The sequence below is a fragment of the Achromobacter pestifer genome, from assembly GCF_902859625.1.
Classification (GTDB): Bacteria; Pseudomonadota; Gammaproteobacteria; order Burkholderiales; family Burkholderiaceae_B; genus Achromobacter; species Achromobacter pestifer.
Genome location: NZ_CADIJX010000017.1, coordinates 1 through 54,963 on the forward strand (window position 1 = coordinate 1; position 54,963 = coordinate 54,963).

Below are 54,963 nucleotides of genomic sequence, written 5' to 3' on the forward strand. Positions count from 1 at the left end.
GATGTGCGATCAACCACGTGCGTTTGATGTGCGATCAACCGCGTGCATTTGATGTGCGATCAACCACGTGCATTTGATGTGCGATCAACCACGTGCATTTGATGTGCGATCAACCGCGTGCGTTTGATGTGCGATCAACCGTAGGATGGGTGTAGCGCGAGAATCTTTAAGCAAGAATATTGTCGTTCAGCGCGCGCAACCCATCAAACAACCTCCGCGTTGTGACCAACGTTGCCAAATATTCACCGTTGCTTGATGGGTTGCGCGCGCTGAATATTCGAGTTCTTGTTCGCGATCTCTCGCGCTACACCCATCCTACGAATCAGCGCACCACACATATCCATCATGGAATCGGCGTACCGTACTTCCCCGCAACGCCAACCGCTACAGGTCCGTCGTATCCAGCGTGAATGCCGCTGCGGCGCGGCCGATGCGGTCGTTGACGGCGTGCCATGCGTCGGTCGCGGGCGGCGCTTGCACGATGATGCGGGCATAGCCTTGCTTGTCCAGATCGCGTAGCAATCCGTACAAGGCCTGCGCATAGCGCGCCGGGTCTGCGGGCACGGGGTGCCACTTCAGGCGGGGGTCCAGCGCCGCTGGCGCGTCGCCATACGCCACCACCACCACGTTGCCTGCCGGCAGGTTGCGGCCCAGGGCGACGTCTTGCAAGCGCTCATCGGAGGCCAGCTCCAACGGCGTACGTGGCGCGTAGTGTGCTTTCAGCGTGCCCGAGGCGCGCGGCGCGGCGGCGTCCGGTGCAAACACCTGCACGCCCAGCACGGCTTCGATCTGCGCGGCGCTGATATGGCCCGGTCGCAGCAGCACGGGGCCGGCGCCACGGTCCAGGCGCGACAAGTCCAGGATGGTGGATTCGATGCCGACCTCCGAGGCGCCGCCTTCCAGCACGGGCATGCCGGCGGCAACTTCTTCGGGGAACTCATGGCGCACATGTTCCGCGCGGGTCGGAGACACCTGACCAAATTTGTTCGCCGACGGCGCGGCCACGCCTCCCTGGCCGTTCGGCTTGCCTGCGGCAAAGGCCGCCAGCAACGCTTGTGCCACGGGATGCGAAGGACAGCGGATGCCGATGCTGTCCTGCCCGCCGCTTACCGTATCCACAATGTGCGGCGCGCGCTTGAGGATCAAGGTCAGCGGACCTGGCCAGAATGCGTCGATCAACAAGCGCGCCTCGGGCGGCACCTGCGCTGCCCAGTACGACACGTCGCCATGCGGCGCGATGTGCACGATGACGGGATGATTCGACGGCCGGCCCTTGGCCGCGTAGATCTTTGCCACCGCCTGCGGATTCTCGGCGTCCGCACCCAGGCCGTAGACGGTCTCGGTGGGAAAGGCGGCCAGTTCGCCACTCAGCAGGCGCTGGGCGGCGTGGGCGATCTCAGCAGCGCTGGCGGATTCAGGCGGGGGCAAGGAAGGCATCGGATGGTCGCGGGCTACTCAGGGGCTTCCATGCCCAGCGCGGCGGCCACGCGGGCAGCATCGGCGCGAGCCTGGTCCAGGGTGGGCGCCACAATGGTGATGTGGCCCATCTTGCGGCCACGGCGCGCTTCCTGTTTGCCATAGAGGTGCAGCTTGGCGGTCGGCACCGACAGCGCCGCAGCCCAGTCGGGTTCGCGTTGCGTCGTCGCCGTGGCGGACGCATACCAGATGTCGCCCAGGATGTTCAGCATGACGGCGGGCGCCAGCAGGTCCGTGCTGCCCAGCGGCAGGCCGGCCATCGCACGCGCCTGCTGCTCGAACTGACTCGTGATGCAAGCATTCATCGTGTAGTGGCCGCTGTTGTGCGGGCGCGGCGCGATCTCGTTGACGATCAGGCTTCCGTCCTTCAGCACGAAGAACTCCACGCACAGCACACCGTGGTAGCCCAGGCCCTGCGCGATGGATTGCGCGGCTTCGGTTGCGCGCGCCTGCCGCTCGGCGTGGGCCGCGTCCAATTGCACCGGTGCCGCGGTGGACACCGCCAGGATGCCGTCGCGGTGCACATTGCGCGCCACGGGAAACACCACGGCAGCGCCATCGAAACCGCGCGCGATCACGACGGAAATCTCGTAGTCCAGCGGCATCAGCGCTTCAAGCACGCAGGCCACGCCGCCGAATTCGGCAAAGGCGGCCAGCGCTTCGTCGCGCGTGTTGATGCGAGCCTGCCCCTTGCCGTCATAGCCCAGGCGGGCGACTTTCAGGATGCCGGGGAACAAGGCTTCGGGCGCGGCGCGCAGATCCGCATCGTTACGGATGGCGGCGTGCGGCGCGACGGGAATGCCTTGCGAGGCAATGAAGGTCTTTTCGGCGATGCGGTCCTGCACGATGGCCACGGCATCGGCCGCCGGGCTCACGCGGCAACGGGTGGCCAGCGTGCGCAGGCTGTCTGCGGGCACGTTTTCAAATTCGGTGGTGACGGCCTGACAGGTCTGGGCCAGGCGGGCCAGGCCGGCTTCGTCATCGTAGGCGGCCTGGATGTGCAGGTCGGCCACCATGCCAGCGGGGCATTCGTCGGCCGGATCCAGCACGGCGACCTTGTAGCCCAGGCTTTGCGCCGCGTGGCAGAACATGCGGCCCAATTGGCCGCCACCCAGCAAACCCAGCCAGCCACCGGGAGCAATCATGAAAGGAGTCGATTTGGTCATACGGATCAGGCCTCGGGCGGAACCTTCATGTCGCGCGCGGCTTGCGTTTGACGCGCGCGGAACGCCACCAGCTTCTGATGCAGGCCGGCATCAGTGCCCGCCAGCGTGGCAATCACATGCAGGGCGGCATTGGCCGCACCGGCCTCGCCGATCGCGAAGGTGGCCACCGGCACGCCCTTGGGCATCTGCACGATGGACAGCAGCGAGTCTTCGCCACGCAGGTACTTGGAGGGCACGGGCACGCCGAACACCGGCACTTCCGTCAGCGCCGCCATCATGCCTGGCAGGTGCGCCGCGCCGCCCGCGCCGGCGATGATGCCGCGCAAGCCGCGGGCATGCGCCGCCGCGCCGTACTCGGCCATGTCCTGCGGCATGCGGTGCGCGGAAATCACGCGCGCCTCGTAGGCCACGCCGAAGTCCTCCAGCATGGTGACCGCGTGCTTCATGACCTCCCAATCGCTGGAAGAACCCATAATCACGCCCACCACGGGGGTGGCCTCTGCCGCTGCGGAAGTCTTCGCTGTCATAACCGGTGTCAAAGAGGTAAGACCGCGGAACCCGCCCGCGGAATGTCAAAGGGCCGCGGATCAGGTCCGCGAAACCCGGTATTTTACCCGGCGCGCAAGACGGGCTATCGCGGGGCCGAAGATGGCAGCCACAGATAGCTGTCGGGATTGTCCGGGCAAGGCCCGAACCCGCACTCCAGTGTGGTGCTGCCGACGTTGGCCAGGGCCATGACGAAAAACAGGGCCATGACCACGATGCCGACCGCCGAGACCGGCTTTTTCAGCATGCTGTCGCCCCATTTGCGGTCGGCGGACTGCATCAGGACGCAGAAGACGATGATGGCGCAAAACGCGATGAACGCCCAGGTGTAGAAATGCAGTCCCAGGAATGGCGTGCCATAGCCGGGATCGCCCGGGGCGATGTGCAGCAGCACCTGGCGGCCCGATGCCAGCATGCCCCCCAAGGACGCCGCGACACTCATCGCATAGTGCATGGGAGACGGGCCTACCCGCATGTTCAGCAGGAATCCCACGCCGGCCAGGATGAGCGCCACGCGCTGCAAGAGGCACAAGGGGCACGGCAGTTCGTCATAGATGAATTGCCAGGCGAAGGCCATGCCCAGGGCGCCGGTAACGCCCAATAGCGCCAAACCGTTCAGCACGCGCGAACCGCGCGCGGGGTTGCGGGAGAAGATCATCGCCCTGCCCTTACCAAGACAGCGCCAGCGGGCTGGTCATGTGGTACTGGCACCATGCGGCGAAGATGCCGAGCGTCAACAGCCAGAAGGTCACGCAGGGCCGGCGCTTTCCCAGCATCCCGAACCACACCGCGACCACTCCGGTCAGAAAGGGCAACATCATGATCATGCGGAAGGCTCCTGTCGACAGACGTCCTGCTAAGGCAGCCGGGAAGTATAGCGTAACAATACGCAATAATTGTTATCGATTCCCCTGATGACAATCAACCGGTTTGGGAGAGGTATTCAAGGCCCAGGCATAAAAAAACCGCTCAGTGAGCGGTTTTTTTAATCACCGGAAAGATCAGGCGACCAGACGATCCAGTGCCTCGCGGTACTTGGCCGCGGTCTTTTCCAGCACGTCCTGCGGCAAGCGCGGGGCGGGCGGCGTCTTGTCCCAGGTCTGGGTTTCCAGCCAGTCGCGCACGAACTGCTTGTCGAAGGACGGGGGGCTGATGCCGACGCGGTAGCCGTCGGCCGGCCAGAAGCGCGACGAGTCCGGCGTCAGCACTTCGTCCATCAAGTGCAGCGTGCCGTTGTCGTCCAAGCCGAATTCAAACTTGGTGTCGGCAATGATGATGCCCTTGGTGGCGGCGAACTTGGCAGCTTCGGCGTACAGCTTGAGCGTGACGTCGCGGATGCGCTCGGCCATTTCCTGGCCGACTTCCTTGACCACGTGCGCGAAGTCCACGTTTTCGTCGTGCATGCCGAATTCGGCCTTGGCGGCGGGCGTGAAGATGGGCTCGGGCAATTGGCTGGCCTGTTGCAGGCCGGCGGGCAGCTTGATGCCGCAGATGGCGCCGGTGGCTTGGTAATCCTTCCAGCCGGAACCGATCAGGTAGCCGCGGGCAACCGCTTCCACCAGGATCGGCTTCAGACGCTTGACCACGACGGCGCGTCCGCGCACCTGGTCAACTTCGTCCGGAGCCACCACGTCTTCGGGCTTCACGCCCGTGGAGTGGTTCGGCAGGATGTGGGCCAGCTTCTGCAACCAGAATTCGGTCAGCTCGGTCAGCACCTGTCCCTTGCCGGGAATGGGATCGTCAAGAATCACGTCGAAGGCGGAGATACGATCCGACGCGACGATCAGCAACTTGTCGTCGCCCACCGCGTACATATCGCGCACCTTACCGCGGCCCAGCAGCGGCAAGGACTTGATGCTGGATTGATGCAAAGCAGAAGTCACGGGAATGGCCTATGGCAAAAATGAAGATTCCCGCCTCGGGCAAGCGCCAGGGCGGGAAGTAGAACGAAATCGGAAACCGCGCAGCCGACCGGCGCTGGAAAGCGGGTCGTGCAAAGCGCATAGATTACTGCAAATAAGGCCGCCTTGCCGGGCAGCAGGCAGCGGGTTAGTCTGGCTGCGTTCGAACATGCGCGCTGACCGCGATCCGCGTCACGGCGCCCCCTTTTCACCTGGAGGAGACACAGTCGTATGCAGGATGCTTCCCATAAACGCACGCCCCACGCCGGCGCGCAGGTTCATTTGACGGGCGGATGCCAATGCGGCGCCGTGCGCTACGCAATCTCTGACGAACCCATCACGGCCGCCACCTGTCATTGCCGAGACTGCCAGTATTCCAGCGGCGGCGCCCCGGCTCATGCGCTGATCTTCCCGGCTGGCTCGATCACGATGCTGCGCGGCCAGGCCAAGGAACACCGCTACAAGGGCGATTCCGGCCACACGGTCATGCGCAGTTTCTGTGCCGCCTGTGGCACGCCGCTGTTCGGCGGATCGGAAGGCATGGGCTACGAAGTGGTGCGCGCCGGCTCGCTGGACGATCCTGAAGCCTTCCACGCCCAGGCCAGTCTGTGGACGGATTCCGCACCCTCCTGGCACCACGTGAACCGCAGCGTTCCGCACTTCCCAAAGAACAGCCCGCCTGCGTAACCATCGTCAATTGGCAAAAAAAGGGGCGGATCCGAATGGACCCGCCCCTTTTCATTGCCATGGCGCCGTCCGGAGACGGCGCCAGGCACGTCTTATTGCACCACTTGCGACAGCTTGCCCGACGCATATTGCGCGGCGATGTCGATCAGCGGCAAGGCCTTGATCTTGCTGGCGTTACCGGCGGTGCCGAATTCCGTGTAGCGGGCCACGCAAATTGCCTTGGCGGCAGCGCGGGCGGGCTTCAGGTATTCGCGCGGGTCGAACTTTTCGGGGTTCTCGGCAAAGAAGCGGCGGATCGCGCCGGTCATGGCCAGACGGATATCGGTGTCGATATTGATCTTGCGCACGCCGTATTTGATGGCTTCCTGGATTTCCTCGACGGGCACGCCGTAGGTTTCCTTCATGTTGCCGCCGAATTCACGGATCTCGGCCAACAGTTCCTGCGGCACGCTGGAGCTGCCATGCATCACCAGGTGGGTGTTCGGCAGGCGGGCGTGGATTTCCTTGATGCGGGAAATCGACAGGATGTCGCCGGTGGGCTTGCGCGTGAACTTGTAGGCGCCGTGGCTGGTGCCGATGGCGATGGCCAGGGCGTCCAGCTGGGTGCGGCGCACGAAGTCGGCGGCTTGTTCCGGGTCGGTCAGCAACTGATCCATGGTCAGCTTGCCGTCGGCGCCGTGACCGTCTTCCTTGTCGCCTTCCATGGTTTCCAGGGAACCCAGGCAGCCGAGTTCGCCTTCAACGGTCACGCCCAGCTTGTGGGCGATGTCCACGACCTTCTTGGTGACTTCGACGTTGTAGTCGTAGTCGGCGATGGTCTTGCCGTCTTCCTTCAACGAACCGTCCATCATCACGCTGGAGAAACCCAGGTCCATGGCGCCTTGGCAAACCTTGGGCGACTGGCCGTGATCCTGGTGCATCACGACGGGGATGTGCGGGTAGGATTCCACCGCGGCCTGGATCAGGTGCTTCAGAAAGCCTTCGCCCGCATACTTGCGCGCGCCGGCCGAGGCCTGCATGATCACCGGGCTATCGGTCTCCGCAGCGGCTTCCATGATGGCCTGAACCTGTTCCAGGTTGTTGACGTTGAAAGCCGGAATGCCGTAGCCGTGCTCGGCGGCATGGTCGAGCAACTGGCGCATGGAGACTAGGGCCATGAGTGGTCCTCCTAATTACTGTCTATGGAAAGATGGTTGAAGTCCTGCTGAATAGGGTGATTTTACGGGGGATTCGGAGAAAGGTCTTGCAACCGGCCGTATCCGATCCATTCAGACGATGGCGAACGCCCTGAAACCCGTCTGTCCTCCGCCAGAGGAAGGAGGGGCGGCGGCCCCCCCGCCCCTTGTTTCCTCCCTTAGACCGCCGTCGGCACCGCGATGCGGCCTGCCCAAGGCTGAGCCACTTCCAACTGGGCCGACAAGGCCAACACCACGTCTTCACGCCCATAGCGGCCCACGACCTGGACGCCCACCGGCAGTCCAGTGCCTGTCCAGACTAGAGGCAAGCTGGCCGCCGGCTGGCCGGAGGCATTGAACGCGGCCGAGAACGTGCCATAGGTGGCAACCTTGCGGCGGAAATCCAGGAAGGATCCTTGGGCGGTGGACAGTTCACCCAGCTTCAGTGGCAATTGCGTCAGCGACGGCGACAAAATCGCGTCGTAGCCATCCATATAGCCATCCAGTATCCGACCGATGGCATGGAAGCGATTGACGCTGGCAATGTAGTGGGCGGCGGGTAGCGTCTTGCCGTATTCATAGCCCTGGCGCAGTACGGGTTCCAGGTCGCCATCACCAAGCGCGCGGCCCGTCAGACCCAGCCGGGTGTCCACCGACAGCACGATGTTGCCCGCCAGCACATTGGCGTGGGCCAGCACGAAGGCCTCGTATTCGATGTCCGGCGGCGTCCCGTCGACGACCTCGTGCCCCAATTCCCTGCATAGCTGGGCCGCCCGTTCCACCGCGGCGACGCATTCCGGCGCCACCGGCACACCATTCCAGGCCTCGCGCCACAGCGCGATGCGCAACTTGCGCGGCGCCACGGACAGCATTTCCAGGTAGGACGCCGACGGAGGCGGCGCGGCGTAGGGCGCTCCTGGTTCAAAGCCGCCGATGGCGTCAAGCGCCGCGGCCGTGTCGCGCACGGAACGCGATAGCACGCCGTCGGTCGCCAGGCCGCCCCAACCTTCCCCACGGAACGGCCCCATGGGCACGCGGCCCCGCGACACCTTCAAACCGTAGACGCCGCAGCTGGCAGCCGGAATACGGATCGAACCGCCACCATCGCTGCCATGCGCCAAGGGCACGATCCCCGCCGCCACGGCCGCCGCCGCGCCACCGCTGGAACCGCCCGACGACCGCGTCGGATCCCAGGGGTTGCGAGTCGGTCCGCCATTGCGCGCCGCCTCGGTCGTGGGCGCCATGCAGAATTCGGGGACAGTCGTGCGGGCAAAGGGAATCAGCCCCGCAGCCTCGAAGCGGTCGGCCAGCGTGGCGTTGCGCGTGTAAGGCGTGTCGTTCAGCAGGCGCGAGCCCAGGCTGGACGGGAAGCGCTTGTGTGCCAGCCCGGAATCCTTCAACAGGAACGGAATGGCACCGAACGTCCCACGCGGCTGCCATCCCCGCGCGACTTGCAGCGATTCTTCAAAGCGTTCATAGCACAACGCATTCATGGCCGGCGCGTGCTGCCGCGCCAGCCGGATGGCGCAGGCCATCAGGTCTTCCGCGCTGACTTCGCGCTTGGCCAACAAGTCGGCCAGCGCCAAGCCGTCCTGCAACTGATACTCGGTGTCACGCATACTGCTCACTCCTGGTTGATGGGTCCGGCAGCGCCGCCAGATCGGGCTTGTTCCAGGCTCTGCCCGGCACGGAATCGATCAAGCGGCGCGTGTATTCATGCTGCGGGTGATAAAAAATAGTGGCGGCGCGATCCAGTTCGACGATCTGTCCCTGGCGCATCACCGCAATGCGGTCGCATATCTGGGCCGCGACGCGCAAGTCATGGGTAATGAACAACACCGACAGGTCGAACTGGCCGCTGACGGTCTTCAGAAGGTCCAGCACCTGCGCCTGGATGGACACGTCCAGCGCCGAAACCGCCTCGTCGGCCACGAGCAGGCGCGGTTTGAGCGCAAGCGCTCGCGCGATGCCGACACGCTGGCGTTGCCCGCCGGAGAATTGGTGCGGATAACGATCGCCGGCGTCGCCGCCCAAGCCGACCAGTTCCAGCAGTTCGCGGGCTTCGCGCAGGGCTGTCTTGCGGTTTTCGCCAAAGGCGATCGGCCCTTGGGCAACCGCTTCGATGACACGATGGCGCGGATTCAACGACGCATACGGATCCTGGAACACCATCTGGATCTGTCGGCGGTAGGGACGGAAATCGCGCGGCTTCAGCCCCACCAATTCCTGCCCTTCCATGCGGACGCTGCCGCTGTCGGGTGAAATCAACCCAATCAGCGTGCGACCCAGCGTCGACTTGCCCGACCCGGACTCACCCACCAGCCCCAGCGTCTCGCCCTGCCGGATCTCAAGCGAGATATCCTGCAGCGCGTCGACCCGGCGCCCGCCAGTGGCGAAGGTCTTGCACAATTTTTGCACCACCATCAACGGCGGCGCGCCTGCGGTTTCTTCCTTGCCTTCCGGTTTGTGCGGGACTGCCGCGATCAGTTGCCGCGTGTACGGATGTTGCGGCCGGTTGAGGATGTCATCAGCCACGCCGGCCTCGACCACCGCGCCCTTGCGCATCACGACAATGCGGTCCGCGATATCGGCCACCACGCCGAAATCATGCGTGATGAAGATGACGCCGATGCCCATGCGCTGCTGGATATCCTTGATCAGGCTCAGGATCTGCGCCTGCGTGGTGACATCAAGCGCGGTCGTGGGCTCGTCGGCGATCAGCACGTCCGGCTCCAACGCCAGGGCCATGGCGATCACCACCCGCTGCCGCTGTCCGCCCGACAACTGGAATGGAAAGGCGTCGTACATGGCTTGCGGATCGGGCAGCAGCACTTGCCCGAACAGTTCCAGCACCCGTTGCCTGCGGGCGGCGGCGTTCATGTTGGTGTGCCGTTCCAGCACTTCGTCAACCTGCCGGCCCACACGCATGATGGGGTTCAACGCCGTCATGGGTTCCTGGAACACCATGCCGAACGATCTGCCGCGCAGCGCATACCAGTCCGTGGTGGACAGGCCGACCAGATCGCGCCCGTTGTACAGGATCTGGCCTTGCGTCACGCTCAGTTGGTCGGCCGGCAGCAATCCCATGATGGCGTGCGCCGTGACGGATTTGCCCGACCCTGATTCGCCCACCACGCACAGGATCTCGTTGCGGTTCACGGTGTAGGACACGTCCTGCACCACCGTCGGCCCGCCATGGGCCGCCGTAACGCTGAGATCGCGAATTTCCAAAAGCGCGCTCATTACGTCGTCCTCCTGCGAGCCAGTTTGGGGTTAAGGGCGTCGTTCAGCGCTTCACCGATCAGATTCAGCGACAGCACCGTCACCAGGATGGCCACGCCCGGAAAGACGCTCATCCACCAGGCATCGCGCAGCACGCTGCGCGATGCCCCGATGATGTAGCCCCACGTCATGGCGTTGGGATCACCGAGGCCCAGAAAGCTCAGCGCCGATTCCAGCAGGATCGAACTGGCGATCATCAGCGAGCCCGATACGATGACTGGCGACAGGCTGTTGGGCAGAATCTGCGTCAAAATGATGCGCAGGTTCGATTGGCCGGACAGCATCGCTGCCTGCACGAACTCGCGATTTTTCAGGCTCATGAATTCCGCCCGCACCAGACGGGCCAATGGCGGCCAGGACACCACGGCGATCGCAAAGATCACCGTGCCCATCGTCGGCGTCAGAATCGCCACCAGCACAACGGCCAGGAAGAAGCTGGGGATGGTCTGGAACAGTTCGATGAACCCCACTATGGCCTGATCCACGCGCCCGCCGTAGAAGCCCGCCAGCGCGCCCACCGTGATGCCCAGCAGAATGGACACTGCGGTGGACACCGCCGCCAGCACCAGCGTGACGCGCGATCCATAGGCGATGCCGGTCGCGATATCGCGGCCCAACGTGTCGGTTCCCAGCAAGGCGCCGTCGGACAGCGGTGGCATGAAAGGGCCGTTGATGATGTCCCACGGGCTGTCGGGGAACATCCAGCTGGCGGTGATGGCCAGCAGCGTCACCAGCGCCAGCACGATCAGCCCCATGATGCCGCCCTTGTTGCGGCAGAACGATTGCATGAACGCTTTCATTTGAGTTCGATCCGGGGATCCGCCACCGTGTACAGAATGTCGGTGACAAGGTTGACCACGACCACGATCAATGAGGCCATGAAGAACACGCCAAGCAGCACGCTATAGTCGCGTTGAATCAACGCATCGAACGCCAGCCGCCCGATGCCCGGCCACGCGAACACGGTTTCGACCAGCAACGAGCCGCCGATCAGACCGCCCGCCTGGATGCCCGCATAGGTGATGACGGGCAACAGCGCGTTGCGCAGCACATGGCGCACGATCACCGTGCGTTCGGACAGCCCCTTGGCGCGCGCCGTCTTCACGAAATCCAGCTGGCTGATTTCCAGAATGGACGCGCGGGTCAGCCGGGCGTAGACGGCCATGTAGAACATGCCCAGCGTCAGGGCAGGCAAGAGCAGGTGCTTGGCCACGTCGGCCACCCGTGCCAGGCCCGTCAGATTGGCCCCCACGCTTTCGTAGCCAAAGGCGGGCAGCCATTCCAGATTGACCGAAAACAGCAACACCAGCATCAGCCCCACCCAGAACAGCGGCGTGGCATAGGCCAGCATGGATAGCGTGGTGATGACGGTATCGCCCCATTTCCCCACGCGCAGCGCGGCTTGCGTGCCCAGGCTGACGCCCGCCAGCAGCGCAAACGCAAACGCTGACAACGTCAACAACAAGGTGGCCGGCAGGTGTTGAAGAATCAAGCTGGAAACCGGAGCCTGCTGACGATAGGAATACCCCAGATCGAACGTCGCAACGCTCTTGAGGTATTGCCCCAGCTGCACGGCAATCGGCTTGTCCAGACCAAATTCCTGCCGCAGCTTGGCGATGAATTCGGCATCCACCGCACCCGACTGCCCGGCCAGGATTTCAGCCGGGTCGCCCGGCGCGGCGCGGACCAGGAAGAAGTTGAAGAGCGCGATCATCAACAGAACCAGGACGCTCTTGACCACCCGGTTCGCCAGGAAGGTGGCGATCTTCTTCATTCTTTGGACAACCAGGTGTCGCTTTGCGTGTCCACCACGCCCAGCGCGGTCGTCACGGCATCATGCACGCGCTTGTTCAGCAAGGTCGAATAGTTCGTGTCCGCCAGCCACAGCACGGGCACGTCTTCGACCAGAATGCGTTGCGCTTCGCTATACAGTTTCTGGCGCTCTTCATCCGTGGCGGCCGTGGCTGCGGCGTTGAACAGTTCATCGACCTTCGGATTGTTGTACTGCGAGGTGTTGCTGAACATCAGCCCTTTCTTGATGTTGCTGCCCAGATAGGTGCGCGACACGCCGATGGCCGGATCGCCGTACTGGAACACGCCGTTGGCGCCCATGTCGTAATCCCAGTTGCCAACGCGGCTCGTCCAGCCGCCAACGTCCGTGTTTTCGATCGTGACCGCCACGCCGATCTTGGCGAGGTTCTGCTTGATGTATTCGGCGGTGCGGCGCGGCATTTCGCCGTAAGGCAGCGGAATCAGGCCGATGGTTGCGCGCACGCCCTTGGCGTCGGGTTTCAGGCCCATTTCATCCAGCAAGGCAATGGCCTGCTTCGGATCGTAGGGATACTTCTTGACGTTGGCGTCATAGAAGCGCGTGTTGTGGTGGATGGGGCCAGTGGCGACGGTGCCCGAGCCAAACATGATCTTGTCGACAATGAACTCGCGGTTGATGCCGTACATCAGCGCCTGACGGAAGCGCTTGTCGGAAAAGGGCTGACGGCCGCCGTTCAGCTCGATCCACTGCATAGTGGACCAGTACTCGTATCCCTTATGGGTCTGTGTGATGCTGGGCAGCTTGGCCACGCGCGGCACATCGACGGGTTCGATGTCCTGCAGCCAGGCCTGCATCACCGAGCCCTGCTCCAACGCCACGCGACGCGATGCGGAATCGGGAATCACGCGGTAGGTGATGCCGTCCAGATAGGGGCGGCCTTCCTTCCAGTAGTGCTCGTTCTTGACCAGCTCGATGTACGAGCCGCGTTCCCAGCGCTTGAACTTGAACGGGCCGGTGCCAATCGGCGCATTGTTGTTCGGGTTCTGCCCGATCGGGGTATCAACGTCGTACAGATGCTTGGGCAGGATGGCGCCGCCGCCGATATCAAAGGCGTACAGGAAGGCGGAGTACGGCTGCTTCAGTTTGAAGACCACGGTTTGCGCATCGGGCGCCGATACCTCCTGCACGTTGGACATCAACGTGCGGGTGCGCGGCGTGTTGGCCAGGATCTTCGTGTAGGTAAAGACGACGTCGTCCGATGAGAACGTCTTGCCGTCATGCCATTGCACCTTGGGCTGCAAATGGAAGGTGTAGGTGAGGCGGTCGCTGGAAACGTCCCAGGACTTGGCCAGACCGGGCTGCGGCTTCAGATCGAAGGAATAGGTCAACAGGCTTTCAAAGATCTTGCCGGCCACCAACTGCGTGCCGGCCACCTGCTGCACCGCCAGGTTCAAGGTAGGCGGCTCAGGGTTCAGGATGGCGGTCAGCACGCCGCCATACTGCGGGGTTTCCGCAGCATGCGACAGGGGGATGGCGACAGACGTCAGGCTGGCGGCGACCAGCGCGCAGCGCGCCAGAACGCGCCGGGCGTTAGAGGATTTCATGGCGGGAGTTCCGTAGGAAAAGGAGACCGCGGCCGATGCCGCGGGAGGACTCAGGCTTGCAGCGGTTCGATGCCGCACCAGTCGTGGATGAAGAGCGCCAGCGATGTCGCGACGCGCACCATGCTGTCCACCGACACGCACTCGTTGAAACCATGCACGTTCTGCACCTTGGGGCCGTAGCAGGTCACGGGCACATCCATCATCAAGCGGAAATGACGGCCGTCGGTGGTGGCGGTCAACGCAGTGGGTTGCGGCAGTTCACCTGCCACGCGCCGATGCGCATCCGCCAGCAACTGCATGGCGGGCACGTCCAGGTCGTATTCGCAGCCGGGCGCGTGGAAGCCTTCGTAGCGGATATCGATACGAACATCGCTATCGGTCAGCGTGGTCTCGACCGCGCGGATACGCTCCTCGACCAGCCGCTTGGCGGCATCGATGGTCATGTCCGGATAGCAGGCAATGCGCATGCCCAGCGTGCAGACGCTGGGCACCGACGAATTCCAGTCGCCCGCGTGAATCTGGCCCAGGTTGAAATTGATCGGATGGGCATGCTCGCGATAGGCGGGATGCCGGTTTTCCGGCAGATTCCATTCGTGCTCAAGCTGCTTCATGGCATCGACGATCCGCAGCCCGGTTTCAACGGGGTTGACGCCGGTGGTCATGTAGGCGGCATGCGCAGGCCGGCCCACGATATCCACGTACATCCAGTACACGCCCAATTGCGCGCTCATCATGCGTTCGTGCGTGGGTTCGGGAATGACGACGGCATCGAAGGCGCTGAGCTTGGCCGCCGCGATGGCGCTTTGCAACGCGGACACGGTAGCCAGCGTGCCGTTGCCGGTGTTCTCTTCTTCGAGCACGCCATTAAAGCCCACGGCGCCGGCCGGCTGCACGCCCAGGTCGCGCAGGGCCTTGAACGCCGCCAGCGCGCATATGATGCCGGCCTTCATGTCGCCCGCGCCCCGGCCGTACAACCAGCCGTCGCGCAGTTCGCCGTCGAACGGCGCAGGGTCCCAGAGTTCGTGGGGGCCGGTGGGCACCACATCCAGGTGGCCGTTGAACAGCACGGCCCGGCCGCCCGCGCTTCGCGGCTCATGGCGGGCCAGTACGTTGTAGCGTCCGCCGTCCGGGCAGCAGGCGGGGGAATACAGCGGCAGGTTCTTGAGTTCTTCCGTGCGCAGCGCAATCCGCTCGGAAGCCAGGCCCAAATCCGCCAGGGCATCTTCCATGAACTGAGCCGCGGACATTTCCTGTCCGGGCAGGCTGCGGCATTGCACGAATCCGGTCAGCGTATCGGTCATGTACTGGCGAAGGTTGCCCACGGCTTCGGCGATTTGGGCCTGATCCAGGCGGGTTGCGGCGACGGCACTCATTGCATTCCCCTTGTCGGTTGTGAAATCTCAAATTTCATAAGTATCAATATTTGATACTTAGATATCTATATTTGGCATGATAGAGTTCACGAAAGCGCCGGACAAGACATAAACCATGGGTGATTTCCCTAGCCCTGTCAGAAATCGCTAGCCGCTACAGTGCGTATCCCGCGTGCTGTCGCCACAAGCCGACGGCATGCCGCAAAGAACAAAAGAACTGGAGTAAATCAACATGGCGACAACCGAGACCCGGTTCAACCAATCCCTGGCGAAAGGCTTCGGCATCCTGGAGGCTTTCTCCAACCACCCCGGCCCGCTCAGCCTGAACGAGCTGACGGAACTGTCGGGGCTGGACCGCAGCTCGACCCAGCGCATGCTCCACACGCTGGTGGCCCTGGGTTACCTGGAGCGTGGCAGCAACCAGCGCGGCTATGTGCTGGGCAAGAAGATCCTGGATCGAACCTTCGACTTCCTGCGCGGCCACCCCCTGCTGGAACGCGCCACCCCGATCCTGGAGCAGCTACAGCAGGAATGCGGCGAACGTGTCGATCTCAGCCTGTTCGATGACCTGACCATCGTCTACGCGCTGCGGCGCCAGACCAAGCGGCAGACCTTCTACGCCACCCTGATCGGCCGCCGCATGCCGACGTTTTCGTCCTCTGGCGGCCGCGCCATCATGTCGCACATGGACGACGCCGAAGTCGATGACATCCTGGCGCGCAGCGACATGCGGCCGCTGACTCCCAAGACGATCACCGACCCGGAACTGATCCGCCAGCGCGTGCGCGAGGCGCGCGTGCAGGGCTACGCCATCTGCCTGGAAGAGAGCATGGTGGGCGAGATCGTGCTGGCCAGCGCCGTGGTTGACCACGCCGGCCGGCCAATGGCGGCCATTCATATCTCCGGACTACTGGCCGAATGGACGCTGGAATCCTTCTCCCAACGCTTCAGTTCGCTGGCCATATCCGCCGCGCGCGCGCTCAGCGGCCGCCCCAACCGCAACTGAACGGCGCGGCCGGCATCAAGCTGCTCCCGGGAAATCCCTAGCGCCAGCCGCCTTGCACGGCTGGGCGCGCTGCTGCACCATATCCATCTTGGATTCTTTAGTATCAATATTTGATACCAAAGATTTAATGTTGTTGTGGCCATGTTCACATCGGCCGCCAACCCAAGGAGGTTTGCCTTGAAGTGCAATATCGTCCGCCGCGCTCTGACGCGAGGCCTGCTGGCCGCTGCTGCCCTATCCGCGGTGCCCGCCGCTTTCGCGGCTGCGGCCACGGCCGAGGCGCAGCCGCAATACGGCGGCGTGCTGACCGCCATCCTGAACCCCGAGCCTCCCAATCTGAACGTCGCGATGCAGCAAGTCGGCACCACGCAAATGGTGGCGGGCAAGATTTTTGAAAGTCTGCTGACCTATTCATTCGATCTGAAGCCGCAGCCCAGCCTGGCCAAGTCCTGGAACGTGTCCGAAGACCAGCTGACCTACACCTTCCATTTGCAGCCAAACGCGCAATGGCATGACGGCAAGCCGTTCACCTCGGCGGACGTGCTGTTTTCATACAAGCAGATCCTGGCGAACACGCCGCGCACGCGCGCGCTGATGCACTACATCCAGGACATCACCGCACCCGACGAGCACACCGTGGTGTTCAAGCTGAAAGAACGCTATTCGGCCTTTCTGTATGCGTTTGATATCGGCGGCGGCGTGATCCTGCCCAAGCACCTCTATGACGTCGACACCCCGCTTGCGCAGAATCCGCACAACAATGCGCCGGTCGGCACCGGCCCGTTCAAGTTCAAACGCTGGGAACGCGGCTCGTACATCGAGCTGGTCAAGAACGAGCACTACTGGAAGGAAGGCCGGCCTTATCTGGACGGCATCACCTACCGCGTGATTCCCGACGCGGCCTCGCGCCGGTTGGCGCTAGAGCAACGCACGGTGCAACAAGCCTGGTTGCAAGACATCGAACCCTTCGACATGCCGCGGGTAGCCAAGCTGGCGCATATCAACGTCACGCAGAAAGGCTATGAATACTGGTCCACCCTGCACTGGATCGAAATGAACGAAGCGCGCAAGCCCATGGACGACAAGCGCTTCCGGCAGGCGGTGATGTACGCCATCGACCGGGAGTTCATCGCCAAGCGCATCATGTTCGGCATGGGCTCGGTCTCAACGGGTCCGTTTCATCGCAACACGCGCTTCCATGACCCCAACGTCAAGCAGTACCCCTATGACCCGAAGAAGGCCATCGCCTTGCTCGATGAAATGGGCCTGAAACCCGACGCCAAGGGCGTGCGCGTCAAATTGGGGCTGATTCCCAATCCCTATGGCGAAATGCAGCGCCGCATCGCCGAATACACCAAGCAAAGCTTGGGCAAGGTCGGCATTGCCATCGATATCGAAAGCACTGACGTCGGCGGCTGGACCACCCGCATGGGCAACTGGGACTTCGACATGGCCTACAACGGCGTGTTCCAGTACGGCGACCCCGCCATCGGCGTATCCCGCACCTATGTCAGCAGCAACATCAAGAAGGGGCTGGCGTTCACGAACACCTCGCAATACCGAAACCCCAAGGTGGACGAACTCTTTGACCAGGCAGCCACCGCTCCGACCGACGAAGAACGCCAGCGGCTCTACACGGAAGTGCAGAAGATCCTGGTGGAAGACGTGCCGCTGGCCTGGATTGACGACACCAACTATTCCACATTCCTGGACACGCGCGTCCACGGCGCGATCACCACGGGATTGGGGGCTGTGGATACCTATGCCGACGCCTGGCTGACGCCGAAGTAAGGAGTAGGCGCCGGCCGGAAGGCTGGCGCCCATTTACCCCTATCAGGGCCTGCCCGCGTGCGGCACATCCACCCGGGTCATCAGGATCCGGCCTTCGGGCTTGGCGCGGCGGTTGGCCTCAATGAAGTCCGGCGCAGCGGCCATGAACAGCGTGCAACCGTCCGGCCCGCCCAGCGCCGCCGCGAAGATGCCCAGTTCGCCGGTATCGATCTGCTCCAGGATCTTGCCCCCCCGTTCCACCCGCACGATCCGCTTGCCGATGGCGTCCGCCACCCACAGCGCGCCCTCCGCGTCCAGCGCGCCTCCGTCCGGGCCAATGGCCGAGGCGGCGATCAGCACCGATAGGTCGTCGCTGTCCGGCAACGCGCCGAAGTCCGCCCAGTCGCGCCGGGGGCCCAGGGTGCCATTGGCCTGGATGTCGAATTCCGAGATCCGGTTGCCGAAGGTCTCGTTGACGATCAGCATCTTGCCGTCCGGCGTGATGAACGAGCCGTTGGGGAAACACAGCCCATCAGCGACCACCTGCGCCACGCCGTCCGTGTCCACGCGCACCAGGGTCGTCGTCGCGACAGGAGCGCCAGCCATCAGGTCAAAGCCAAAATTGCCCACATAGGCGCGGCCCTTCGCATCCACCACCATATCGTTGATGGGGCCGCCCGTCAGCGCGGACAGGTCCGCGTGCACCGCCAGCGTGCCGTCTGGCTCGCGGCGCAGCACCTTGCGGTCTTTCATGGACGAGATCAACAGGCGGCCATCCGGCAGCCAGCCCAGGCCGGAGGGTTGCTGCGGCACGCGACAGATCTGCTCCACCTTGCCGTGCAAGTCCACGGCGATCACCTGTTCCGTATAGAAGTCCGACGCCCACAAGCGGTCTTCGTGCCACCGCAGCCCTTCCAGGTAGGTGTACCCGGAAGCCAGCACGGACAATTCGCGTTTCGGCATTGCCTTGTCTCCTGATTATCAGCCCGGTCGGGGCCGGTTCTTTTCATGCGCCAACGCGGCCGCCGCAGGCGGTCGCGCTGGCCCATTCTGGCATGCATGATCCGTCCCCGATGTGACAACTAACTGTCAGGTTGACGGCGTTAACATCGCGCCCCAAGGGAAAACCCGACCCTCTCGGACCCTCTGGCATATCCGTCATCCGACCCGCCTTGCCCCGCCCTATGCCGGCGGGCCAGCCTCTCCCGGGGCCCAGCGGCTGGTCCTTCGTTTCCGTTTTGATCATGAATACAAAGAAGCTGACGCGCTACATCGGCATCGCCATGGTGCTGGGCGTCGTGGTGGGCTATATCTGCAACACATTCGCGCAAGACGCGAAAGAGGCGGCGCAGATCGCGTCCTACTTCAGCCTGATCACGGACATCTTCCTGCGCATGATCAAAATGATCATCGCCCCGCTGGTGTTCGCAACACTGGTGTCTGGCTTGGCCAGCATGAGCGACGCCAACGCCGTGGGCCGCATCGGCCTGCGCGCCATGATCTGGTTCATCGCCGCGTCCGCCATTTCCCTGTTGCTGGGCCTGATGCTGGTCAATTTGTTCCAACCCGGCGCGCACATGAACCTGGCGATACCGGATAGCGGCATCACGTCGGGCCTGAAGACGGGTGACTTCACGCTCAAGGCCTTCATCGCGCACGTGTTCCCCAAGAGCATCGCGGAAGCCATGGCAAACAACGAGATCCTTCAGATCCTGGTGTTTTCGCTGTTCTTCGGCGCCGCGCTGTCCTTTATCCGCAGCAAGGGCCACAACACGATTTACAACATGATCGACGAGCTGGCCAAGATCATGTTCCGCGTGACCGACTACGTGATGCGCTTTGCGCCGCTGGGCGTGTTCGCCGCGATGGCCGCCGCCATCACCACCGAGGGGTTGGGCGTGCTGGTCAGCTACGGCAAGCTGATTGGCGAGTTCTACCTGGGCCTGGCGCTGCTGTGGGCCATTCTGTTCGGCGTCGGCTACCTGTTCCTGGGCAAATCCACCCGCCGCCTGGGTGGCTTGATCAAGGAACCCACGCTGCTGGCCTTCTCCACCGCCAGCAGTGAATCGGCCTACCCGAAGACCATCGAAGCGCTGGAGCGTTTCGGCGTATCCAAGCGCATTTCGGGTTTCGTGCTGCCGTTGGGCTATTCGTTCAACCTGGATGGCTCGATGATGTACCAATCCTTCGCGGTGCTGTTCATCGCGCAGGCCTACAACATCCAGATGAGCTTCTCGCAACAGCTCACCTTGCTGCTGGTGCTGATGGTGACCAGTAAAGGCATGGCCGGCGTGGCGCGCGCATCGCTCGTCGTCGTGGCCGCCACGCTGCCGATGTTCCACTTGCCCGAAGCTGGCCTGCTGCTGATCATGGGCATTGACCAGTTCTTCGACATGGGCCGCACGGCGACCAATGTGGTGGGCAACAGCCTGGCCACCGCCGTGATCGCCAAGCTGGAAGGCGACGAGGGCGACCCGCCCGAGGCCGCGCCGGCCAGCGAGGCAAGCTCCGCCCCGGCACTCGCCGCCAGGCAGGACGCATAAAAAAAACGGGCCAATGGCCCGTTTTTTTCTTAACACCTGTCAGCTTGACCTGCCGGCACCAGCGGGAGCAACATAGGACTCCCTTGCCTGACAAACGGATGCGGGGCGCCTTGGCGCCACGCGCTTCATGCATGCCATGACATCCCTTTCCTTGCGCGGCATTCTGGCAGCCGCCGCCATGATGGCCGCCGCGCCTGCCGCACATGCCTGGACCCGCATTTCATGCGACCTGAGCGGCACGGCCGCTACCCCCGCAGTGCAAATGCGCCAGTACCGCACCGACGGCACCGAACTGTCGCAGACGACGTTCCGGCTGACGGTCAAATCGGCCGACATTCCCGAAGGTGCGCGCGCCGATACCGACTGCACGGAATTCGTGAACCGCGACATCGACGTCACGCTTGATAACACCGCGCCCGGCCAGATTCGCAAAGGCAAGCCCATCAAACTGCACTACCGCTACGATGAATCGCTGGGCCAGAGCCTGGCAACGAAATTCGAGCTGGTCCGCTAGGACCTGCTCGGGGCACATATCAGATGACGTTCAGGCTTAGTCGTTGACCGAGCAGGACACTGGTGCGCCGTCTTCAAATTCAACGTCGTAGGTGTGAACCGGATCCCAGGGCAGCGTGAACCAAAGTTCATAGCCGTCACCATCTTCGTCGAACAGCCACAGCGCGCGCAGCACGGCCTTTTCGGCCATGGCTTCAACCGTTTCTTCCTTCAGCAACTGGTCATCTTCGATGCCCAGTTTCTTGCAGTGCTCGTAGGAATAGTTATCCAGCAGGAACTCGCTTGCTGCCAGGATGTGGTCGTCCAGATTGTCAATGATGGTCTTGACCACCTTGGACGCACCGCTGTCGGGCTCTTCGCCATCCGTCTGGATCATGACGTGGATGGGCGCACGGCCATTGCCGGCAGGCACGTTTTCGGCCGCCCACAGATCGGGTTCTTCGGGGTCTTGGGTGAAATTGAATCGTGCCATCGCGCGCTCCGGAAAATTGGATGACGAACCGTGAAAAATACGGCCTCGCCTTGGCAAACCGCAAAAGCGCGGCTCCGCCTTAGGCCGTTACGCCTTTTCGCCATTTAACCAGATGCGCGGCACCCCGTCTGTGACTCCAGGCGATGTTTTTGCGCCTATACACGTTCCAGCGACAAATGCGGCAAGGGTGGCAGTTCCGTCCGGATGGCGTCACCCGCGCTGACCGGCCCACCCTCGACCACGATTCCCATGACCCCGGCGCGGCGCAACAGGCTTCCGTCGGGGTGGCGGCCCAGCACGGCGGCCGTCAACCCTTTCTGATAGTTGTCCAATTGGGCGCAAGGATTGCGCAGCCCGGTGATCTCGACCACCGCATCGGCCCCCAGGCGCAGGCGCGCACCGCGCGGCAGGGCCAGCAGATCGATGCCCCGGGTGGTGATGTTTTCGCCCATGGTGCCTTCGGCCACGTTGAACCCGGCCAATTGAAGCTCGTCGTGCAGTTCGCCCTGAATCAAGTGGACCTGACGCAAATTGGGCTGCGTCGGATCGGCCTTGACCCGGGACCGATGCTTGACGGTGACCCCTTGATGGGCGTCGCCCTCTACGCCCAGGCCCTTCAACAACACAATCGTGGGCACGACAGGCTTGCTGAACGTGTGTGCGGCGCTCATCGCCACGGCAATCACCATCGGATTCATCGGGAAACTCCGGAAAGACCGTCAGGCCGCCACGCGCTGCGCTTCGTGCGTCGCCGCCGCCGGCGTGCGCGCCGGCAAATAATGGGTCGAGAACACCAGTCTGCCCGCCGACCAGGTATGGCTGATCAGCGGCAAGCCGCCCACCTGCGCCACCGCCACCAAATCCGCCCGCTGTCCCACCGCGATGCGGCCCCGGTCGGCCAATCCGCAGGCGTCGGCCGGGTTGGCCGTGACCAACGCGATCGCTTGCGGCCACGTCAAATCGGTCTGCGCCGCCACCGCGAAGGCGGCGGCGATCAAGGTGGACGGCTGATAGTCGGAACACAGGCAACTGGCCACGCCTGCGCGGATGGCGTCAATCGCCCGCATCGAACCGCTTTGGCTCTGGCCGCGAAGCACGTTCGGTGCGCCCAGGATCGTCGGCAGGCCGCAAGACACCGCCGCGCGCGCCGTGTCCAGAGTGATCGGGAATTCACTCATCGCCACGCCCAGGTTGCGCATGGTGGCGATGCGCTGGATGGAATCGTCATCGTGGCTGGCAGTGGGAATCCCCAGCGACTGTGCGTGCGACAGCAGCGTCTCTACCCGCGTCACCGCGCCGTCCTTGGCGCGTGTCTTCGCCTTGGCCGCCTCTTCCGCCTGTTCGCGGCTCATCGAATGATTGCCCATCATGTATTGCAGATAGGACTCCAGCGTCTTGAACTGCCCCTGGCCGGGCGAATGATCCATAACCGACAGCAGGTCCACCGCGCCCTCGTCCATCAAGGCGCGCAACACGTCCACGGACGTTTCGTCGGTGACTTCGTAGCGGCAATGAACACGGTTGTCCACCAGGCTGTGCTGGCGGAAAGCGCGCACCGTGCGCACCACTTCCGCCGCGGTTTGGTTGTTGCGCACGCCCCATTCATTGTTGGCAAACGACAGCGCGTGATAAGGCGTGGTGATGCCTGCCGCGGCGTTGCGGCGGTCAACCTGCGCCACCGCGAAGTCCAGCGGGAACAGCACGCGCGAACGAGGCTCGGCTTCCTTTTCAATGGCATCGCAATGCAGGTCGATCAGGCCCGGCATCAGCGTCTGGCCTTGCAGGTCGATCTCTCGGTCTGCCCGCGCGCCGTTGGGCTCGATCGCGACGATGCGGCCGTCATCGATCAGCACGGCGCTGTTCTCCAGAACGCGGTCTGGCATCACCACACGGGCATGGGTCAGGTAAGTGCTTTGCATGATTACTCCAGGTCCGCCGTGGCGGGCTGAGCGGGGCGCAGGGCCAGGGTCTGCGTGGCGACGGCGTCGCGCACCTCTGCATCGTGGAAGATGCCCAACAGGCACCGGCCAGCGACCAGGGCTTCGTGGATCAGTTCAATCACCACGCGGCGATTGTCGGCATCCAGCGACGCCGTGGGTTCATCCAGCAACAGAATGGGATGGCGCGCAATAAAGCCACGCGCGATATTCACCCGCTGCTGCTCACCGCCCGAAAACGTGGCCGGTGCCAGACCCCACAGGCGGGAAGGCACGTTCAGGCGCTGCAATAGCGCGCCCGCCTGCTCCCGGGCGCTTGCCACGTCCACGCCCGCCATGCGCAGCGGCTCTGCCACCACATCCAGCGCCGACACGCGCGGGATCACCCGCAGGAACTGGCTGACATAGCCGATGACGTCGCGGCGCAGCGCCAGGATGCGCTGCTCCGGGGCGCCCACCAGTTCTTCCCACTGGCCATGGGCCCGCACGCGGATGCTGCCCTCCGTGGCCAGGTAGTTGCCGTACAAGCAGCGCAGCAAGGTGCTCTTGCCGGTGCCCGACGGGCCCGCCAGCACCAGGCAGTCGCCGGCGGCCGCGTCGAAATCCACGGCGTCCAGCACAGGCAGCCGGATGCCGCCCTGGTTGTGCAGGGTGAACATCTTTCCGAGGCCCCGCACCTCAATCATGGGAGTGGTTTCACGCATGCTCAGCTCTGCAAAATGGAAGACACCAGCAACTGGGTGTAGGGGTGTTGGGGATCATCAAGAATCTGGTCGGTCAGCCCGCTTTCCACCACGACGCCGCCGCGCATCACCAGCGTGCGATGCGCCAGCAGACGCGCAACCGCCAGATCGTGCGTCACCACGATGGCGGCCAGGCCCAGGTCCGTCACCAGTTGGCGCAACAGGTCCAGCAGGCGTGCCTGCACCGAGACGTCCAACGATGCGGTGGGTTCGTCCATGAACACCAGGCGCGGATGCGTCACCAGGTTGCGTGCAATCTGCAAGCGCTGCTGCATGCCGCCGGAAAACGACACCGGCGTGTCGTCCAGCCGGCCCGCGTCGATCTCCATTTTTTGCAGCCAGTTGCCCGCCACTTCGCGCAGATCGCCATAGTGCCGGTCCCCCACGGCCATCAACCGTTCCGCGATGTTGGCGCCCGCGCTGACCTGCATGCGCAGGCCGTCACGCGCGTTTTGGCGCACGAAGCCCCAATCGGTACGCGACAGCAGCCGCAGCCGCGCGCCTTGCAGTGCGGCCAGGTCGATGAAGCCCTGGTCCCGTGTGTCGTACCAGACGCTGCCGGCATCCGGCTGGGTCTGGTATGACACGGCGGACAGCAGCGTGCTCTTGCCCGAGCCGGATTCGCCGACCACGCACAGCACCTCGCCGGGATACAGGTCGAAACTGACGTCGCGGCAGCCATGCACGCCGTCCCAGGTGCGCGTCATGTTGCGCACGGAAAGCAAGGGTTGGACATTCATGCGGCGGCCTCGTTGTCGTGTTGCTGCGTCTGGCGTTGATGGCAGTATTCGGTGTCCGAGCAGACAAAACGGCGCGTGCCCGCGTCGTCCAGAATGATCTCGTCCAGAAAGCTGTCGTGCGATCCGCACACGTCGCAGCATTCGGTCCACTTCTCCACCGTGAAGGGATGGTCTTCGAAATCCAGGCTCTTGACCCGGGTGTAGGGCGGCACCGCGTACACGCGCTTTTCGCGGCCCGCGCCGAACAGCATCAGCGCGGGGCTTCCATCCAGCTTGGGGTTGTCGAACTTGGGGATCGGCGACGGCCGCATCATGTAGCGGTCGTTCACGATCACGGGATAGTCGTAGGTGGTGGCGATATGGCCATGCTGCGCGATGTCTTCATACAGCTTGACATGCATGCCGCCGTATTCGGCCAGCGCGTGCATCGTGCGGGTCTCGGTCTCGCTCGGTTCGAGCCAGCGCAGCGGTTCCGGGATCGGCACCTGAAACACCATCACCTGCCCTTCAGACAGCGGTGTTTCAGGGATGCGGTGGCGCGTCTGGACGATGGTGGCGGCGGGCGTGGATTCGGTCGTTGCCACTCCCGTGACCCGCCCGAAGAATCGGCGGATGTTGATGGCGTTGGTGGTGTCGTCCGACCCCTGATCGATGACCTTCAGCACATCGTCCTGCCCGATGATGGACGCGGTGACCTGGATGCCGCCCGTGCCCCAGCCATAGGGCAGCGGCATCTCGCGGCTGCCGAACGGCACTTGGTAGCCGGGGATGGCCACGGCCTTGAGCAGCGCGCGGCGCAGCATGCGCTTGGTGGACTCGTCCAGATATGCGAAGTTGTAGTGATCGTCGCGTTCTACGGTTGCGTGTGGTGCGCTCATGAGGAAACCGCCTCGTCCATCAAATCGTTGGTTGCCGCTTCGGGCGCGCGGCGTTCAGCGCGCATGCGGCGCAGCAATTCCAGGTTGGCCTGGAAGTCCACGTAATGCGGCAACTTCAAATGCTGCACAAAGCCGGAAGCCTCGACGTTGTCGCTGTGATAGAGCACGAACTCATGGTCGTTGGCGGGCGAATCCGCGCGTTCCCCCAAGTCCTTCGCCTTCAGTGCGCGATCCACCAGCGCCATCGACATGGCCTTGCGTTCGCCGTAGCCGAACGTCAGGCCGTAGCCGCGGGTGAACTTCGGCCCTTCCTCCGCGTTGCCCGCGAATTGGCTGACCATCTGGCATTCGGTGATCTCGATTTCGCCAATGGTCACGGCAAAACCCAGCTCTTCGATATGCATGTCGACCTCTAGCGTGCCGTAGCGGATCTCGGCGGCAAAGGGATGGGTATTGCCGTAGCCACGCTGCGTCGAATAGCCCATGGACAGCAGGAAGCCTTCATCCGCGCGCGCCAGGTTTTGCAGGCGGGCAGCGCGCGAGGCCGGAAAATCCATGGGCTGGCGCGTCAGGTCGAACGGTTCCGGATCCCCCTCGGGCACCGGTTCAGGGTCAATCAGATCGTCATGCGCCAGCAGGTCCGTCACACGCGGCATATTGCTGTCCAGCGCCTCGCCGCCCGGGGGCAGCGCATCGGCCTCACGCTGGGCCTCCAGCGAAAAATCCAGCAAGCGCTGTGTGTAGTCATAGGTCGGGCCCAGGATCTGGCCGCCGGGCACGTCCTTGAAGGTGGACGAGATCCGGCGTTGCAGGCGCATCGCGCCCGTGTCGATCGGCTGCGTGTAGCCATAGCGCGACAGCGTCGTGCGGTAGGCGCGCAGCAGGAACACCGCCTCGATCACATCACCCGCCGCCTGCTTGAGCGCCAGTGACGCCAGCTGCGGGTCGTAGAGCGACCCTTCGGACATCACGCGCGACACGGCCAGCGGCATCTGTTCGCGGATCTGGTCCAGGCTCAGCTCGGGAACCTCGCGATCACCGCGACGGTAGCCGTCCAGCATGCGGTAGGAATTCAGGATGGCGCGTTCGCCCCCTTTCACGGCGACATACATGTCAGTTCTCCACGCGCGTCGTGCGCGGCAATCCACAAATCCGCCGTTCCTGCGTCAGGAACACGTCCACGCCCAGCGGAAACCGTTGATGATTCAGCCGCCATTCGCGCCAGAAGCCATCCGGCAAGCCTGCGACGGACAGCGTCTGCCGCGTCTGGATGCCCGGGCCGGTCAGGTTGACCGTGTCACCCGCCGACAACGAGGCGACGTCGATCAGCAAGGTGGTGGACAGGTCGGGATAGGCGGGGTCGCCCAGGTGGCAGGCGGACAGCGCGGGAACCTCGAAGCCGGCCGGCACGGCGGCAAAGCGCGCCAGCGCGGGGGACGGCACGATGGGGCAGGCGCAATGAAAGCGCAGAAAGGCCAACACGTCGGCGCTCACGTCCCGTGGCAGCCACAACGGAGTGTCCACGTCCACCAGCGTCAGCAGCATCGCGGTCATCGCGGGCGACAGGCCAGCCGGCACACCCGTGGCGGCCACGATCTGATGGACTCGTCCAGGGTGCGCCATCGCCTGCAAGGCCATGCGGAACGTCGTTTGCGCATCGTTGACCGGATCGGTAAACCCCGGCAGCAGGCCACGGCTGGCAGCCGGGGCAGTCAATGTATGTCGTTGCATGTCAGTCCTCGCCCCGCACCATCGTGAAGAATTCCACCTTGGTCTGCGCCGCGACCTGCGCCTGGCGTTCGACCCGTTCTGCATGCAGGCGCGTCAGCGGCTGGATCAGATGCGCCTGCACGGTGTCGTGCCAGTCCGGCAATTGCAGCAGCGCGTCGGCCACTGCGGCCTGTTCGGCGTGCCGCAATGACCGCCCCTGCACATAGGCCACGCCAACCACTCCTTCGCCCAGCGTGACAGCACAACGTGTCACCGTCATTTCCCCCAGGTTGAAGCGCGCGCCGGTGCCGCCGCTACGCGCCCGCACCATGGCCATGCCCGTCTGGGCCGGACGCAGCATCTGATGCGTGGGCAAGTTGCCCAGCGCGCTGAATGCGCCTTCGAGCGCGGCCGGACTGGCCAGGGAAAGCACGCGCATCCAAGCGGCACGCTGGGCGTTGGCCGCGTCCTGTCCTGCTTGTGAGTGATTCATTATTTCCTCTAAACGTCTAGACGACCGGATGGAGTATGATCGCTCCGAATGAGGAGTTCAACAGCCTGGCGTGAATTTTTGATGACAGCCGCAGCATCTGTGCACCGCCTATCCGGCGGCCGCCGCATGGTGCACAATCACAGCCATTCTTGATGAAGCTGATGTGACAGCACGAGCGCACCCTATGGTTGAACGAGGTTCCGGCATCGCCGTCTGGCGACAAATCGGCGAGTCCCTGGCGGACGACATCCGCAACAAGCTCTATATGGCGGGCGAGCAACTGCCGTCCGAACCGGAACTGGCTGCCAAGTTCTCGGTCAACCGGCACACCATCCGGCGAGCCATGGGCGAACTGGAGCAAAGCGGCCTGGTCCGGATCGAACAGGGGCGCGGCACGTTTGTGCAGGAACACGCCATCGATTACGCCATCGGCAAGCGCACGCGGTTTTCCGAGAACCTGCGCAGCCAGGGCATGCTGGGCCATCTGGAAGCCCTGGGCAGCCAGACCTTGCGCGCGGCCGACATCGCCAAGCACCTGGGGCTGGCCCGCGCGGCGCCCCTGTTGCGCGTGCAAATGGTGGGCAAAGCCGAAAACCGCCCCATCAGCGCTTCTGAACATTTCTTCGACGAAAAGCGATTCCCCGATTTCGCTGACCGGCTGACGGCCTTGCGCTCGGTATCCAAGGTCTATGCGCACTACGGCATCGGCGACTACACGCGCAAGTGGTCACGCATCACCGCCGCCTTGCCCACGCCCGAAATCGCCCGCCTGCTGGGCCAGCCCAAGACACGGCCGATTCTTCAGGTGGAAGCCCTGAACGTGGACGACAAAGGCGCCCCGCTGCAATACAGCATCACCCGTTTCGTGGGTGATCTGGTGCAGCTGATGGTCGCGGACGAAGGGTAGGCAGCCAGGCCATCGCCGCCGGGACCCTCCCGGCGGCGATGAATGAGACAGAGCACGAAACCCACAACACACATCTAGACATCTGGTTGTCACGCAAAGCCGATAACGTCACGCTATGAACTCACACGCCCCTTCGCCCCTGGCCGGTGTCACAGGCCAACGCATCCTGACGCCGCGTGGCGTCGAGCAAGCCAGCTTGCGCTTTCACGGCGGACTGATCGATGACGGCGCCGCCGCCACTGCCCGCAACATGCCCTGGTTCGATGCCGGCGACCTGCTGGTGCTGCCCGGCATCGTGGACTTGCATGGAGACGCTTTTGAACGCGCCATCATGCCCCGGCCCAGTGTCACCTTCCCGTATGACAGCGCGCTGTTCGACGTGGACCGCCAGCTGCTGGCCAACGGCATCACCACGGAATTCCACGGCGTCACCCTGTCCTGGGAAGGCGGATTGCGCGGCGAAGCCTATGCGGAACGCATGTTCGACGCGCTGGAGCGCATGCAGCACATGATGGGCGCGCGTCACTATGTGCACCTGCGCTTTGAGACCCACCACGTGGGTGGGGTGGAACTGGCGCAACAATGGATCCGTGATGGCCGGGTGCGCTTTCTTGCCCTGAATGATCACTTGCCCAGCATGGCACGCCGCCTGGGCGACGACCGCAAGCTGATGCAGTACGCCAACCGCGCCGAATGCGACCTGGACACGTTCCAGGAGCGCATCCGCGCCGCGATGTCGGCGGCCGACGCCGTGGCCGATGCCATGCGCGATCTGACCGCCTGCGCGCAGTTGGCGGGCCTGAAAGTGGCCTCGCACGATGATCCCGACGCCGCCACGCGCCGCTACTATCACCAGTTGGGCTGCGGCGTGGCGGAGTTTCCGCTGACCCGCGAGGCCGCCGGCGTGGCTCGCGACCTGGGCAATTCCGTCGTCTTCGGCGCTCCCAACGTGGTGCGCGGCGGCAGCCACACGGGTGCGCCCAGCGCCACCGAGATGGTGCGCAGCGGCCTGTGCGACATCCTGACATCCGATTACTACTACCCCGCCCCGCTGGCTGCCGTCATGCGGCTGGTGCAGGACGGCGTGCTGCCGCTGGCGCAGGCCTGGAACCTGGTGTCGATGAACCCCGCGCGCGCCGCGGGCCTGAAGGACCGCGGCGCATTGGCGCCCGGACTGATCGCTGACGCCATCGTGGTGGACGACCAGATTGCCGGGCTGCCGCGCGTGGTCGCGGCCATCGTGGGTGGCGAACTGCGCTACGCCACCCGTGCCTTCGGCGACGACAACAACCAGCGCATGGCGGCCTGATCATGCCGTTGGCTCATCGCTACGCTTTGTACCTGGCGCCCACTGGCCCGTGGCGCGAGCACGGCAGCCGCTGGCTAGGCCGCTGCGCGGACACCGGCACGCAGCTGGCGCCACTGCCCGGCCAGTCCGAGCCATCCCGCGCCTGGACCGACGCGCCTCGCCATTACGGCCTGCACGCCACCTTGAAGCCCCCCTTCCGGCTGCGCGCCGGCGCCACGCCAGAAGCCGTGGATGCCGCCGCCCGGGAACTGGCCAGCGGCATCCTCCCGTTCGACGTGGAACTGGAATGCGAAACGCTGCGCGGCTTCCTGGCCTGGCGCATCGCTGAATCCGACACGCAAGGCCAGGCCCGGATCCAGGCTCTGGCAGACGCCGCCGTGCGCCAGCTGGATGACTTGCGCGCGCCCTCGACCCCGGAAGAAATCGCGCGCCGCCAGCCGCAATCGCTGCCACCTGAACAGCAAGCCATGCTGGCGCGCTGGGGCTACCCCTACGTCTTCGATACCTACACGTTTCACATCACGCTGACCGGCAAGCTGATGGGCGAGGCGCTGGAACAGGCCCAACGCAGCATTGCCGCCTTTGCCGATCCACTACGCGGGCAGTCCATGGCGGTACCCGGCATCAGCATCTATGTGCAGCCCGAACCCGGCGCTGATTTTGTTGCCGCGCGCCACTATCACTTCGACGGCACCCACACCGATGCCATCGGCGTGGATTATCTGCAAGGGCCACCCGCGCCATGACGCCGCCGGCCCCCGCCTGGCCGCCCGCCGACGGCGCGCGGCTGATCTACCTGATGGGCGCATCGGGCAGCGGCAAGGACACCTTGCTGCGATTGTTGCGCACCCATCTGCAAGACGATGAACCCGTCCTGGTGGCGCACCGCTACATCACCCGAGATAGCGGCGACACCGAAGACGCTCTGCGCTTGACCCCCGAAGAATTCACCCGTCGCGCCGCGCTGGGCTGCTTCGCCTTGCAGTGGGCCAGCCATGGGCTGCACTACGGCATCGGCGTCGAAATCGACACTTGGCTGACTTACGGCGCGGCGGTCATCGTCAACGGCTCGCGTGCGCATCTGGAACAGGCGCATGCCCGCTACCCCACGTTGACGGCGGTGGAAATCACTGTCGAGCCTGCCTTGCTCGCACGCCGCCTGGCAGGCCGTGGTCGCGAAACCGCCGAGCAAATCGGGCTGCGGCTGGCGCGTGCCACGCAGGCCTTTCCGGTGCCGTCCGCGTGCCAACTGATGCGGGTCGGCAACAACGACGCGCCCGAATCCGCGGCGGCCGCCCTGCTTGGGATCGCCCGGGAGAAGCTGGCCCGCCCCGACCACTAAACCCACCCTGGCCATCAAGCGCACCCCAGGCGACTCAAGCCTTGAGCGGACCGCCGCACAAGTCCAGCAGAATTTCGGAAAAGCGGTCTTCCGCCGCTAGCGCCTGTTCGCGTTTGCGCCGGATCAGGTTGATGGGCGGCAGCTCCCAGCCAAAGTCCCAGGGCAGCACGCCCAGCTTGCCCCGCTGGCAAAGCTCGCCCGCGATGTCTTCGGGCACCACCGATATCAGTGTCTCGTTCATCGTCAGCATGCCTTCGATCACATCGGTGGAATAGGCCTCCAGCACGGGGGAAGGCGGGCGTAGTCCCGCACGAATGAAATGCTCCATGATCAGTTGCCGCGTGGGCGTGTTGGCCGCCGGCAAGACCCAGTCCATGGCCGCCACCGCTGGCCAGTCGGGAGCCCGTCGAGCCAACCGTTGCGCCAGCCGGCTGTGCGCGATCAGGCGTGGCCGTTGCCGGTACAGCACCCGATGCAGCAGATCGTCCAGCGCCACGATCGACGTCGCTCGGCTGATGATGCAATCCAGCTCATGCCGGCGCAGCATCGGCACCAGATGATCCGTGGTGGCGCGGTGCAACGTCAGCGTCACGCCGTGGCGCTGATGCAGGCGGCTGATGGCCGCCGTCAACAAGGCGCTGGACACATAGGGCACCACCCCCACGTTCAGGTGCGCGGAATGGCCGGCATGCAGCGCCTCGACCTCGCGCGCCCACAAATCCAGATCACTCTGCATGTCGCGTGCCCGCTGCAAAGCCAGTTCGCCCAGGGGCGTGGCTTGCAAGCCGCGCCCGCTGCGCAGGAATAGTGGGGCGCCAAAGATGTCCTCCAATTCGGCCAAGGCCTTGGTGACGGCGGGCTGGCTGATCCCGGTGGCAGCAGCCACCCGGGTCAGCGAGCCATGTTTGGCGATATTGGTCAGCAGTGCCAGATGGCGGGGCTTCAGGCGATTGGCTAGACGGGCGGGGTCCCAGCTCATGGCTTTCTCTATAACCGTATGGTTATTCAATTATGCCAACAAAGCCAAATCCAGTTATTTGTCGATCCTATACTTCAGGCATCCTTCCTTGCAGCCAGTCCGTCACCATGAGCGCCTCCTTCACCACTCGTCCTGAAATACGCGGCACCTTCGGTGTCGTGTCGTCCACGCACTGGCTGGCGTCGCAGGTTGCGATGGGTGTCCTGGAGCGCGGCGGCAACGCCTATGACGCCGCCGTCGCTGGCGGCTTCACCTTGCAGATCGTCGAGCCGCACCTGAATGGACCGGGCGGCGAAGTGCCCATCCTGTTCTGGAGCGAACGCGAACAGCGCATGCGCGCGCTATGCGGCCAAGGGCCAGCGCCCGCGTTGGCCACGCCCGCGTACTTCCGCGACCTGGGCGTGGAACTGGTTCCCGGCATCGGACTGCTGCCCGCGACGGTGCCAGGCGCATTCGGCGCCTGGCTGACCCTGTTGCGCGATTACGGCACGTGGGAACTGGCCGATGTGCTGCGCCCCGCCATCGACTATGCGCGCAATGGTTTCCCGCTGGTGCCCCGCGTGTCGCAGGCCATCCTGGCCGTGCAGGCTCTATTCCGAGACGAATGGACCAGCTCGCGAGACGTATGGATGCCCGACGGCCATGTGCCCGCGCCGGACGCCCTGTTCCGCACACCCGCCATCGCGGCCACCTATACCCGCATTCTGGACGAAGCGCATGCCGCCAGCAGCGACCGCCGTGGCCGCATCGATGCCGCCTTGAATTGCTGGTATCGCGGCTTCGTCGCCGACGCGATCGACGCCTACTACACCCATGAAGCCGTGCGCGACACCACCGGGCAACGCAATCGCGGGTTGCTGCGCAAGGCGGACATGGCCGACTGGAAAGCCAGCTACGACGAACCCGCCACGACGCAATATGGCCGCTACACCGTCGCCAAATGCGGCGTCTGGTCGCAAGGGCCCGTGCACCTGCAACAGCTGGCGATGCTGCGCCATTTGGGAATGGACGGCCTGGACCCGACGTCGCCGCAGTTCGTGCACCGAATCGCCGAAGCCGCCAAATTGGCGTTCGCGGATCGCGCCGCCTGGTATGGCGACCCCAATTTCGTGCAAGTCCCGCTTACCGCGCTGCTCAGCGACGCTTATGCGCGGCAGCGTGCGGGCCAGATCGGGCCACTGGCGTCCACCACGCTGCAACCCGGCAGCCCGGCAGGCATCGCTCCCCGCCTGCCCGACCTGGCCGCCGCCGAACGCACCCTGGCCGCCTCCGACATTCGTTTCGGCGTGGGCGAGCCTACGTTTGCCGCCTTGCCGCCAGTGGCCGAATGGGCCGCGCGCGAGATTTTCGTAGGCGACACCTGCCAGATCGACGTCATCGACCGAGACGGCAACATGGTGGCCGCCACGCCGTCGGGCGGCTGGTTGTCATCCAGCCCCGCCGTGCCGGCATTGGGTTTCCCGCTGACGACCCGCCTGCAAATGACCTGGCTGGACGACGGCGTGGCGGGCCAACTGCAACCGGGCAAGCGCCCATGCACGACCTTGTCGCCCGGCCTGGTGCTGCGCGATGGCCAGCCCTACATGGCGTTCGGCACACCGGGCGGCGATCAACAGGATCAATGGACGGTCGCATTCTTCCTGCGCCATGCAATGGGCATGAACTTGCAGGAGGCCATCGACGCGCCCTCGTGGCATATCGACCATTTCCCAGGCTCGTTCTGGCCGCGCACGCAGACACTGAATCGATTGACGGTCGAATCCCGTCTGCCCGACGCGACGATCGAGGCGCTGCGCGATGCCGGCCACGAGGTCAAGGTCGGGCCTGCCTGGTCCGAAGGCCGCATCAGCGCCTGCACGCGCGAACCCGCGGCAGGCGGTGGGCTGTTGCTGCGCGCGGGCGCCAATCCTCGAGGCATGCAAGGGTATGCCGTTGGCCGATAGCGCTTGATCAACCTGTTTCATTCCAGCCGGCGACCAGACCGGCACTTGCACAAGGGGTAATCACCATGACATTGCAATTCAAACGAGTACTGCGCGCGTGCGCGCTGGGCCTGGCATTGACCGCGCCCGCGCTGTCCCAGGCCGCCTGGCCGGAAAAGCCCATCACGCTGGTCGTGCCGTGGGCCGCAGGCGGCTCCACCGACATCCTGGCGCGCGTGCTCTCCGAAGGACTGACTCAATCACTGGGGCAGTCCGTCATCGTGGAAAACCGTTCGGGGGCATCCGGCAATATCGGCACCACCTTCGTGGCCCGTGCCAAACCGGATGGCTACACGCTGCTGGTGGGATCGATGAGCACCCACACCATGAACCAGGCGCTGTACTCCAACATGCCGTTCGACGGCGTGAAGGACTTCACCCCCATCGCCGAACTGGCGCTGGTGACCAACACGATGGTGGTCCACCCGTTGGTGCCCGCCGCCAACCTGAAGGAATTCATCGCCTACGTGAAAGAGCGCCCGGACACGGTGGCCTACGCCTCTGCGGGCCAGGGCTCGACCAACCACCTGAGCGCCGCGCTGTTCGAGAAAGCCGCTGGCGTGAAGATGATGCACATCCCCTATCGCGGCGGCGCCCCCGCGGTGCTGGACACCGTGGCCGGCCGCACGCAGGTGCTGTTCAGCGCCGGCACGCAAACGCTGCCCCACGTGCAGACAGGCAAGCTGAAGTTGCTGGCCGTCACCGAGGACAAGCGCTCGCCGCTGCTGCCCGAGGTGCCCACGGTTGCCGAAACCCTGCCGGGCTATGAACTGTCTGTCTGGTACGGCGCCTTCGGTCCTGCCGGCATGCCGCCGGAACTGACCGCGCGCCTGAACCGCGAAATCAACCTGATCCTGAAGCGGCCCGACGTCATCAAGAAGATGGGCGACATGGGCGTGCTGCTGACCGAAACCACGCCAGAGCAATTCGGCCAGATCCTGGTGCGCGACGCCGACAAGTACGGCAAGCTGATCAAAGAACTGGGGATCACCGCGGAATGACCGGCAACGCCATCACGCAGTCCCCCTCGCCCGTCGGCGTGCAGGCCATAGCGCTGGCCTACGCACGCGCCGACGCGGCGAGCGCCTTGCAAGCCATCGACGCCCATGCCCACACGTCACTCGGACATGCTTTGTGCACCGTGAACCGTTACGACGCGGACGCGATGCGTGTCGTACGCCTGTACAGCTCCAACCCGCAGGCCTATCCGCCGGGCGGCAGCAAGGACAAGAGCGGCACGCCCTGGGGCCGCCACGTCCTGCTGGAACAGCGCGTCTTCGTGGGTGAAGGCGAAGCCGCCATCCGCGAGTTCTTCAACGACCACGACGCCATCCGGGACCTGGGACTGCAATCGGTCATCAACATACCCGTCGTTTACGGCGGGGAGTGCCTGGGAACCGTGAACTTCCTGATGCCACGCCCCCAGGTATCGGAAGCGGACATCGACAGCGCCCGGCTGGCCGCGTTGCTGGCATTGCCGGCGTTCCTGGCGCTGCGCGAGTGAGCTTGCCGGCAACTAAGAAAAAGGCTCGCTGATGGCGAGCCTTTTTTCTTCCTGTCCGCCTATTAAATCAACGCACGGCGTATCCGCGACGACAGCATGTCGATCACGATCACGAACGCCACGATGATGATCATCACCGCGCAGGTTTCAGCGTAGCGGAAGCTGCGGATGATTTCCCACAGCACCGTGCCGATGCCGCCGGCGCCCACGATGCCGACCACGGATGCTGAACGCACGTTCGATTCAAAACGGTACAGCGAATACGAAATCCACAGGGGCAGCACCTGCGGGATCACGCCGTAGACGATTTCTTCCAGCGCGTTCGCGCCCGTGGCGCGCACGCCTTCTACCGGGCGGGGGTCGATGGCCTCAACCGCCTCGGAGAACAGTTTGGCCAGCACGCCCGTGGTGTGTACCCACAGCGCCAGCACGCCAGCGAATGGCCCCAGACCGACCGCCACGATGAACAGCATCGCGAACACCATTTCATTGATGGCGCGGCACGCATCCATCAGGCGGCGCATGGGCTGGTAGACCCACGCCGGCACCATGTTCGACGAACACAGCAAACCCAGCGGCACGGCCACCACGATGGCCAGGAACGTGCCCCAGACCGCGATCTGCACCGTCACGACCATCTCGTCCAGGTACATGCGCCAATCGCGGAAATTGGGCGGAAAGAAGTCGGCGGCGAACTGCGCCATGTTGCCCGAGTCGCGCAGCAGGTCCATCGGCCGCATGTCCGCGCCTTGCCACGACAGGACAAGCAGCGCGAGCACAACGGCCCAGACCATCAGGACCGGCAACGACGAGCGCGGCGCGGCAGGCAGGCGGGAGGAATGGGTGGCTAGGGTCATTGAAAGGAAGCATCCGCGTAGCGTTCAGAAGGACTAGCGCCGGCGCGCATTGCTGCACGCCGGCCTCATGCAAGGCTTACTGCTTGGCCACCGCGGGCTGGCCCAGGCTGGCCAGCTTGCTGTCCAGGTCAGCCAGCTGCTTCTGCTTTTCGGCTTGGCCCAGCGTGCTGTCCGCTTCGACCTTGGCCTTTTCACGCGCCAGTTCGATCTGACGGATCGGCACCAGTTGCTGGTTGTCGGACGCGCGGAAGCCCTGATAGGTCAGTGCCTTCAGGTTGGCCATTTCGCGCTCGGCGTCCTTGCCCTTGCCGTAGTTGATGAAAAAGTCGCGGATGCGGCCTTTCAGGTCAGCCGACAGATCGGAGCGCATGACGAGGGGGTCGGCCGGAATCAGCGGCGACTTCCACAGCACGCGCACGCTGTCGTTGGCGTCCTTGCCCGTGTTCAAGCGATAGCGCTCCAGCGCTTCGGTGTTGTTGACGGCCACGTCCACCTGCTTGTTGATGACCGACAGCAGATTGGCTTCGTGGTTGCTGGCGCGCACCGTCTTGAAGAACGTCTTGGGTTCGATCTTGTTGGCGGCCCACAGGTAATAACCGGGCACGGCGGTGCCGGACGTGGAATTGGGGTCACCCGCGCCGTAGCTCAGCTTGCCGCCGTTCTTCAGCACGTCGTCCAGCGTCTTCAGGTTGCTGTCCTTGTTGACGATCAGCAGCGACCAATAGCCCGGGTTGCCGTCCTTGTCGATCACCGAGGCAAACACTTCGCCCTTGGCGCGGTCCACGGCTTCGATGGCCGACTTGTTGCCGAACCAACCCAGTTGAACCTTGTTGAAGCGCATGCCTTCAATGATGCCGGCGTAGTCCGACGCGAAGAACGGCTTGACCGGCACGCCGATGGCGCGGCTCAGGTCGTCGATGACGGGTTGCCACACCGACTTCAGATTGGTCGACGATTCGGTCGAGATGATGCCGAAGTTCAACGTCTTGGCGTCTTGCGCGTAAGCCTGCGTGGACAGCGCCGCGGCGGCGATCAGGGTGACGAAGGTTCTGCGTAGCATGGGAGACTCCGGGGTATGTAAGGGCAGAGAGGACGGAACAGCAAAGGCGGGACGGATTCAGGCCGCTTGCGCCAAGGGGGACAACGGCGCCAGGCTCGGCATGGCCGGCGCGTGGGACGAATATTCAGGAAGCAATTCGCTCAATTCGGAGCCATACAGGTCACGCAGCATTTCAGGCGTCAGATCCGCCGCGCGGCCGTCGTAGACCACCTTGCCGTGGCGCAGCGCGACCACGCGAGGGCAGTAGCGCAGCGCCACGTCGACCTGATGCAACGACACCACCACGGCCACCTTGCGGCTGCGGTTGATCTGGGCCAGCGTGTCCATCACGCGGCGCGACGACTCGGGGTCCAGCGAAGCAATGGGTTCATCAGCCAGGATCACGCGCGCGTTCTGCACCAGCGTGCGGGCTATCGCGGCGCGTTGCTGCTGACCGCCCGACAGCGTGGAGGCCCGCTGAAATGCATAGTCGTCTATACCTACCTGGGCAAGCGCTTCCAGGCCTTGGCGCACTTCGGCGCGCAGGAACCAGCGGGTCAGGCTGCGCCACAGCGGCACGCGCGGCAGCATGCCCGTCAAGACATTGGTGATGACCGGCAGACGGCCCACCAGGTTGAATTGCTGGAATACAAAGCCGATGCTGGCGCGCGCGGCACGCACATTGCGGCTGAGGCGGCCGTTGCGCTGGATCAACTGGCCATTGACCGTCACGCTGCCCTGGCCCGCATCGCCAGCGACGAAACCCGCCAGATGGCGCAACAAGGTGGACTTGCCAGAGCCGGACGCACCCAGCAACGCCACCATTTCGCCGTCGGCCACTTGCAGGCTGACGTCGTCCAACGCCTTGGCGCCAGCACGGAACGTCTTGCTCAGGTTTTGTACTTCGATGGCGTACGTCATCGTTTGATCCCCTTGTGTGTGGTCATTGCCGCATTCTGTTTTCAGCGCATGACAGCGCGATGACCTGGGAATCGAATCATTTGCCGGAAAATAAGGGGTCAGCAACAGACTGAAAGACCTGCGTCATAAAAGCCCGGGTCCGCGTGTTGCGGCGCCTCGCGGCGCGGGTATATTCAAACTGTTCACCCCACTTGCCTGGCGCTCATCATGATCAAAGGTTCCTGCCTGTGTGGCCGCGTGGCTTACGAGATCAACGGCCCTCTCACCGATGCCCTGAATTGCCATTGCGTCATGTGCCGCAAGTCGCACGGCGCGGCCTTTCGGAGCCGCGCAACCGTCCAGGCCACCGACTTCAAGTGGACCAAGGGCGAAAACCACATCACTTGGTATGCGTCTTCGCCCGGCAACTACCGAGGTTTCTGCGAAGCCTGCGGTACGCCGCTGCTCAGCCGCTTTGATCAGACTCCTGATACCTATGGATTGCCGCTTGGCGCGCTGGACGATGATCCGGGGGTGAAACCCGCCGCCCATTGCCATGTGGCCAGCAAGGCGCCGTGGTTCGACATCACGGACGCCCTGCCGCAATACCCCGACGAATTCCAGGGCGCGCACGAACCCAGCGAGCAGGCCGTTACATAAAAATTCAACCACATGGTTGAACGTTTCAGGCAAGCCGTCTATATTCAACCTTATGGTTGAACTTATCCCCTCCTCCGACTTGGATGCCGTCTTTCGCGCGCTGGCCGATTCCACGCGCCGCGACATGCTGCGCAGCCTGGCACAAGGGGACCAAACCATTGGAGAGCTGGCGGCGCCCCTGCGCATGAGTTTTGCCGGTGCCTCCAAGCATGTGCAGGCCCTGGAACGCGCCGGCCTGATCCGGCGCACCATCCACGGCCGCACCCATGTGTGCAGCCTGAAGCCGGAGCCCATGGCGGAAGTCATGGAATGGCTGCGTTTCTATGAACAATTCTGGGCGGGCAAACTGGATGCGCTGGAGTCGGCGCTGATTTCCCCCACCCCACCCGCGTCCCTAGGAGAGCAACATGAGTGATCACGGCGTCGTCCTGGATCCCACGTCCCTGCGTTTTACCCGCCAGCTTCCCGCCAGCGTGGAGACGGTATGGGCGTTTCTGACCGAATCCGAAAAACGGGGCCGCTGGCTGGCCACCGGCGACATGGATCTGCGCGAAGGCGGCGGCGTGACCTTGCGTTTCGTGCACGCCGACCTGTCATCCGTGGTCGAACCGACACCGGAACCCTATAAGCCCTACGAAAACGGCGTGACCACCCATGGCGTGATCACCCGCTGCGAGCCGCCGCGGCTACTGGCCTTCACATGGGGAGGTTCCAAGGGCGAGCCCTCCGAGGTGACGTTCGAGCTATCCCCCCAGGGAGAAGGCACGTTGCTGGTGCTGACGCACCGAAAACTGAACTCTCGCGAGGGCATGATCGACGTGGCTGGCGGCTGGCACACCCATCTGGACGTACTCTCGGCCAGACTGGCGGGGCGCGAGCCTGGCCCGTTCTGGTCGACGCACCACGGTTGGGAGGCCGACTATCAGGCCCGCATTCCCGCCGCGTAGAGTCGTTCAGTAGCAACTATCACGGCGCAGCGCCAGATAAATACTGGCTAATCGCTGCGCTTTGCAGTAACATAAGTCCGTGATTTTTCCGCAAAAAACCGGGCTTCGGTCACTCTGCGTGCCAACCTGTACCCCTTCGGGTCGCCCCCAAGATACTCAGGCTGCCCCCGGTTTGGTTGAGATAACTGTCAACGGCACTGTTAACAGTGCCGTCAACAACGCTGCCAACGGCGCCGCACCATCACCGCGCCGCCTGGCATTGCAGCAAAAGTTCCAACCCGCTTCTTTCGACGCTGTGCGTTTGCACCGTGCCGCGACCAAGCCGCGCATTGCAGTCACATTGCCCACGCTGCGCGAGTATCCGTCATTTCAGACATCCAATTGGGATGCGGTGGCCCTTACCCGCGCTTGCCCGAACGTTTTACGTTCAAACCGCTGGACCTGGTTATTTGTGTCCAACGCGCATGCCGCTTCGCGCGGCGCGTCATGCCGCCGGCCTGGCTGCGCGTATTGATCAAGGAGTAGAGAATGGCTAAAGAAGAACTCATCGAATTGGATGGCATCGTTGACGAAGTGCTGCCCGATAGCCGCTACCGCGTCAAACTGGACAACGGCATCGAAGTTGGTGCTTACGCCTCCGGCCGTATCCGCAAGCACCGCATCCGCATCCTGGCGGGCGATCGCGTCACCCTGGAAATGTCGCCTTACGACCTGACCAAGGGCCGCATCAACTTCCGTCACAAGGACGAGCGCGCTCCCGCTCCGCATCGTCCCCAGCAATACCGCCGTTAAGCCAGGGCTCCAGGGCCGGCCCCAGGCCGGCTCCCTGCCCCTGTTCGCGCCGGGCCTTAAGCCCAAGCCGCGATATGCCGTAATGCGTGGGACGTCCATTCGTGAAAGAATGGCGCGCTTGCCAGGCGCAATGTCTGGCTGGATACGCATGAAGCAAGATGGATCTTAAAGAAGAGTTGCAAGCCGCCGCCGACCAACTTTCCCTGGCACGAAGAAAATTCGTGAAGGGAGAGGAAGGCCTGCGTCTGCTCAGCCAATCGCGCGAGGCGTTCATCAACAGCCTGCGCAATACCGGCCTGACCTACGCCGAAGCCAAGATCAAGTACGACAATTGCCTGGATGAACAGGAAGCCCAGCAAAGCCATGTGCAGCAGCAGATGGAATATGCCGAGCGCATGCACCAGTTCGTACTGAACAAGATCGCGCAGCAGACCGCCACGGTCTAAGTCGGGGCCAGTATCGCGTCTGGCTTTCGCCCGGCCAGCCGCCGGCCCTGGATCAGGGCTTGAAGGCGCCGATGAAGATCGCGGGATCAACCCGCGCATCGTTCAGGCTGACATTCCAATGCAGATGCGGACCCGTGGCCCGCCCCGTGGCGCCCACCTTGCCGACGACGCCGCCACGCGGCACCTCGTCACCCACTTTCACATCGATGGCCGACATGTGGCAGAACATGCTGACAAAGCCTTGCCCGTGGTCCACGAACACGGTCTTGCCATTGAAGAAGTAATCCCCCACCAGCACAACCACACCCGCCGCCGGCGCCTTGATCGGCGTGCCCGCCGGCACGGCGAAGTCCAGGCCCGAATGCGGATTGCGTTCCTGGCCGTTGAAGAAGCGCCGCAAGCCGAACGGGCTGGATAGGCGGCCGCCGTTCACTGGACGGTCCAGCAACAGATTGCTGGGGGTAATGCCGGCGCGATACGTCCGGTTGGCCGCGCTCTGCTCGGCCATCTCGCGTTCGATGCGCTTCATGTCGTCCGGATTGGGATCGACCTGGCGTGGATTCTTCAGCGTGATGTGTTGCGCCACATACTCCTTGGCGCCCACCTTGAACGGCAGCTTGCGCTGGCCGCGGGCGTCGTTGACCACCACCTGCTGCTCACCAGGCTTCACACTGAGCGGAATGCCAACCACGGCGATCCATTGCTTGCCCTCTTCCCGCACGACCAGCACGCGCCGGTCCAGAAAGCTCACCTCGGGCGCGCGGTCGGCGTCGCCCAACGGCAGGACGGCCACGCCGCCAGGCACGGGCGCATTGAGCTTGCGTGAAATGAACCCTTGTTGCGCTTGGGCGCGGGCCGGCAGGCTCAGGCCCATCACGGCAGCGGCCACGCCCAGGCGCAATACGTCACGGCGTTTGAACATGGCGCTTACAGGCACAAGTTCGCCGGTTCGATGATGCTTTGGTCGCGACGGGCGATGCGCGTGGACAGACGCGCCTCGGTCTTGCCCTTCCAGGTTGTGGTCGTCAGCACGGCTTCGACGCCCAGGCTGTCTTCCTGGATCAATTCAAAGCCGTTGCGCACCGCTTTCTGCTGGAAGTTGATACCCAGGTTCTTCCAGGCATCCGCCACGCAGGTGGTGTAGTCCTCGGCCGTGCGCTGGGTCGCGCCGTAGAAGACCGGGTCGCGCTGGCGCACATCTTTGACATTGGCGCAGGCCGTCAATGCGGCCAGGACGGTAAGAGACAGGACGAGACGAACCTTCATGACGATAAGACTCTCAAGCAGGAGGGGTGAACAGGGGCGGCCAAAACTATAACGCAGCGGCCAGTCAGGCCTGCGGCGCGCGGCGAGCCGATTTGGGGCGGAATGCGTCGATGACTTGCGCTTGCGTTTCCGCGTACGGGCCACCGATCAGGTCGATGCAATAAGGGATGGCGGCGAAGATACCCGGCACCAGCACGGCGCCGTCTGCGTCCTTCAATCCTTCCAGCGTCTCGCGTATGGACTTCGGCTGGCCGGGAAGGTTCACGATCAGAGCGGCATGGGACGGCGTTTCGCGAATGACGGCAACCTGGCGCGACAGAATGGCAGTGGGAACAAAGCGCAGGCTGATCTGGCGCATCTGCTCGCCGAATCCGGGCATTTCCTTGGTGGCGACCGCCAGCGTGGCCTCGGGCGTGACATCACGCCGGGCCGGGCCGGTGCCACCGGTGGTCAGGACCAGATCGCAGCCGCAGATATCCACCAGTTCGATCAGCGTTTCTGAAATGCGGGCGGATTCGTCGGGAATCAGACGATCCACCGCCTGCCAGGGCGTGACCAGCGCGCTTCCCAACCATTCCCGCAGTGCGGGCAGGCCTTGGTCCTGATACGTGCCGGAAGAGGCGCGATCGGAAACGGACACCAAGCCGATGATCAGATCGTCGGGATGGCGGCGGGCGATTCGGGGCGTGGCGGTCATGGCGGCAGCGTCTTGGAAGAGAGGAAAAAGGGGAAATCGGCGCCGGACTGCGGCGCGCGGCGCGGTCAATCCTGGAAATCCAGAAGAAGCCCGCGAGGTCGATGCTATCGCATTCTTTCCCAGGAGGACGCGCGATGGTCCCGGTGCCGCACGCCCACAACGTTGTGGCAAAAAAGCGAATCGTCCCCGGCCCCGCTTTCTCGCGCTTGTTTCGGTCATACGTGCTGGATAACATTCGCTAACAATGTAATTCCGTATTCGGCCGCGTAACGCCCATTCGCACCCTCCATGTTCAAACGCACCCTTCGGCAGCACGCGCTGGCCGCGACGCTGGCCCTGTCCGTCGCCGCCGCTTGCGGCTGGGGCGCCTGGCATTTCCTGGCCCTGAAAACGGAACCCGTACCCACGGCGGCTCCCGGGATCTACCTTCCCAACCTGGGCAATACCCTGCAAGAACAGACGCGCAACCTGTCGCGGATGAGCCAGGCGCTGCGCACGGGGGACCGGCTGGTGATCCTCGGATCGTCCGAACTGACCAGCAACGACCTGCGCTTCGTGCCGTACCGCTATCTGGCGGATGAGTTGCAGATGCCCGTGCTGGCGTATGGCCATTCGGGCTTCCAGTCGCTGGGCATGCAATTGGTGCTGGCCGCGCTGGCCGATGACCTGTCACCGGCCTCGCGGGTAGTCGTCATGCTGTCGCCCGGCTGGTTCGACGGTGACGGCGGCCTGGGACCGGATGAATTCAAGGAACACGCCAACCCGTTGCTGCCCCGTTTGCTCAAGCAGCCCCAGGGCCGGGCGGAGCTGGCGCGCTGGCTGCGCGACAAGGGCGACGCCAGCGTCGCGTGGTCCATGATGACCGAGCAGGCCTACGTTCTGCGCCAGCGTCTGGTCGACCTGTGGACGCCAGCCTATGCCGCGCCCGTGCCCGAACGCGAACAGGAGGGCCCGGCCGCCGCCGCCCGCGTGGTGGACTGGGACGCCCTGGCCAACCAGGCGCAGAGCGCCGAGCAGGACCTGATGACCAGCAACCGTTACGCCGTGCGGGACGAATTCTTCAATAAGTACCTGCGCACGATTCCCGAGGGCGGCAAGACCGCCTACCAACCCCAGCCGCTGACCGGCCGCGACGAGCTGCGGGAATTGACCGCGCTGATGGCGCTGCTGCGCCAGCACAATGTAAACGCGCTGTTCGTGATGCAGCCCCTGCACCCGATGGTGTTCAAGGATCTGGCCCGCTTCGAGCCCATCCAGCAGGAAGTCGCCGGACTATGCCAGCGCTACGCGATGACCTGCATGGACATGTACAGCGCGCCCTTCGAGGTGGGCATGCTGCGCGACGTGCAACACCTGGGCGAACTGGGATGGCTGCGAGTCAACCAGAAGATAGCCGAAGTGTTCCGACCGTGAGAGGCGCCCGCAAATGAAAAGATCCCTTTGGCTTTGCCTGCTGTATCTGGGCGTCCTGGCCGTGCTGCTGATCCAGGCCGATACCGCCGCCAATCTGGGCAAACCCATGGAAATCGAATTCCAGTACTCGAAATTCTAAAAGCGGGGCCGGCGGGGCGAGTCTGTAAATTGGTTTTTCAACGCAACCAGGGTCAGGTCACAAATCTGCAATAATCGGCTCCTCTCGCCGGAACCTCGCCCCCCGCCTCCATGTTCGACCTATTCCACGGCCTAGATCTCTGGGTTGGCCTCAGTCTTGTGTTGGCCCTGACATTCGTCCTGGCCTTTGAATTCATCAATGGCTTCCACGACACGGCGAACGCCGTGGCGACGGTCATTTACACCAAAGCCATGCCGCCGCACCTGGCGGTCGTGCTGTCGGGCATCTTCAACTTCCTGGGCGTGCTGCTGGGCGGCGTGGGCGTGGCCTACGCGATCGTCCATCTGCTGCCCGTTGAATTGCTGATCAACGTGGATACCGGCCGCGGGCTGGCCATGGTGTTCGCCATGCTGGCGGCCGCCATCGCGTGGAACCTGGGCACCTGGTACTTCGGCATCCCCGCGTCCAGCTCACACACCCTGATCGGCTCGATCCTGGGCGTGGGTCTGGCCAACGCGCTGATCACCGATCTGCCGCTGGCCGATGGCGTCAACTGGGGCAAGGCCGTCGATATCGGCCTGTCGCTGGTGGCGTCACCGGTGGCGGGCTTCCTGGTGGCGGGTGGTCTGCTGCTGCTGCTCAAGCGCTGGCTGCCGCTGTCCAAGATGCACAAGACGCCGGATCAACGCCGTGCGATCGACAACAAAAAGCACCCGCCGTTCTGGAATCGCCTGGTGCTGGTGCTGTCGGCCATGGGCGTGAGCTTCGTGCACGGATCCAATGACGGCCAGAAGGGCATTGGCCTGATCATGCTGGTCTTGATCGGCATCGTGCCGGCCAACTTCGTGCTGGACACGACCAGCACCACGTACCAGATCGAACGCACCCGCGACGCCGCGAACCACTTGAACGTGTTCTACCAGCGCAACGAAGCCATGCTGGGCGATTTCCTGGCGCTCAAGCGGGCGGATGCAACGACCGAACTGCCGCGCAATTTCCGCTGCGACCCGGAATTGACCTTGCCGACCATCGCCGCGCTGCAAACCGATCTGGCCGGCGTCAGCAACTACGCCGACCTGTCCGCCGAAAAGCGCATCGACGTCCGCCGCTATCTGCTGTGCCTGGACGATACGGCCAAGAAGGTGTCGCGCATCGAAGGGCTGCCCGCCCGCGAACGCGCCGACCTGCAACGCCTGCGAGCCGACCTGACCGCGACCACCGAATACGCCCCCTTCTGGGTGATCGTGGCCGTGGCCCTGGCGCTGGGAGCGGGCACCATGGTCGGCTGGCGCCGCGTGGTGCTGACCGTGGGCGAGAAGATCGGCAAGCAAGGCATGACATACGCCCAAGGCATGTCGGCGCAAGTGACGGCCGTGGCCGCCATCGGCCTGGCCAACGTGTTCAGCCTGCCCGTGTCCACCACCCATGTGCTGTCGTCCGGCGTGGCCGGCACGATGATCGCCAACAAGACCGGATTGCAAGGCAACACGGTGCGCAACATTCTGCTGGCCTGGGTGTTGACCCTGCCCGCGTCGATGGCGCTGGCAGCGGGCCTGTTCTGGATCGGCGTGCAGATCACCGGCTGATCGCGCGCCCCCCAAAGGCCGTGCAGGCAATCTGCACGGCCGATGCAACACTCTGGCTACCGCGCCAGGCTGTTTTCCGCCTTTGCCCGCGTCTACCATGACGCCATGGCTACCCACACCCCCACTCTGCATTACCTATTTGATCCGCTTTGCGGCTGGTGCTATGGCGCCGCCCCGCTGGTGGACGCCGCACGCGGCATCGCCGGCCTGACGGTCGCCGCCCATGGTGGCGGCATGATGACCGGCAGCAACCGCCAGCCCGTCACCGACGCACTGCGCCGCTACGTCATGCCCCACGACGAACGCATCGCCGGCATGACCGGACAGGTGTTCGGCAAGGATTACTTCGACGGCTTGCTGCGCGATGCGGATGCCGTGTTCGATTCCGAACCGCCCACCACTGCCATTCTGGCCGCCGACGCCGTGGCCGGCCGTGGGCTGGACCTGCTCAAGCGCCTGCAACGCGCGCACTATGTGCAAGGCTTGCGCATCGCCAAGGCCGATGTGCTGAAGACGCTGGCCAGGGAAATTGGCCTGGACGGCGATGCCTTCGACGCCGCCTACGCCGCCGCCGAAGGGGCGGATACGGCCGCCCACATCGCCGCCAGCCGCAAATTGCTGGCGCAGGTTGGCGGCTCGGGCTTTCCGACGATGGCGCTGGAACACAATGGTGTCTTCACGCTGCTGGAGCCCAGCCGCTATCTGGGCCGCCCGGCCCAATGGCAGGCGGACCTGCGCGAACGCATCCAGGGCCAGGCCAGGGTCTAGGGTCCAGGCCTGCCCCGCCGCGACGGGCGTCAGTTCTCTTCGATATCGCCATCCCGCTGCAACGCCCGGTGCATCGCCGGGCGATTTCCCAAGCGCTCGACATAGGCGCCGAACACCGGCGATTCGGGCATCACCTTCATCTGCATCATGTATTGCAGCGCGCCGCCCAGCACGATATCCACAGCCGAGAAGTGGGCGCCTAGAAAATAGGGGCGCGTTTGCAGGACGCGCGTCAGCACCTGTTCCACCTCGTCCGCTGATCCCCAGCCCTGGCCGCTGGGCTCGTACGGCCGTTTGACGATGCGTTCAACCATCGCGGGCTCGAACACGCCGGTCGAATAAGACAGCCAGGTCAGATAGGGGCCGCGATTCGCGTCGCCGACCTGCGGACCCAGCCCTTTCTCTGGGAACATGTCCGTCAGATACAGCGCAATGGCCGGAGTTTCAAATATGGGCACCCCGTCATGCACCAGTGCCGGCACTTTGCGGTGCGGATGAATGTCAACGTAGTCCGCAGGCATGTGGCCCGCACTATCGGTGCCACGGATCGACACCATTTCAGTGTCATAGGGCACGCCCAGTTCCTCAAGCAACCACAGGACCCTGAACGACCGCGAGCGCGGCGCATGGTAGAGCGTAAGCATGATCGGCCTCCTTGAAGAGTCCGGTCATTTTGCCTGGATGGTCTTAGCCCGCCAAGGCCAGCAACACCCCGTATCCCGCCATGCCCAGCAACACGGCCACGCCGGTATTGCTGACCAGACGCGCGGCCACGCCCGTGACCACCAGGCCGCCCACGTATGGCGCCAGACGGGCCGCGTCAGCGCCCGCATCCAGCAGATCCGGCACGATGACGGCCGCCGCGATGCCCGCCAGCAAACTGGGGCCCAGCGCGGCCAGCGCCGAGCCTTCGCGCGACAGATGCCGCAGCAGGCGACTGCGTTCGGACAGCATGAATGGCAGCGCGCGCGTCAGATACGTAATGACGGCCATCGCCGTCACCGCGCCCCAGAAACCCAAGCCTTCGACGTTCATGCGGACCTCTTCAGACGATAGACGGCGCAGCCGATGACGGCGCCCACCAGGATGGCCAGACTGCCATGCCCCAGCGCGGCCACCACGCCGGCCCCCGCCACCGCGGCAATGACAGGCAGGCCCATGCCCCGCTTGGCGCTCTGGCAGACAAGCGCCATGAACAGCGCCGGCAAGGCAAAGCGCATCACCTGCGACAACATGGGGAAATGGCGCTCCAGGCCATCGCCGGCATACACGCCAACGGCGGTTCCGGCGATCCAGGTCAGCCAGGCACCCAGCCCCAGCGCAATCATCCAGTCCTGGCGGCGGCCTGGCGGCACGCTTTGCAGGCGGTTGAACGCCGTGGCAAAGACTTCATCGGTCAGCAGAAAAGCGACCTTCAGACGGTCGCGCAGCGCGGCGGGCAAAAAGCGCGACAACAGCGGCCCATAGAGCAAGTGGCGGGCGTTCAGCAGCGAACACAGCGCCACGACCCAGAGCCAGGGCGTGCCGGCCTTGATCGATGCCAGCAACAGGAACTGGCTGGCGCCGGCATAGACGAACACGGAAATCAGGACGACTTGCAGTGGGGTCAGGCCGGCCGCGACACCCGCGATGCCAAAGGTCACGGCCACGGGGAAATAGCCAATCATGACGGGCAGGCAGGACTTCAGCCCATCGATGCGCGCGCTGCCTGCCAGGGCAGGCGCGCGGGGGGAAGACGTCTCCAAGATGCTTTTCGCTTGTTCATTGTGGTGAAACAAGCGAGTAGTTTACCTACCCCGAGTCGCTGCCTCGAGGCCGCGATTTCACTGCTCTGGCGCACCCAGCGCCCGCAGGTGCGCTTTCAGGCGCCGGACTTCCTGGCTCAGGTCCAGGATCAACGCCACGGCGTCCAGGCTGGCGCCGAAGTCGTGCTCCAAGCGGCGCGCATGCAGCGCGCGTTGCAGGTCGACGCTGTAGAAGCACCATTCCGCACGCTGCGGGCTATTGGCGTTGACGATGCCGACTTCAACCAATTGGGCAACCCATTCCACTTCCGCGCCGCAGGCGCGGGCCAGGTCGTCCGCGCTGAGCGGCTGCGATTTGCCCACGACGGTGGCGCTGGTGATGACAAGCTTCTTCATGGTCAAACCCCCAAGTGGCGCCGTGGGTTGAAAGGCACATCCTGCTGTAGCTTCCGGTAGGCCGCCCGGGCGGCCTCGCTATCTGCCGGCGGCAGCACCAGGTCCAGCACCAGGTACAAATCCCCCGGCGGATCGCCCGGAATGCCGCGTCCGCGCAACCGCAGCTTGCGCCCATTGCCCGACCCGGCCGGGATCGACACCTCGACCGTACCGCCCGGCGTGGGCGTATCCACCTGCGCGCCCAGCGCGGCTTCCCAGGGGGCGACGGGCAACGTCATATAGAGGTCACGGCCTTCCGCCCGATAGCGTGGGTGGGGCTTGAAGCGCACTTCCAGATACAGGTCGCCGTTTTCCCCGCCGCCATAGCCGGGCATGCCCTGCCCCGCCAGCCGGATGTACTGGCCTTCACGCACACCCGGGGGAATGCGCACGCTGAGCGTGCGGGTCTTCATGTGGGGATGGCCCTGGTCGTCCATCTCCATCGATCTCAGGCTGATGTCGCGCGTGGCGCCCTTGAGCGCGTCTTCCAGGTCCACTTCGATGGCGGCATGATGGTCGTCGCCGCGCGCGCGGAAGTCCTGCTGACGCGGGCCGCCTCGCTGGCCACGGCCGCCAAACAGCGACGAAAAGAACTCGCTGAACTGCGCTTCGTCGCCGGGCGCCGCGCCTCGATGGAATTCAAAACCTTCGTCCCATCCAGGCGGCGGCTGGAAGCCGCCGTCGGACGACACGCCGGCGGCAAGATTGTCGTAGGCCAGCCGTTTTTCCTGGTCGCGCAAGACGTCATAGGCTTCGTTGACGTCGCGCATGCGGACCTCGGCGTCGCTTTCCTTGCTGACGTCGGGATGATATTTGCGGGCGAGCTTGCGGTAAGCACGCCGGATTTCGTCTTCGGAGGCGCTGCGCTCCACCCCGAGAATGCTGTAGTAGTCCTTGAACTCCATATTCCAGCTCACCTTAAGGGTTTCGGCCGCATCGGGCGGTGCCGCGTCCGGCCTTGAATATCAAGAAGATAGGGGTTGCGAACCGATTTTTCAATGCGCAATATCAGCTGCCGACGTGCGTGCATAATGTCAGGTTGCCCCGATTCCAGGGCGTGGCCGGCCGTCTCCGGCCAGGATCAGACATAGGAACCGATCGTGCTGGAAATCATTGACGTTGACTTCTCCAATCCGGACCACGGCCGCCAGGTGCTGGCCATGCTGAACGACTATGCCAGCGGCCCCATGGGCGGCAACTCACCGCTGCCGGAATACGCGCAGCAGAACCTGATCGCCGAACTGGCTCGCCGCCCGACCGCCCACGCCTTGCTGGCCCAGGTCGATGGCCAGCCCGCTGGCGTGGCGATCTACCTGGAAGGCTTCTCCACCTTTGCCTGCCGGCCGCTCATCAATCTGCACGACCTGGGCGTGTCCTCGCGCTTCCAGGGTCAGGGCGTTGGCAAACAGCTGCTGAGCGCACTAGAGGATCGGGCCCGTCAGATGGGCTGCTGCAAGATCACGCTGGAAGTGCTGGAAGGCAATGCCGTCGCCCAGGGCCTGTACCGCAAATTGGGCTTTGAAGGCTATGCGCTGGACGACACCACGGGCCGCGCGATGTTCTGGCAAAAGAAACTTGTCGCATGAGTGGCGTAGTATTTGTTTTTTGCCGAGCGGCATCCTTTGAACACGCCGCCGGCCCACACCGCAGGATTCACGATGAAGATGAGCAACATCCCCTTCGGCACCACGGACTGGTCCGAGGTGGAACGCACTGAACACGCTGGCGACACCGGCATGGCCTATTGGCGCACCCGGCAGTTCGGCGACCTGCGGGTCCGCATGGTGGAATACACGCCGGGCTATCTGGCCGACCACTGGTGCAGCAAGGGCCATATCCTGTTCTGTCTGGAAGGCGAACTGCATACCGAGCTGGAAGACGGCCGGCAGTTCGTCCTGACCCCGGGCATGAGCTATCAGGTGGCTGACCAGGCCGAGCCGCATCGCTCGTCCACCACCACGGGCGCCAAGCTCTTCATCGTCGACTGACGCGCCGGCGCGACACGCGAAATTGCAATTGCGTTACGCTTTGCCATTCACGCGGCGCCGCGCCATCCGTCGGTTCCGCACCGCCATCCACGACCCCGCCTGACCGGAGACAAGATTTGGGCGCCCCGATTACGCTATACGTTGATTCCCAGTTTCTCAGCCCGTACGCCATGTCGGCCTATGTGGCGCTGACTGAAAAGAAATTATCCTTCGAGTTGCGCCCGATCGATCTGGAAGCGGGCGAGCAACGGATGCAACCGTATCAATGCCGCGCGCTGACGGCACGTGTGCCCGCGCTCACGCATGACGGCTTCAACCTGACCGAATCCAGCGTCATCGCGGAATACCTGGAAGACGTATTCCCCGCGCCTGCGCATACCGCGCTGTATCCCCAAGCGACGCGCGAACGGGCCCGCGCCCGCCAGTTGCAGGCCTGGTTGCGCAGCGACCTGGCCGCGCTGCGTCAGGAACGTCCCACGGAAACAGTGTTCTACGGTGCCGCCGGCCAGCCCCTGTCCGACGCCGCGCACGCGGCCTCGGCCAAGCTGATCCAGGTGGCCAGCTACCTTATTGGCGTGGACCAGACCTCCCTGTTCGATGAATGGTGTATTGCCGACACGGACTTGGCGGTCATGCTGAAGCGCCTGGCGCTGGACGACCTGCCCGACTCCCTGCGCGCTTATGCCGACGCCCAATGGCAACGGCCCTCTGTCCAGAAATGGCTGGAGCACAACGCCGACGCGCGGGCCTGACAGCCGCCCGGGGCCGCGATGCAATTACTGGATCACGTCTCCATCACGGTTTCCGGGCTGTCTGATGCCCGGCCGTTCTATGACGCCGTGATGCAGGCACTGGGCGCGGCCAAGGTCTATGACCGGCCCGACGCCCTGGGCTACGGCGAACGTTGCGGCCCGGGCAGCGGCCAGCACACCTACTTGTCCGTCCTGACTACCCCCGGCGCGTCGCCCGACCCGGCTGGCGCCCGCCACCACTGGTGCTTCAAGGCGTCCAACCGCGCTACCGTCGACGCATTCCACGCCGCGGGCCTGGCTCACGGCGGCCGCGATGGGGGCGCACCCGGGCTGCGCGAGCACTATCATCCGCAGTATTACGCCGCCTTTCTGCTGGACCCCGACGGCAACCGCATCGAAGCCGTCTGCCACCACGACGGCTGACCCAGGCGCAATGCGCGTCCGGCGCCCGGGTTTGACTGCCCGCGCGCCAAAAAAGGGACAGAGACTTCACGATCTTTGACTGCCATCAACCGACCCGATGTTGCGACGCAGCATTCTATGCGGTGTAATGGGGAGGTCAACTCGGCCGGTTCCACTCGGGATCGGCCCGGCGGCCTTCCGCCGTCGGGAGCAACTTACAGGAGATCGCCATGGCCGGATCCGGCAACGATCGCGTCCCCACCCCGTCCTTCAACCCCTGGACGGCCGCCTACGAATATGCCGTTGATGCCTGGCAGCGAGGCGTGCTCTACGCCGACGTGCTGCGCCAGCGCGGCAACCAATACCACGAGCACATGGCCAAGCGCGCACCCAACGTGCTCAGCATGGAATTTGAACTGGTGCTGGACGGCCGCGAATTGCCGCGCCCGGTGAATTACGGCCTGTTGCGCATCACCCCCCCGGCGGGCGTGGAAACCGACCCGATCAAGCGCCCCTTCCTGGTGGTGGATCCGCGCGCGGGCCACGGCCCCGGCATCGGCGGTTTCAAGCCGGAAAGCGAAATCGGCGTGGCGGTGCGTGCAGGACATCCCTGCTATTTCGCGACCTTCCTGCCGCAACCCATGCCCGAGCAGACCGTCGAAGACGTGATGATGGCCGAGGCGCGCTTTCTGGAAGAAATCATCTCGCTGCACCCCGATGCGGAAGGCAAGCCCGTCGTGGTCGCCAACTGCCAGGCGGGCTGGCAGATCATGATGACCGCCGCCATCCGCCCCGAACTGTTCGGTCCCATCATCGTGGCCGGCGCCCCCTTGTCGTACTGGGCGGGCTGGCGCGGCATGAATCCGATGCGCTATGCCGGCGGCCTGTTGGGCGGCAGTTGGCTCACGGCGATGACCAGCGACCTGGGCAACGGCAAGTTCGACGGCGCCTGGCTGGTGCAGAACTTTGAAAACCTGAATCCGGCCAATACCTTGTGGTCCAAGCAGTACAACCTGTACTCCAAGGTGGACACCGAAGCCGGCCGCTACTTGAGCTTCGAGAAATGGTGGGGCGGGCACGTTTTCCTGAACGGCCCCGAAATCCAGTACATCGTCGACAACCTGTTCGTGGGCAACCGGCTATCCACGGCCGGTCTGGTGACGTCCGATGGCATCCGCATCGATTTGCGCAACATCCAGTCGCCCATCGTGGTGTTCTGCTCCAAGGGCGACAACATCACCCCGCCGCCCCAGGCGCTGGGTTGGATCCCCGACCTGTACCAGAACGAAGCCGAAGTGCTGGCGCATGGCCAGACGATCGTCTACGCCGTGCACGAAAGCATCGGCCACCTGGGTATTTTCGTGTCCGGCAGCGTGGCCCGCAAAGAGCACCAGGAATTCACGTCGAATATCGACATGATCGACGTGCTGCCCCCCGGCATCTATCAGGCCGAGATTGCCGACAAGACGCCCGACACCCTCAACGCGGATCTGGCTTCGGGCAATTACGTGCTGTCGTTTGAACAGCGCAACCTGGATGACGTGCGCGCCATCGTCGACCGCAAGGAAGAAGATGACCGCCGATTCGCCGCCGTGGCCCGCATCTCGGACATCAACCTGGGCATCTACCGCAGCTTCATGCAGCCGTGGCTGCGCGCGATGGTGACGCCGCAATCCGCGGAATGGGGCCAACGCCTGCATCCGCTGCGCCTGCCCTATGAACTGATCTCGGATCGCAATCCGGTCATCGCCCCCATCGCCAAGATCGCCGAGCAGGTCCGCGAACATCGCCAAGCGGTATCGCCCGCCAATCCCTTCCTGATGGCTCAGGAAATGTTCTCGAACCTGGTCGAGACCAGCCTGAACATCTGGCAGGAATTGCGCGATTCCGCCGACGAACGCACCTTCATGGGCGTCTATGGTTCGCCGCTGGTGCAGGACCTGGCCGGGCTGGGCGCGAAATCGGGACCGCCGCGCAAGCATCCGGGCGTGTCGCCTGAACACCGCCGCTTCATGGAAGAGCGCGCCACCGAACTGCGTTCCATGGTGCAGGAAGGCGGTTTGCGTGTGGCCGCCATCCGCATGCTGCTGTATGTGTCCGGCGCCGAAGGCGGGCTGGACGAACGCAGCTTTGCGCTGATCCGCAAGATGCGCGCCGAATCCGACAACGCGCTGACCTTGCAGGAGTTCAAGGACATCACGCGCGACCAGGCCTTGATACTGACGCTGGATTCCAGCGCCGCCATCCGCGCCATGCCGCACCTGTTGGAAGGGTCACCGGCCCCCGCTATCCGCGACGCGCTGGACACCATGAAGCGCGTGC

61 protein-coding genes (1 of these 61 only partly in view) are annotated in these 54,963 nt (G+C 64.2%); 26 read left to right on the plus strand and 35 right to left on the minus strand.

The annotated features are described in order from the left end of the window. Window positions 1-384: 384 nt before the first annotated feature. The 6 genes from HV753_RS30390 to HV753_RS30415 all read right to left on the minus strand — a co-directional run bounded on the left by HV753_RS30390 (window position 385) and on the right by HV753_RS30415 (window position 5,071). Window positions 385-1,437 (minus strand): L-threonylcarbamoyladenylate synthase, encoded by a 1,053-nt coding sequence (locus HV753_RS30390; protein ID WP_175178287.1) that lies wholly within the window; start codon window positions 1,435-1,437, stop codon window positions 385-387. Between the two features lie 14 nt (window positions 1,438-1,451). Further along, window positions 1,452-2,642, minus strand: coding sequence for a 5-(carboxyamino)imidazole ribonucleotide synthase (locus tag HV753_RS30395; protein WP_175178288.1), 1,191 nt, complete (start codon window positions 2,640-2,642; stop codon window positions 1,452-1,454). 5 nt (window positions 2,643-2,647) lie between these two features. Then, window positions 2,648-3,169 (minus strand): 5-(carboxyamino)imidazole ribonucleotide mutase, encoded by a 522-nt coding sequence (gene purE, locus HV753_RS30400; protein WP_175178289.1) that lies wholly within the window; start codon window positions 3,167-3,169, stop codon window positions 2,648-2,650. A 104-nt stretch (window positions 3,170-3,273) separates the two neighbouring features. After that, entirely contained in the window at window positions 3,274-3,846 is a 573-nt protein-coding gene (locus HV753_RS30405) for a disulfide bond formation protein B (protein ID WP_175178290.1), read from the minus strand. 10 nt (window positions 3,847-3,856) lie between these two features. Then, window positions 3,857-4,015, minus strand: a complete 159-nt coding sequence (locus HV753_RS30410) for a DUF5993 family protein (RefSeq protein ID WP_175178291.1) — start codon at window positions 4,013-4,015, stop codon at window positions 3,857-3,859. Window positions 4,016-4,189: 174 nt separating this feature from the next. Beyond that, window positions 4,190-5,071 carry a phosphoribosylaminoimidazolesuccinocarboxamide synthase gene (locus tag HV753_RS30415; protein WP_175178292.1) on the minus strand — a complete coding sequence of 294 codons (882 nt, stop codon included), beginning with the start codon at window positions 5,069-5,071 and terminating at the stop codon, window positions 4,190-4,192. Window positions 5,072-5,320: 249 nt separating this feature from the next. Here HV753_RS30415 and HV753_RS30420 point away from each other — a divergent pair, with 249 nt between their 5' ends. Continuing rightward, the gene (locus HV753_RS30420; RefSeq protein WP_175178293.1) at window positions 5,321-5,776 is read left to right on the plus strand and encodes a GFA family protein; all 456 of its coding nucleotides are present in this window, start codon (window positions 5,321-5,323) and stop codon (window positions 5,774-5,776) included. A 92-nt stretch (window positions 5,777-5,868) separates the two neighbouring features. Here the strand turns inward: HV753_RS30420 and fba are convergent, their stop codons facing one another. From fba to HV753_RS30455, 7 genes are all read right to left on the minus strand, one after another. Next, complete coding sequence (fba, locus tag HV753_RS30425) at window positions 5,869-6,933, minus strand: class II fructose-bisphosphate aldolase (RefSeq protein ID WP_175178294.1); 1,065 nt, start codon at window positions 6,931-6,933, stop codon at window positions 5,869-5,871. 197 nt (window positions 6,934-7,130) lie between these two features. After that, a complete protein-coding gene (locus HV753_RS30430) occupies window positions 7,131-8,570 on the minus strand; it encodes an amidase (RefSeq protein ID WP_175178295.1) in 1,440 nt (479 codons plus the stop codon). After that, a complete protein-coding gene (locus tag HV753_RS30435) occupies window positions 8,563-10,194 on the minus strand; it encodes an ABC transporter ATP-binding protein (RefSeq protein WP_175178296.1) in 1,632 nt (543 codons plus the stop codon). The genes HV753_RS30430 and HV753_RS30435 overlap by 8 nt, the downstream gene beginning before the upstream one ends. Next, on the minus strand, window positions 10,194-11,033 hold the full coding sequence (locus HV753_RS30440) for an ABC transporter permease (protein WP_175178297.1): 840 nt from the start codon (window positions 11,031-11,033) through the stop codon (window positions 10,194-10,196). The genes HV753_RS30435 and HV753_RS30440 overlap by 1 nt, the downstream gene beginning before the upstream one ends. Next, complete coding sequence (locus tag HV753_RS30445) at window positions 11,030-12,007, minus strand: ABC transporter permease (RefSeq protein ID WP_175178298.1); 978 nt, start codon at window positions 12,005-12,007, stop codon at window positions 11,030-11,032. The genes HV753_RS30440 and HV753_RS30445 overlap by 4 nt, the downstream gene beginning before the upstream one ends. Then, window positions 12,004-13,608, minus strand: a complete 1,605-nt coding sequence (locus HV753_RS30450; protein WP_175178299.1) for an ABC transporter substrate-binding protein — start codon at window positions 13,606-13,608, stop codon at window positions 12,004-12,006. Before HV753_RS30450 ends, HV753_RS30445 begins: the two co-directional genes overlap by 4 nt. A 50-nt stretch (window positions 13,609-13,658) precedes the next feature. Continuing rightward, on the minus strand, window positions 13,659-14,981 hold the full coding sequence (locus tag HV753_RS30455; protein WP_175178300.1) for an ArgE/DapE family deacylase: 1,323 nt from the start codon (window positions 14,979-14,981) through the stop codon (window positions 13,659-13,661). A 232-nt stretch (window positions 14,982-15,213) separates the two neighbouring features. Between HV753_RS30455 and HV753_RS30460 the strand changes: the two genes are divergently transcribed. Then, window positions 15,214-15,987: an IclR family transcriptional regulator gene (locus HV753_RS30460; protein WP_175178301.1), complete on the plus strand. Its 774-nt coding sequence runs from the start codon at window positions 15,214-15,216 to the stop codon at window positions 15,985-15,987. Window positions 15,988-16,164: 177 nt separating this feature from the next. Beyond that, window positions 16,165-17,778 (plus strand): ABC transporter substrate-binding protein, encoded by a 1,614-nt coding sequence (locus HV753_RS30465; RefSeq protein ID WP_175178302.1) that lies wholly within the window; start codon window positions 16,165-16,167, stop codon window positions 17,776-17,778. 42 nt (window positions 17,779-17,820) lie between these two features. On the opposite strand, the gene HV753_RS30470 is transcribed toward HV753_RS30465, so the two are convergent. Further along, entirely contained in the window at window positions 17,821-18,720 is a 900-nt protein-coding gene (locus tag HV753_RS30470; protein ID WP_175178303.1) for an SMP-30/gluconolactonase/LRE family protein, read from the minus strand. Between the two features lie 281 nt (window positions 18,721-19,001). Here HV753_RS30470 and HV753_RS30475 point away from each other — a divergent pair, with 281 nt between their 5' ends. Next, window positions 19,002-20,300 carry a dicarboxylate/amino acid:cation symporter gene (locus HV753_RS30475; protein ID WP_246288428.1) on the plus strand — a complete coding sequence of 433 codons (1,299 nt, stop codon included), beginning with the start codon at window positions 19,002-19,004 and terminating at the stop codon, window positions 20,298-20,300. Between the two features lie 136 nt (window positions 20,301-20,436). Beyond that, window positions 20,437-20,814, plus strand: coding sequence for a hypothetical protein (locus tag HV753_RS30480; RefSeq protein WP_175178305.1), 378 nt, complete (start codon window positions 20,437-20,439; stop codon window positions 20,812-20,814). 36 nt (window positions 20,815-20,850) lie between these two features. Here HV753_RS30480 and HV753_RS30485 read toward each other — a convergent pair whose 3' ends face one another. From HV753_RS30485 to phnG, 9 genes are all read right to left on the minus strand, one after another. After that, the gene (locus HV753_RS30485; RefSeq protein WP_175178306.1) at window positions 20,851-21,285 is read right to left on the minus strand and encodes a hypothetical protein; all 435 of its coding nucleotides are present in this window, start codon (window positions 21,283-21,285) and stop codon (window positions 20,851-20,853) included. Between the two features lie 155 nt (window positions 21,286-21,440). Further along, complete coding sequence (locus tag HV753_RS30490) at window positions 21,441-21,983, minus strand: MOSC domain-containing protein (RefSeq protein ID WP_175178307.1); 543 nt, start codon at window positions 21,981-21,983, stop codon at window positions 21,441-21,443. A gap of 21 nt (window positions 21,984-22,004) precedes the next feature. After that, window positions 22,005-23,204: an alpha-D-ribose 1-methylphosphonate 5-triphosphate diphosphatase gene (locus HV753_RS30495; RefSeq protein WP_175178308.1), complete on the minus strand. Its 1,200-nt coding sequence runs from the start codon at window positions 23,202-23,204 to the stop codon at window positions 22,005-22,007. A 2-nt stretch (window positions 23,205-23,206) separates the two neighbouring features. Continuing rightward, window positions 23,207-23,926, minus strand: a complete 720-nt coding sequence (phnL, locus tag HV753_RS30500; protein WP_175178309.1) for a phosphonate C-P lyase system protein PhnL — start codon at window positions 23,924-23,926, stop codon at window positions 23,207-23,209. 2 nt (window positions 23,927-23,928) lie between these two features. After that, entirely contained in the window at window positions 23,929-24,705 is a 777-nt protein-coding gene (gene phnK / locus HV753_RS30505; protein WP_175178310.1) for a phosphonate C-P lyase system protein PhnK, read from the minus strand. Further along, the gene (locus HV753_RS30510) at window positions 24,702-25,583 is read right to left on the minus strand and encodes an alpha-D-ribose 1-methylphosphonate 5-phosphate C-P-lyase PhnJ (protein ID WP_175178311.1); all 882 of its coding nucleotides are present in this window, start codon (window positions 25,581-25,583) and stop codon (window positions 24,702-24,704) included. The genes phnK and HV753_RS30510 overlap by 4 nt, the downstream gene beginning before the upstream one ends. Continuing rightward, window positions 25,580-26,695: a carbon-phosphorus lyase complex subunit gene (locus HV753_RS30515; protein ID WP_175178312.1), complete on the minus strand. Its 1,116-nt coding sequence runs from the start codon at window positions 26,693-26,695 to the stop codon at window positions 25,580-25,582. The genes HV753_RS30510 and HV753_RS30515 overlap by 4 nt, the downstream gene beginning before the upstream one ends. 1 nt (window position 26,696) lies before the next feature. Continuing rightward, window positions 26,697-27,314: a phosphonate C-P lyase system protein PhnH gene (gene phnH, locus HV753_RS30520; protein WP_175178313.1), complete on the minus strand. Its 618-nt coding sequence runs from the start codon at window positions 27,312-27,314 to the stop codon at window positions 26,697-26,699. A gap of 1 nt (window position 27,315) precedes the next feature. Next, the gene (gene phnG, locus HV753_RS30525) at window positions 27,316-27,786 is read right to left on the minus strand and encodes a phosphonate C-P lyase system protein PhnG (protein WP_175178314.1); all 471 of its coding nucleotides are present in this window, start codon (window positions 27,784-27,786) and stop codon (window positions 27,316-27,318) included. Window positions 27,787-27,970: 184 nt separating this feature from the next. On the opposite strand from phnG, the gene phnF reads away from it, so the two are divergent. The 4 genes from phnF (at window position 27,971) to phnN (ending at window position 31,344) form a co-directional block, all read left to right on the plus strand. Then, window positions 27,971-28,693 carry a phosphonate metabolism transcriptional regulator PhnF gene (gene phnF / locus HV753_RS30530; RefSeq protein WP_175178315.1) on the plus strand — a complete coding sequence of 241 codons (723 nt, stop codon included), beginning with the start codon at window positions 27,971-27,973 and terminating at the stop codon, window positions 28,691-28,693. 115 nt (window positions 28,694-28,808) lie between these two features. Continuing rightward, window positions 28,809-30,002, plus strand: a complete 1,194-nt coding sequence (locus HV753_RS30535; RefSeq protein WP_175178316.1) for an alpha-D-ribose 1-methylphosphonate 5-triphosphate diphosphatase — start codon at window positions 28,809-28,811, stop codon at window positions 30,000-30,002. 2 nt (window positions 30,003-30,004) lie between these two features. After that, the gene (locus tag HV753_RS30540) at window positions 30,005-30,748 is read left to right on the plus strand and encodes a DUF1045 domain-containing protein (protein ID WP_175178317.1); all 744 of its coding nucleotides are present in this window, start codon (window positions 30,005-30,007) and stop codon (window positions 30,746-30,748) included. Further along, window positions 30,745-31,344 carry a phosphonate metabolism protein/1,5-bisphosphokinase (PRPP-forming) PhnN gene (phnN, locus tag HV753_RS30545; protein ID WP_175178318.1) on the plus strand — a complete coding sequence of 200 codons (600 nt, stop codon included), beginning with the start codon at window positions 30,745-30,747 and terminating at the stop codon, window positions 31,342-31,344. The genes HV753_RS30540 and phnN overlap by 4 nt, the downstream gene beginning before the upstream one ends. 34 nt (window positions 31,345-31,378) lie before the next feature. On the opposite strand, the gene HV753_RS30550 is transcribed toward phnN, so the two are convergent. Continuing rightward, entirely contained in the window at window positions 31,379-32,323 is a 945-nt protein-coding gene (locus HV753_RS30550) for a LysR family transcriptional regulator (RefSeq protein WP_175178319.1), read from the minus strand. A 107-nt stretch (window positions 32,324-32,430) separates the two neighbouring features. On the opposite strand from HV753_RS30550, the gene HV753_RS30555 reads away from it, so the two are divergent. The 3 genes from HV753_RS30555 to HV753_RS30565 all read left to right on the plus strand — a co-directional run bounded on the left by HV753_RS30555 (window position 32,431) and on the right by HV753_RS30565 (window position 35,809). Continuing rightward, a complete protein-coding gene (locus HV753_RS30555; protein WP_175178320.1) occupies window positions 32,431-34,266 on the plus strand; it encodes a gamma-glutamyltransferase family protein in 1,836 nt (611 codons plus the stop codon). Between the two features lie 65 nt (window positions 34,267-34,331). After that, entirely contained in the window at window positions 34,332-35,306 is a 975-nt protein-coding gene (locus tag HV753_RS30560) for a Bug family tripartite tricarboxylate transporter substrate binding protein (RefSeq protein WP_175178321.1), read from the plus strand. Beyond that, window positions 35,303-35,809 carry a GAF domain-containing protein gene (locus HV753_RS30565; protein WP_175178322.1) on the plus strand — a complete coding sequence of 169 codons (507 nt, stop codon included), beginning with the start codon at window positions 35,303-35,305 and terminating at the stop codon, window positions 35,807-35,809. The genes HV753_RS30560 and HV753_RS30565 overlap by 4 nt, the downstream gene beginning before the upstream one ends. Before the next feature lie 62 nt (window positions 35,810-35,871). Here the strand turns inward: HV753_RS30565 and phnE are convergent, their stop codons facing one another. From phnE to phnC, 3 genes are all read right to left on the minus strand, one after another. Further along, on the minus strand, window positions 35,872-36,666 hold the full coding sequence (phnE, locus tag HV753_RS30570; RefSeq protein ID WP_175178323.1) for a phosphonate ABC transporter, permease protein PhnE: 795 nt from the start codon (window positions 36,664-36,666) through the stop codon (window positions 35,872-35,874). Between the two features lie 76 nt (window positions 36,667-36,742). Beyond that, on the minus strand, window positions 36,743-37,726 hold the full coding sequence (gene phnD / locus HV753_RS30575; protein WP_175178324.1) for a phosphonate ABC transporter substrate-binding protein: 984 nt from the start codon (window positions 37,724-37,726) through the stop codon (window positions 36,743-36,745). Window positions 37,727-37,783: 57 nt separating this feature from the next. Continuing rightward, window positions 37,784-38,626, minus strand: coding sequence for a phosphonate ABC transporter ATP-binding protein (gene phnC / locus HV753_RS30580; protein WP_175178325.1), 843 nt, complete (start codon window positions 38,624-38,626; stop codon window positions 37,784-37,786). Window positions 38,627-38,833: 207 nt separating this feature from the next. On the opposite strand from phnC, the gene HV753_RS30585 reads away from it, so the two are divergent. From HV753_RS30585 to HV753_RS30605, 5 genes are all read left to right on the plus strand, one after another. Beyond that, window positions 38,834-39,265 carry a GFA family protein gene (locus HV753_RS30585; RefSeq protein WP_175178326.1) on the plus strand — a complete coding sequence of 144 codons (432 nt, stop codon included), beginning with the start codon at window positions 38,834-38,836 and terminating at the stop codon, window positions 39,263-39,265. 52 nt (window positions 39,266-39,317) lie between these two features. Continuing rightward, window positions 39,318-39,680 carry an ArsR/SmtB family transcription factor gene (locus tag HV753_RS30590; RefSeq protein WP_175178327.1) on the plus strand — a complete coding sequence of 121 codons (363 nt, stop codon included), beginning with the start codon at window positions 39,318-39,320 and terminating at the stop codon, window positions 39,678-39,680. After that, a complete protein-coding gene (locus tag HV753_RS30595) occupies window positions 39,673-40,212 on the plus strand; it encodes an SRPBCC family protein (protein ID WP_175178328.1) in 540 nt (179 codons plus the stop codon). The genes HV753_RS30590 and HV753_RS30595 overlap by 8 nt, the downstream gene beginning before the upstream one ends. Window positions 40,213-40,740: 528 nt before the next feature. Beyond that, complete coding sequence (infA, locus tag HV753_RS30600) at window positions 40,741-41,004, plus strand: translation initiation factor IF-1 (protein WP_006221179.1); 264 nt, start codon at window positions 40,741-40,743, stop codon at window positions 41,002-41,004. A 158-nt stretch (window positions 41,005-41,162) separates the two neighbouring features. Then, complete coding sequence (locus tag HV753_RS30605; protein WP_175178329.1) at window positions 41,163-41,450, plus strand: hypothetical protein; 288 nt, start codon at window positions 41,163-41,165, stop codon at window positions 41,448-41,450. Window positions 41,451-41,502: 52 nt separating this feature from the next. On the opposite strand, the gene HV753_RS30610 is transcribed toward HV753_RS30605, so the two are convergent. The 3 genes from HV753_RS30610 to mog form a co-directional block, all read right to left on the minus strand. After that, entirely contained in the window at window positions 41,503-42,372 is an 870-nt protein-coding gene (locus HV753_RS30610) for a M23 family metallopeptidase (RefSeq protein WP_175178330.1), read from the minus strand. Between the two features lie 5 nt (window positions 42,373-42,377). Further along, on the minus strand, window positions 42,378-42,716 hold the full coding sequence (locus tag HV753_RS30615; protein ID WP_175178331.1) for a hypothetical protein: 339 nt from the start codon (window positions 42,714-42,716) through the stop codon (window positions 42,378-42,380). A gap of 64 nt (window positions 42,717-42,780) precedes the next feature. Continuing rightward, window positions 42,781-43,413, minus strand: coding sequence for a molybdopterin adenylyltransferase (mog, locus tag HV753_RS30620; RefSeq protein WP_175178332.1), 633 nt, complete (start codon window positions 43,411-43,413; stop codon window positions 42,781-42,783). 288 nt (window positions 43,414-43,701) lie between these two features. On the opposite strand from mog, the gene HV753_RS30625 reads away from it, so the two are divergent. The 4 genes from HV753_RS30625 (at window position 43,702) to HV753_RS30635 (ending at window position 47,319) form a co-directional block, all read left to right on the plus strand. Then, window positions 43,702-44,826 carry a D-alanyl-lipoteichoic acid biosynthesis protein DltD gene (locus HV753_RS30625; RefSeq protein ID WP_175178333.1) on the plus strand — a complete coding sequence of 375 codons (1,125 nt, stop codon included), beginning with the start codon at window positions 43,702-43,704 and terminating at the stop codon, window positions 44,824-44,826. A gap of 13 nt (window positions 44,827-44,839) precedes the next feature. Continuing rightward, the gene (locus HV753_RS31315; protein WP_281370991.1) at window positions 44,840-44,965 is read left to right on the plus strand and encodes a hypothetical protein; all 126 of its coding nucleotides are present in this window, start codon (window positions 44,840-44,842) and stop codon (window positions 44,963-44,965) included. A gap of 110 nt (window positions 44,966-45,075) precedes the next feature. Beyond that, on the plus strand, window positions 45,076-46,551 hold the full coding sequence (locus tag HV753_RS30630) for an inorganic phosphate transporter (protein ID WP_175178334.1): 1,476 nt from the start codon (window positions 45,076-45,078) through the stop codon (window positions 46,549-46,551). 105 nt (window positions 46,552-46,656) lie between these two features. Further along, a complete protein-coding gene (locus HV753_RS30635) occupies window positions 46,657-47,319 on the plus strand; it encodes a DsbA family protein (RefSeq protein ID WP_175178354.1) in 663 nt (220 codons plus the stop codon). Between the two features lie 29 nt (window positions 47,320-47,348). On the opposite strand, the gene HV753_RS30640 is transcribed toward HV753_RS30635, so the two are convergent. The 5 genes from HV753_RS30640 to HV753_RS30660 form a co-directional block, all read right to left on the minus strand. Next, window positions 47,349-47,963, minus strand: coding sequence for a glutathione S-transferase family protein (locus HV753_RS30640; RefSeq protein ID WP_175178335.1), 615 nt, complete (start codon window positions 47,961-47,963; stop codon window positions 47,349-47,351). Between the two features lie 43 nt (window positions 47,964-48,006). Further along, window positions 48,007-48,354 (minus strand): AzlD domain-containing protein, encoded by a 348-nt coding sequence (locus HV753_RS30645; protein WP_175178336.1) that lies wholly within the window; start codon window positions 48,352-48,354, stop codon window positions 48,007-48,009. Continuing rightward, window positions 48,351-49,064, minus strand: a complete 714-nt coding sequence (locus HV753_RS30650; protein ID WP_175178337.1) for an AzlC family ABC transporter permease — start codon at window positions 49,062-49,064, stop codon at window positions 48,351-48,353. Before HV753_RS30650 ends, HV753_RS30645 begins: the two co-directional genes overlap by 4 nt. Window positions 49,065-49,142: 78 nt before the next feature. Further along, window positions 49,143-49,460, minus strand: a complete 318-nt coding sequence (locus HV753_RS30655) for a chaperone modulator CbpM (RefSeq protein WP_175178338.1) — start codon at window positions 49,458-49,460, stop codon at window positions 49,143-49,145. A gap of 2 nt (window positions 49,461-49,462) precedes the next feature. After that, window positions 49,463-50,404: a DnaJ C-terminal domain-containing protein gene (locus tag HV753_RS30660; protein ID WP_175178355.1), complete on the minus strand. Its 942-nt coding sequence runs from the start codon at window positions 50,402-50,404 to the stop codon at window positions 49,463-49,465. Between the two features lie 195 nt (window positions 50,405-50,599). Between HV753_RS30660 and HV753_RS30665 the strand changes: the two genes are divergently transcribed. The 5 genes from HV753_RS30665 to HV753_RS30685 all read left to right on the plus strand — a co-directional run. Then, entirely contained in the window at window positions 50,600-51,085 is a 486-nt protein-coding gene (locus HV753_RS30665) for a GNAT family N-acetyltransferase (RefSeq protein ID WP_175178339.1), read from the plus strand. A gap of 72 nt (window positions 51,086-51,157) precedes the next feature. Then, window positions 51,158-51,487, plus strand: a complete 330-nt coding sequence (locus HV753_RS30670) for a DHCW motif cupin fold protein (protein WP_175178340.1) — start codon at window positions 51,158-51,160, stop codon at window positions 51,485-51,487. Between the two features lie 116 nt (window positions 51,488-51,603). Next, entirely contained in the window at window positions 51,604-52,239 is a 636-nt protein-coding gene (yfcF, locus tag HV753_RS30675) for a glutathione transferase (RefSeq protein WP_175178341.1), read from the plus strand. Between the two features lie 18 nt (window positions 52,240-52,257). Further along, window positions 52,258-52,662, plus strand: coding sequence for a VOC family protein (locus tag HV753_RS30680; protein WP_175178342.1), 405 nt, complete (start codon window positions 52,258-52,260; stop codon window positions 52,660-52,662). Window positions 52,663-52,871: 209 nt separating this feature from the next. Then, window positions 52,872-54,963: the 5' portion of a DUF3141 domain-containing protein gene (locus tag HV753_RS30685; protein WP_175178343.1), read on the plus strand. Its footprint extends 419 nt past the window's final position; only the first 2,092 of its 2,511 coding nucleotides appear in the window; it begins with the start codon at window positions 52,872-52,874; its stop codon lies off the right edge, out of view.

Bases quoted from the DNA above. Each gene is read 5' to 3' on its own strand.
- HV753_RS30640 (WP_175178335.1), bottom strand. From the start codon at position 47,963: ATGCTTACGCTCTACCATGCGCCGCGCTCGCGGTCGTTCAGGGTCCTG.
- phnG (WP_175178314.1), bottom strand. From the start codon at position 27,786: ATGAATCACTCACAAGCAGGACAGGACGCGGCCAACGCCCAGCGTGCC.
- HV753_RS30395 (WP_175178288.1), bottom strand. From the start codon at position 2,642: ATGACCAAATCGACTCCTTTCATGATTGCTCCCGGTGGCTGGCTGGGT.
- HV753_RS30420 (WP_175178293.1), top strand. From the start codon at position 5,321: ATGCAGGATGCTTCCCATAAACGCACGCCCCACGCCGGCGCGCAGGTT.
- HV753_RS30480 (WP_175178305.1), top strand. From the start codon at position 20,437: ATGACATCCCTTTCCTTGCGCGGCATTCTGGCAGCCGCCGCCATGATG.
- HV753_RS30645 (WP_175178336.1), bottom strand. From the start codon at position 48,354: ATGAACGTCGAAGGCTTGGGTTTCTGGGGCGCGGTGACGGCGATGGCC.
- HV753_RS30455 (WP_175178300.1), bottom strand. From the start codon at position 14,981: ATGAGTGCCGTCGCCGCAACCCGCCTGGATCAGGCCCAAATCGCCGAA.
- fba (WP_175178294.1), bottom strand. From the start codon at position 6,933: ATGGCCCTAGTCTCCATGCGCCAGTTGCTCGACCATGCCGCCGAGCAC.
- HV753_RS30555 (WP_175178320.1), top strand. From the start codon at position 32,431: ATGAGCGCCTCCTTCACCACTCGTCCTGAAATACGCGGCACCTTCGGT.
- HV753_RS30630 (WP_175178334.1), top strand. From the start codon at position 45,076: ATGTTCGACCTATTCCACGGCCTAGATCTCTGGGTTGGCCTCAGTCTT.
- HV753_RS30625 (WP_175178333.1), top strand. From the start codon at position 43,702: ATGTTCAAACGCACCCTTCGGCAGCACGCGCTGGCCGCGACGCTGGCC.
- HV753_RS30490 (WP_175178307.1), bottom strand. From the start codon at position 21,983: ATGAATCCGATGGTGATTGCCGTGGCGATGAGCGCCGCACACACGTTC.
- HV753_RS30445 (WP_175178298.1), bottom strand. From the start codon at position 12,007: ATGAAGAAGATCGCCACCTTCCTGGCGAACCGGGTGGTCAAGAGCGTC.
- HV753_RS30435 (WP_175178296.1), bottom strand. From the start codon at position 10,194: ATGAGCGCGCTTTTGGAAATTCGCGATCTCAGCGTTACGGCGGCCCAT.
- HV753_RS30430 (WP_175178295.1), bottom strand. From the start codon at position 8,570: ATGCGTGACACCGAGTATCAGTTGCAGGACGGCTTGGCGCTGGCCGAC.
- HV753_RS30410 (WP_175178291.1), bottom strand. From the start codon at position 4,015: ATGATCATGATGTTGCCCTTTCTGACCGGAGTGGTCGCGGTGTGGTTC.
- HV753_RS30565 (WP_175178322.1), top strand. From the start codon at position 35,303: ATGACCGGCAACGCCATCACGCAGTCCCCCTCGCCCGTCGGCGTGCAG.
- HV753_RS30485 (WP_175178306.1), bottom strand. From the start codon at position 21,285: ATGGCACGATTCAATTTCACCCAAGACCCCGAAGAACCCGATCTGTGG.
- infA (WP_006221179.1), top strand. From the start codon at position 40,741: ATGGCTAAAGAAGAACTCATCGAATTGGATGGCATCGTTGACGAAGTG.
- HV753_RS30495 (WP_175178308.1), bottom strand. From the start codon at position 23,204: ATGCAAAGCACTTACCTGACCCATGCCCGTGTGGTGATGCCAGACCGC.
- HV753_RS30475 (WP_246288428.1), top strand. From the start codon at position 19,002: ATGAATACAAAGAAGCTGACGCGCTACATCGGCATCGCCATGGTGCTG.
- HV753_RS30515 (WP_175178312.1), bottom strand. From the start codon at position 26,695: ATGTATGTCGCCGTGAAAGGGGGCGAACGCGCCATCCTGAATTCCTAC.
- HV753_RS30660 (WP_175178355.1), bottom strand. From the start codon at position 50,404: ATGGAGTTCAAGGACTACTACAGCATTCTCGGGGTGGAGCGCAGCGCC.
- HV753_RS30680 (WP_175178342.1), top strand. From the start codon at position 52,258: ATGCAATTACTGGATCACGTCTCCATCACGGTTTCCGGGCTGTCTGAT.
- phnK (WP_175178310.1), bottom strand. From the start codon at position 24,705: ATGAATGTCCAACCCTTGCTTTCCGTGCGCAACATGACGCGCACCTGG.
- HV753_RS30450 (WP_175178299.1), bottom strand. From the start codon at position 13,608: ATGAAATCCTCTAACGCCCGGCGCGTTCTGGCGCGCTGCGCGCTGGTC.
- HV753_RS30390 (WP_175178287.1), bottom strand. From the start codon at position 1,437: ATGCCTTCCTTGCCCCCGCCTGAATCCGCCAGCGCTGCTGAGATCGCC.
- mog (WP_175178332.1), bottom strand. From the start codon at position 43,413: ATGACCGCCACGCCCCGAATCGCCCGCCGCCATCCCGACGATCTGATC.
- HV753_RS30610 (WP_175178330.1), bottom strand. From the start codon at position 42,372: ATGTTCAAACGCCGTGACGTATTGCGCCTGGGCGTGGCCGCTGCCGTG.
- HV753_RS30540 (WP_175178317.1), top strand. From the start codon at position 30,005: ATGCCGTTGGCTCATCGCTACGCTTTGTACCTGGCGCCCACTGGCCCG.
- phnE (WP_175178323.1), bottom strand. From the start codon at position 36,666: ATGACCCTAGCCACCCATTCCTCCCGCCTGCCTGCCGCGCCGCGCTCG.
- phnC (WP_175178325.1), bottom strand. From the start codon at position 38,626: ATGACGTACGCCATCGAAGTACAAAACCTGAGCAAGACGTTCCGTGCT.
- HV753_RS30605 (WP_175178329.1), top strand. From the start codon at position 41,163: ATGGATCTTAAAGAAGAGTTGCAAGCCGCCGCCGACCAACTTTCCCTG.
- HV753_RS30550 (WP_175178319.1), bottom strand. From the start codon at position 32,323: ATGAGCTGGGACCCCGCCCGTCTAGCCAATCGCCTGAAGCCCCGCCAT.
- HV753_RS30635 (WP_175178354.1), top strand. From the start codon at position 46,657: ATGGCTACCCACACCCCCACTCTGCATTACCTATTTGATCCGCTTTGC.
- HV753_RS30470 (WP_175178303.1), bottom strand. From the start codon at position 18,720: ATGCCGAAACGCGAATTGTCCGTGCTGGCTTCCGGGTACACCTACCTG.
- HV753_RS30560 (WP_175178321.1), top strand. From the start codon at position 34,332: ATGACATTGCAATTCAAACGAGTACTGCGCGCGTGCGCGCTGGGCCTG.
- phnD (WP_175178324.1), bottom strand. From the start codon at position 37,726: ATGCTACGCAGAACCTTCGTCACCCTGATCGCCGCCGCGGCGCTGTCC.
- HV753_RS30615 (WP_175178331.1), bottom strand. From the start codon at position 42,716: ATGAAGGTTCGTCTCGTCCTGTCTCTTACCGTCCTGGCCGCATTGACG.
- HV753_RS30405 (WP_175178290.1), bottom strand. From the start codon at position 3,846: ATGATCTTCTCCCGCAACCCCGCGCGCGGTTCGCGCGTGCTGAACGGT.
- HV753_RS31315 (WP_281370991.1), top strand. From the start codon at position 44,840: ATGAAAAGATCCCTTTGGCTTTGCCTGCTGTATCTGGGCGTCCTGGCC.
- phnL (WP_175178309.1), bottom strand. From the start codon at position 23,926: ATGCGTGAAACCACTCCCATGATTGAGGTGCGGGGCCTCGGAAAGATG.
- HV753_RS30590 (WP_175178327.1), top strand. From the start codon at position 39,318: ATGGTTGAACTTATCCCCTCCTCCGACTTGGATGCCGTCTTTCGCGCG.
- HV753_RS30440 (WP_175178297.1), bottom strand. From the start codon at position 11,033: ATGAAAGCGTTCATGCAATCGTTCTGCCGCAACAAGGGCGGCATCATG.
- HV753_RS30670 (WP_175178340.1), top strand. From the start codon at position 51,158: ATGAAGATGAGCAACATCCCCTTCGGCACCACGGACTGGTCCGAGGTG.
- HV753_RS30595 (WP_175178328.1), top strand. From the start codon at position 39,673: ATGAGTGATCACGGCGTCGTCCTGGATCCCACGTCCCTGCGTTTTACC.
- HV753_RS30510 (WP_175178311.1), bottom strand. From the start codon at position 25,583: ATGAGCGCACCACACGCAACCGTAGAACGCGACGATCACTACAACTTC.
- phnH (WP_175178313.1), bottom strand. From the start codon at position 27,314: ATGCAACGACATACATTGACTGCCCCGGCTGCCAGCCGTGGCCTGCTG.
- purE (WP_175178289.1), bottom strand. From the start codon at position 3,169: ATGACAGCGAAGACTTCCGCAGCGGCAGAGGCCACCCCCGTGGTGGGC.
- HV753_RS30585 (WP_175178326.1), top strand. From the start codon at position 38,834: ATGATCAAAGGTTCCTGCCTGTGTGGCCGCGTGGCTTACGAGATCAAC.
- HV753_RS30535 (WP_175178316.1), top strand. From the start codon at position 28,809: ATGAACTCACACGCCCCTTCGCCCCTGGCCGGTGTCACAGGCCAACGC.
- phnN (WP_175178318.1), top strand. From the start codon at position 30,745: ATGACGCCGCCGGCCCCCGCCTGGCCGCCCGCCGACGGCGCGCGGCTG.
- HV753_RS30460 (WP_175178301.1), top strand. From the start codon at position 15,214: ATGGCGACAACCGAGACCCGGTTCAACCAATCCCTGGCGAAAGGCTTC.
- HV753_RS30655 (WP_175178338.1), bottom strand. From the start codon at position 49,460: ATGAAGAAGCTTGTCATCACCAGCGCCACCGTCGTGGGCAAATCGCAG.
- phnF (WP_175178315.1), top strand. From the start codon at position 27,971: ATGGTTGAACGAGGTTCCGGCATCGCCGTCTGGCGACAAATCGGCGAG.